The sequence below is a fragment of the Klebsiella variicola genome (assembly GCF_000828055.2).
In the GTDB taxonomy this organism is placed as follows: domain Bacteria; phylum Pseudomonadota; class Gammaproteobacteria; order Enterobacterales; family Enterobacteriaceae; genus Klebsiella; species Klebsiella variicola.
Map to the genome: position 1 here is coordinate 1990057 of NZ_CP010523.2, position 57418 is coordinate 2047474.

Annotated in this window: 52 protein-coding genes, 2 pseudogenes and 1 riboswitch (2 of these 55 running past the window's edge); of the genes and pseudogenes, 25 read left to right on the forward strand and 29 right to left on the reverse strand. The window is 58.0% G+C overall.

All coding sequences use genetic code 11. The features are described 5' to 3' along the window. From cspE to rlmA, 3 genes are all read left to right on the forward strand, one after another. A protein-coding gene (cspE, locus tag SP68_RS09335) for a transcription antiterminator/RNA stability regulator CspE (protein WP_001062678.1) crosses the window boundary here: on the forward strand, positions 1-133 show its 3' portion. 77 nt of this gene lie to the left of the window's left edge; 133 of the gene's 210 nt are visible here — the last part of the coding sequence; the start codon falls outside the window, past its left edge; its stop codon occupies positions 131-133. A gap of 187 nt (positions 134-320) precedes the next feature. Beyond that, complete coding sequence (gene ftsI / locus SP68_RS09340; protein ID WP_008804285.1) at positions 321-2069, forward strand: peptidoglycan glycosyltransferase FtsI; 1749 nt, start codon at positions 321-323, stop codon at positions 2067-2069. 60 nt (positions 2070-2129) lie between these two features. Continuing rightward, positions 2130-2924: a 23S rRNA (guanine(745)-N(1))-methyltransferase gene (gene rlmA, locus SP68_RS09345; RefSeq protein ID WP_040968666.1), complete on the forward strand. Its 795-nt coding sequence runs from the start codon at positions 2130-2132 to the stop codon at positions 2922-2924. 3 nt (positions 2925-2927) lie between these two features. On the opposite strand, the gene mntP is transcribed toward rlmA, so the two are convergent. The 5 genes from mntP to manX all read right to left on the reverse strand — a co-directional run bounded on the left by mntP (position 2928) and on the right by manX (position 7125). Then, on the reverse strand, positions 2928-3494 hold the full coding sequence (mntP, locus tag SP68_RS09350; RefSeq protein ID WP_040968665.1) for a manganese efflux pump MntP: 567 nt from the start codon (positions 3492-3494) through the stop codon (positions 2928-2930). 116 nt (positions 3495-3610) lie between these two features. Beyond that, a riboswitch (yybP-ykoY riboswitch) is annotated at positions 3611-3713 on the reverse strand. A gap of 198 nt (positions 3714-3911) precedes the next feature. Beyond that, positions 3912-4370 carry a DUF986 family protein gene (locus SP68_RS09355; protein ID WP_008804288.1) on the reverse strand — a complete coding sequence of 153 codons (459 nt, stop codon included), beginning with the start codon at positions 4368-4370 and terminating at the stop codon, positions 3912-3914. A 62-nt stretch (positions 4371-4432) separates the two neighbouring features. Then, on the reverse strand, positions 4433-5284 hold the full coding sequence (locus SP68_RS09360) for a PTS mannose transporter subunit IID (RefSeq protein ID WP_004145526.1): 852 nt from the start codon (positions 5282-5284) through the stop codon (positions 4433-4435). Between the two features lie 12 nt (positions 5285-5296). Then, positions 5297-6097, reverse strand: coding sequence for a PTS mannose/fructose/sorbose transporter subunit IIC (locus tag SP68_RS09365; protein ID WP_004203359.1), 801 nt, complete (start codon positions 6095-6097; stop codon positions 5297-5299). A 56-nt stretch (positions 6098-6153) separates the two neighbouring features. Beyond that, positions 6154-7125 (reverse strand): PTS mannose transporter subunit IIAB, encoded by a 972-nt coding sequence (gene manX, locus SP68_RS09370; RefSeq protein WP_008804289.1) that lies wholly within the window; start codon positions 7123-7125, stop codon positions 6154-6156. A gap of 446 nt (positions 7126-7571) precedes the next feature. Here manX and yoaE point away from each other — a divergent pair, with 446 nt between their 5' ends. After that, a complete protein-coding gene (yoaE, locus tag SP68_RS09375; RefSeq protein WP_008804290.1) occupies positions 7572-9131 on the forward strand; it encodes a CNNM family cation transport protein YoaE in 1560 nt (519 codons plus the stop codon). A 33-nt stretch (positions 9132-9164) separates the two neighbouring features. Here the strand turns inward: yoaE and SP68_RS09380 are convergent, their stop codons facing one another. From SP68_RS09380 to pabB, 4 genes are all read right to left on the reverse strand, one after another. Continuing rightward, a complete protein-coding gene (locus SP68_RS09380; protein WP_040968662.1) occupies positions 9165-10736 on the reverse strand; it encodes an EAL domain-containing protein in 1572 nt (523 codons plus the stop codon). 182 nt (positions 10737-10918) lie between these two features. Then, entirely contained in the window at positions 10919-12283 is a 1365-nt protein-coding gene (gene sdaA / locus SP68_RS09385; RefSeq protein WP_032730721.1) for an L-serine ammonia-lyase, read from the reverse strand. A gap of 162 nt (positions 12284-12445) precedes the next feature. Beyond that, positions 12446-13024 (reverse strand): CoA pyrophosphatase, encoded by a 579-nt coding sequence (locus tag SP68_RS09390; protein WP_008804292.1) that lies wholly within the window; start codon positions 13022-13024, stop codon positions 12446-12448. 3 nt (positions 13025-13027) lie between these two features. Then, positions 13028-14383: an aminodeoxychorismate synthase component 1 gene (gene pabB / locus SP68_RS09395; RefSeq protein ID WP_022066242.1), complete on the reverse strand. Its 1356-nt coding sequence runs from the start codon at positions 14381-14383 to the stop codon at positions 13028-13030. 88 nt (positions 14384-14471) lie between these two features. On the opposite strand from pabB, the gene SP68_RS09400 reads away from it, so the two are divergent. Then, a complete protein-coding gene (locus SP68_RS09400) occupies positions 14472-14675 on the forward strand; it encodes a YoaH family protein (RefSeq protein WP_008804294.1) in 204 nt (67 codons plus the stop codon). On the opposite strand, the gene SP68_RS09405 is transcribed toward SP68_RS09400, so the two are convergent. Then, positions 14676-15020: a RidA family protein gene (locus SP68_RS09405; RefSeq protein WP_002910910.1), complete on the reverse strand. Its 345-nt coding sequence runs from the start codon at positions 15018-15020 to the stop codon at positions 14676-14678. Between the two features lie 131 nt (positions 15021-15151). Between SP68_RS09405 and SP68_RS09410 the strand changes: the two genes are divergently transcribed. The 5 genes from SP68_RS09410 (at position 15152) to rnd (ending at position 21611) form a co-directional block, all read left to right on the forward strand. Continuing rightward, on the forward strand, positions 15152-17062 hold the full coding sequence (locus tag SP68_RS09410) for an ATP-dependent DNA helicase (RefSeq protein ID WP_008804295.1): 1911 nt from the start codon (positions 15152-15154) through the stop codon (positions 17060-17062). Between the two features lie 145 nt (positions 17063-17207). Next, positions 17208-17903 carry a tRNA (adenosine(37)-N6)-threonylcarbamoyltransferase complex dimerization subunit type 1 TsaB gene (gene tsaB, locus SP68_RS09415; RefSeq protein ID WP_008804296.1) on the forward strand — a complete coding sequence of 232 codons (696 nt, stop codon included), beginning with the start codon at positions 17208-17210 and terminating at the stop codon, positions 17901-17903. Positions 17904-17941: 38 nt separating this feature from the next. Beyond that, a complete protein-coding gene (locus SP68_RS09420; protein ID WP_008804297.1) occupies positions 17942-18523 on the forward strand; it encodes a Slp family lipoprotein in 582 nt (193 codons plus the stop codon). 205 nt (positions 18524-18728) lie between these two features. Continuing rightward, positions 18729-20414, forward strand: coding sequence for a long-chain-fatty-acid--CoA ligase FadD (gene fadD, locus SP68_RS09425; protein ID WP_040975948.1), 1686 nt, complete (start codon positions 18729-18731; stop codon positions 20412-20414). 81 nt (positions 20415-20495) lie between these two features. Continuing rightward, the gene (gene rnd, locus SP68_RS09430) at positions 20496-21611 is read left to right on the forward strand and encodes a ribonuclease D (RefSeq protein WP_004175459.1); all 1116 of its coding nucleotides are present in this window, start codon (positions 20496-20498) and stop codon (positions 21609-21611) included. 77 nt (positions 21612-21688) lie between these two features. Here the strand turns inward: rnd and minE are convergent, their stop codons facing one another. The 3 genes from minE to minC are packed head-to-tail and all read right to left on the reverse strand — an operon-like array spanning position 21689 to position 23499. Then, complete coding sequence (gene minE / locus SP68_RS09435) at positions 21689-21958, reverse strand: cell division topological specificity factor MinE (RefSeq protein WP_004103270.1); 270 nt, start codon at positions 21956-21958, stop codon at positions 21689-21691. 3 nt (positions 21959-21961) lie between these two features. Further along, a complete protein-coding gene (gene minD / locus SP68_RS09440; protein WP_008804300.1) occupies positions 21962-22774 on the reverse strand; it encodes a septum site-determining protein MinD in 813 nt (270 codons plus the stop codon). Between the two features lie 23 nt (positions 22775-22797). Further along, positions 22798-23499 carry a septum site-determining protein MinC gene (minC, locus tag SP68_RS09445; RefSeq protein ID WP_008804301.1) on the reverse strand — a complete coding sequence of 234 codons (702 nt, stop codon included), beginning with the start codon at positions 23497-23499 and terminating at the stop codon, positions 22798-22800. A 126-nt stretch (positions 23500-23625) separates the two neighbouring features. Between minC and SP68_RS09450 the strand changes: the two genes are divergently transcribed. The 3 genes from SP68_RS09450 to SP68_RS09460 all read left to right on the forward strand — a co-directional run bounded on the left by SP68_RS09450 (position 23626) and on the right by SP68_RS09460 (position 25124). After that, positions 23626-23907, forward strand: a complete 282-nt coding sequence (locus tag SP68_RS09450) for a YcgL domain-containing protein (protein ID WP_004203320.1) — start codon at positions 23626-23628, stop codon at positions 23905-23907. A 16-nt stretch (positions 23908-23923) separates the two neighbouring features. After that, positions 23924-24583 carry a fumarylacetoacetate hydrolase family protein gene (locus SP68_RS09455; protein WP_012967776.1) on the forward strand — a complete coding sequence of 220 codons (660 nt, stop codon included), beginning with the start codon at positions 23924-23926 and terminating at the stop codon, positions 24581-24583. A gap of 94 nt (positions 24584-24677) precedes the next feature. Beyond that, a complete protein-coding gene (locus SP68_RS09460; protein ID WP_008804304.1) occupies positions 24678-25124 on the forward strand; it encodes a YcgN family cysteine cluster protein in 447 nt (148 codons plus the stop codon). 8 nt (positions 25125-25132) lie between these two features. On the opposite strand, the gene SP68_RS09465 is transcribed toward SP68_RS09460, so the two are convergent. The 3 genes from SP68_RS09465 to nhaB form a co-directional block, all read right to left on the reverse strand. After that, positions 25133-25477, reverse strand: coding sequence for a TehB family protein (locus tag SP68_RS09465; RefSeq protein WP_022065914.1), 345 nt, complete (start codon positions 25475-25477; stop codon positions 25133-25135). A 150-nt stretch (positions 25478-25627) separates the two neighbouring features. After that, entirely contained in the window at positions 25628-26158 is a 531-nt protein-coding gene (dsbB, locus tag SP68_RS09470) for a disulfide bond formation protein DsbB (protein ID WP_008804305.1), read from the reverse strand. Between the two features lie 128 nt (positions 26159-26286). After that, entirely contained in the window at positions 26287-27837 is a 1551-nt protein-coding gene (gene nhaB, locus SP68_RS09475; protein WP_022065916.1) for a sodium/proton antiporter NhaB, read from the reverse strand. Between the two features lie 248 nt (positions 27838-28085). Here nhaB and fadR point away from each other — a divergent pair, with 248 nt between their 5' ends. Continuing rightward, positions 28086-28805 carry a fatty acid metabolism transcriptional regulator FadR gene (gene fadR, locus SP68_RS09480; protein ID WP_012541278.1) on the forward strand — a complete coding sequence of 240 codons (720 nt, stop codon included), beginning with the start codon at positions 28086-28088 and terminating at the stop codon, positions 28803-28805. A 74-nt stretch (positions 28806-28879) separates the two neighbouring features. Here fadR and SP68_RS09485 read toward each other — a convergent pair whose 3' ends face one another. Beyond that, positions 28880-30412 (reverse strand): SpoVR family protein, encoded by a 1533-nt coding sequence (locus SP68_RS09485; protein WP_004203310.1) that lies wholly within the window; start codon positions 30410-30412, stop codon positions 28880-28882. Between the two features lie 88 nt (positions 30413-30500). Between SP68_RS09485 and SP68_RS28230 the strand changes: the two are divergent. From SP68_RS28230 to SP68_RS28840, 4 genes and pseudogenes are all read left to right on the forward strand, one after another. After that, positions 30501-30635: pseudogene (locus SP68_RS28230) on the forward strand (hypothetical protein); the annotation flags it as partial. Between the two features lie 98 nt (positions 30636-30733). After that, entirely contained in the window at positions 30734-32032 is a 1299-nt protein-coding gene (locus tag SP68_RS09490) for a D-amino acid dehydrogenase (protein ID WP_040968661.1), read from the forward strand. Between the two features lie 9 nt (positions 32033-32041). Beyond that, positions 32042-33112 (forward strand): catabolic alanine racemase DadX, encoded by a 1071-nt coding sequence (gene dadX, locus SP68_RS09495; protein WP_040968660.1) that lies wholly within the window; start codon positions 32042-32044, stop codon positions 33110-33112. A gap of 394 nt (positions 33113-33506) precedes the next feature. After that, a complete protein-coding gene (locus tag SP68_RS28840) occupies positions 33507-33893 on the forward strand; it encodes a hypothetical protein (protein ID WP_016161373.1) in 387 nt (128 codons plus the stop codon). A gap of 46 nt (positions 33894-33939) precedes the next feature. On the opposite strand, the gene SP68_RS09505 is transcribed toward SP68_RS28840, so the two are convergent. The 3 genes and pseudogenes from SP68_RS09505 to ldcA form a co-directional block, all read right to left on the reverse strand. Next, positions 33940-35292, reverse strand: a complete 1353-nt coding sequence (locus tag SP68_RS09505) for an SIR2 family NAD-dependent protein deacylase (protein WP_016161372.1) — start codon at positions 35290-35292, stop codon at positions 33940-33942. 1468 nt (positions 35293-36760) lie between these two features. Further along, positions 36761-38428, reverse strand: a pseudogene (locus SP68_RS09510) (potassium/proton antiporter); the annotation flags it as partial. Positions 38429-38520: 92 nt separating this feature from the next. Next, positions 38521-39435, reverse strand: a complete 915-nt coding sequence (ldcA, locus tag SP68_RS09515) for a muramoyltetrapeptide carboxypeptidase (RefSeq protein WP_016161371.1) — start codon at positions 39433-39435, stop codon at positions 38521-38523. Between the two features lie 175 nt (positions 39436-39610). Here ldcA and emtA point away from each other — a divergent pair, with 175 nt between their 5' ends. Next, entirely contained in the window at positions 39611-40222 is a 612-nt protein-coding gene (emtA, locus tag SP68_RS09520; RefSeq protein WP_008804313.1) for a membrane-bound lytic murein transglycosylase EmtA, read from the forward strand. Positions 40223-40270: 48 nt separating this feature from the next. Here the strand turns inward: emtA and SP68_RS09525 are convergent, their stop codons facing one another. From SP68_RS09525 to SP68_RS09540, 4 genes are all read right to left on the reverse strand, one after another. Beyond that, the gene (locus SP68_RS09525; protein WP_040968659.1) at positions 40271-41095 is read right to left on the reverse strand and encodes a TIGR04222 domain-containing membrane protein; all 825 of its coding nucleotides are present in this window, start codon (positions 41093-41095) and stop codon (positions 40271-40273) included. A 12-nt stretch (positions 41096-41107) separates the two neighbouring features. Then, a complete protein-coding gene (locus tag SP68_RS09530; protein WP_040968658.1) occupies positions 41108-41959 on the reverse strand; it encodes a DUF2207 domain-containing protein in 852 nt (283 codons plus the stop codon). 179 nt (positions 41960-42138) lie between these two features. Continuing rightward, a complete protein-coding gene (locus SP68_RS09535) occupies positions 42139-44259 on the reverse strand; it encodes a TonB-dependent siderophore receptor (protein WP_040968657.1) in 2121 nt (706 codons plus the stop codon). A 254-nt stretch (positions 44260-44513) separates the two neighbouring features. After that, a complete protein-coding gene (locus SP68_RS09540; protein WP_023340388.1) occupies positions 44514-46247 on the reverse strand; it encodes an alpha,alpha-trehalase in 1734 nt (577 codons plus the stop codon). Positions 46248-46444: 197 nt separating this feature from the next. Between SP68_RS09540 and SP68_RS09545 the strand changes: the two genes are divergently transcribed. From SP68_RS09545 to SP68_RS09565, 5 genes are all read left to right on the forward strand, one after another. Next, on the forward strand, positions 46445-47359 hold the full coding sequence (locus SP68_RS09545) for an alpha/beta hydrolase (protein ID WP_012541286.1): 915 nt from the start codon (positions 46445-46447) through the stop codon (positions 47357-47359). A 182-nt stretch (positions 47360-47541) separates the two neighbouring features. Then, a complete protein-coding gene (locus tag SP68_RS09550) occupies positions 47542-48981 on the forward strand; it encodes a circularly permuted type 2 ATP-grasp protein (protein ID WP_004180417.1) in 1440 nt (479 codons plus the stop codon). Then, on the forward strand, positions 48975-49904 hold the full coding sequence (locus SP68_RS09555; protein WP_002910835.1) for an alpha-E domain-containing protein: 930 nt from the start codon (positions 48975-48977) through the stop codon (positions 49902-49904). Before SP68_RS09550 ends, SP68_RS09555 begins: the two co-directional genes overlap by 7 nt. Continuing rightward, positions 49901-50716: a transglutaminase family protein gene (locus SP68_RS09560; RefSeq protein WP_008804319.1), complete on the forward strand. Its 816-nt coding sequence runs from the start codon at positions 49901-49903 to the stop codon at positions 50714-50716. The genes SP68_RS09555 and SP68_RS09560 overlap by 4 nt, the downstream gene beginning before the upstream one ends. Before the next feature lie 16 nt (positions 50717-50732). After that, positions 50733-51479: a proteasome-type protease gene (locus SP68_RS09565; protein ID WP_040968653.1), complete on the forward strand. Its 747-nt coding sequence runs from the start codon at positions 50733-50735 to the stop codon at positions 51477-51479. Between the two features lie 61 nt (positions 51480-51540). On the opposite strand, the gene SP68_RS09570 is transcribed toward SP68_RS09565, so the two are convergent. Genes SP68_RS09570 through SP68_RS09590 form a run of 5 tightly spaced genes read right to left on the reverse strand, consistent with a single transcriptional unit; the run spans position 51541 to position 56569 of the window. Next, the gene (locus SP68_RS09570) at positions 51541-52626 is read right to left on the reverse strand and encodes an ABC transporter ATP-binding protein (protein ID WP_008804321.1); all 1086 of its coding nucleotides are present in this window, start codon (positions 52624-52626) and stop codon (positions 51541-51543) included. Beyond that, positions 52613-53575, reverse strand: coding sequence for a carbohydrate kinase family protein (locus SP68_RS09575; RefSeq protein ID WP_040968652.1), 963 nt, complete (start codon positions 53573-53575; stop codon positions 52613-52615). The genes SP68_RS09570 and SP68_RS09575 overlap by 14 nt, the downstream gene beginning before the upstream one ends. 2 nt (positions 53576-53577) lie before the next feature. Next, entirely contained in the window at positions 53578-54417 is an 840-nt protein-coding gene (locus SP68_RS09580; RefSeq protein WP_008804323.1) for a carbohydrate ABC transporter permease, read from the reverse strand. Further along, positions 54407-55315: a carbohydrate ABC transporter permease gene (locus SP68_RS09585; RefSeq protein ID WP_012541290.1), complete on the reverse strand. Its 909-nt coding sequence runs from the start codon at positions 55313-55315 to the stop codon at positions 54407-54409. Before SP68_RS09585 ends, SP68_RS09580 begins: the two co-directional genes overlap by 11 nt. Positions 55316-55324: 9 nt before the next feature. Next, positions 55325-56569, reverse strand: coding sequence for an extracellular solute-binding protein (locus SP68_RS09590; RefSeq protein ID WP_012541291.1), 1245 nt, complete (start codon positions 56567-56569; stop codon positions 55325-55327). 214 nt (positions 56570-56783) lie between these two features. Between SP68_RS09590 and SP68_RS09595 the strand changes: the two genes are divergently transcribed. Continuing rightward, on the forward strand, positions 56784-57418 hold the 5' portion of the coding sequence (locus SP68_RS09595; protein WP_008804326.1) for an ROK family transcriptional regulator. It continues 574 nt past the right edge of the window; the window shows 635 of its 1209 coding nt (coding positions 1-635); its start codon is at positions 56784-56786; the stop codon falls past the right edge of the window.

Consider the following 57418-nt stretch of genomic DNA (forward strand, 5'->3'; position numbering starts at 1 on the left):
CAAAGACGTGTTCGTACACTTCTCCGCTATCCAGGGTAACGGCTTCAAAACTCTGGCTGAAGGCCAGAACGTTGAGTTCGAAATTCAGGACGGCCAGAAAGGTCCGGCTGCAGTTAACGTAACTGCTATCTGATACAAGACCACTCTTCTTGTATAAAAGCCTCGCCTGCGCGGGGCTTTTGCGTTTTTATTGCAAAGCATGTCATTTTACCCCCTTCCGTCGCGTCTTGTTGCAAATAGTCAACTTTATTAGCATTGTGTAGCAGTCTGTTTTGCTAATTTTCTGTTAAATCAGATGGTTGCAAAATGATGCCGGAGCTATGGTGCTAAAGAAAAAAATGAAGTCCGCCGCCAGCTTTACCCCGATTCGCTTCGGGTTACTCTGTGTGGCCATTCTTGGTTGTCTGGGACTGCTGTTGGCCCGCGTGGGCTGGCTGCAAATTGTCTCTCCCGATAACCTGGTAAAACAAGAAGACATGCGTTCTCTGCGCGAAGAGCCTGTGGCGGTGGAGCGCGGCATGATTAGCGACCGCGAAGGACGACCGCTGGCGGTGAGCGTACCGGTCAGCGCTATCTGGATCGACCCGCAGACCACCATGGAGAAGGGTGGGGTTGGTTATGGTCCTCGCTGGCAGGCAATGGCCGAAGCACTGCATCTCAACCTCGGTGAGCTGGCCCAACGGGTACAAAGTCATCCTCACGCCCGTTTTCTCTATCTGGCGCGTCAGATCAATCCGGAGCAGGCGGAGTGGATTGATAAACTGCATCTCCCGGGCGTCTATCTGCGCGATGAATCGCGACGTTTCTATCCGGCTGGTCATGTGGCTGCCAATCTGCTGGGCTTTACCAACGTCGATAATCAGGGCATCGAAGGGGTGGAGAAAAGCTTTAATGCCCAGCTGACCGGCAAACCCGGACGACGCCTGGTGCGCAAAGATAAACATGGCAATGTTATTGAAAATATTACCGAAGTGCCGCCAGTCCCGGCGCATAATCTGCAGCTGAGTATTGATGAACGTCTGCAGACGGTGACCGAAGATGCGCTGGATAATGCCGTTCGCTGGAATAAGGCGGAATCCGGGGCGGCGGTATTGATCAAAATTGATACCGGTGAGATTCTGGCGATGGCCAGCTACCCGGACTTCAATCCGAACAATCGCGACAGCGCGACGCTGGATGATTTCCGCAACCGCGCCATCAGCGACACCTTCGAACCCGGGTCGACCGTCAAACCGCTGGTGATCATGACCGCGCTCCAGCAGGGGATTGTCCAGCCGGATAGCGTGGTGGACACCCATCCGTTTGTCCTCGACGGCCACCGCATCCGCGATGTTGGCTATTATCCGGAGCTGAGTCTGACCGGGATCCTGCAAAAATCCAGTGATACCGGCGTGTCGCATCTCTCGCTCGCTATGCCGGTGCAGCATCTGCTTGATACCTATCAGGCATTTGGGTTCGGCGAGCCGACCGGATTGGGATTGACCGGGGAAAGCGCCGGGCTGATGCCGCATCGTCGCTACTGGGGGCAGCTGGATCGCGCTACCTTCGCTTTCGGCTATGGGTTAATGGTGACGCCGCTCCAGCTGGCGCACGTCTACGCGACTATCGGCGGTTTCGGTATTGAACGACCGTTATCGATAACCCGCATCGATCCGCCGGTGATAGGTACGCGGGTGATGCCGGAGAACATCGTGCACAGCGTAGAGCATATGATGGAGAGCGTGGCGCTCCCGGGCGGGGGCGGGACCAAAGCGGCAGTGCGCGACTACCGGGTGGCGGTAAAAACCGGGACGGCGAAGAAAATCGGTCCGGACGGCAAATATATCGATAAATATGTGGCCTACACCGCCGGCGTGGCGCCCGCCAGTCGTCCACAGTTTGCGCTGGTGGTGGTGATGAACGATCCGAGTAATGGCTCCTATTACGGCGGGGCGGTGTCCGCGCCGGTCTTCAGCCAGATCATGGGGGATGTCCTGCGGCTGGAGAACGTCATGCCGGACGGCATGCCGCAAGGGGCGGAGAATCTGATCGTGATGCACGACAGCCATCCGCTGGCGCCGGCGCTGTAACAGTGGTCTGCAGGGGCGAATAGCGCTACACTTTCGCCCTTTAGCAACACCGGAGCCGTCATGTCATACAGTTGCCCCCTTTGCCACGCGCCGTTAAGCCGCGGCGACAACCACTATTCCTGCCCGCAGCGGCACCAGTTCGATCTGGCGAAAGAGGGGTACGTCAATCTGCTACCGGTGCAGTTCAAGCGGTCGCGCGATCCCGGCGATAGCGCTGAGATGATGCAGGCCCGGCGGGCGTTTCTGGATGCGGGTCATTATCAGCAGCTACGGGAGGCGATCGCCGAACGGCTGCGGCACCACGCCCCTGCGGATTTACTGGATATCGGCTGTGGCGAAGGGTATTACACCCACGCGTTTGCCACCATCGCCAGCCATAGCTGGGGGCTGGACGTGTCGAAGCCAGCGATCCGCGCGGCGGCAAAACGCTACCCGCAGGTCAGTTTTTGCGTCGCCTCCAGCCAGCGTCTGCCGTTCTCTGATAACAGCTTCGATGCGGTAGTGCGCATTTACGCCCCCTGCAACGCCGAAGAGCTGGCGCGGGTGGTGCGGCCTGGCGGATGGGTGATCACCGCCACGCCGGGACCCCGCCATCTGCTGGAGCTAAAAGGGCTGATTTACGATGAGGTACGCCTGCATGAGCTGAAGACGGAAGCGATGCCGGGATTCCGCCTGGACGCTCAGCAGCAGCTGGCCTATCCGATGACCCTGACGGGAAGTGAAGCGCAGGCGCTGCTGCAGATGACGCCGTTCGCGTGGCGGGCTAAGCCTGAGGTGCACGCCGCGCTGCGTCAGCAGGCGACGTTTGGCTGCCAGACCGACTTCATGATCCATTGCTGGCAGCGCGAGGCGTAAGGCTTAACCGGCGAAATGGCTCCAGAGGATTTCGCTGCCGATGCCAATCAGCACAATACCGCCGAGGATTTCGGCCCGTTTGCCCAACAGCGGGCCAATAAAGCGACCGACCATGATCCCCAGCGTCGACATAAGAAACGTCGCGCAGCCGATCGCCAGTGCGGTGGTCACAATGCTGACCTGCAGGAAGGCCAGACCCACACCAACGGCCATCGCGTCAAGGCTGGTGGCGAAGGCGGTGGTGACCAGCAGCCAGAAACCATGACGGCGAGGCGCGTCGCACTCCTCGTCGCTGTCGCCGCGAACACCTTCCACGATCATTCGCCCGCCGAGAAACACCAGCAGAATAAAGGCAATCCAGTGGTTCCACTCGAGGACAAACTGGCTGGCCAACATGCCGAGTCCCCAGCCGACCAGCGGGGTCAGGGTTTCAATCACGCCAAAAATCAGCCCGGTGCGGACGGCTTCTGAGAATTTAGGTTTGTGCAGGGTGGCACCCTTGCCGATAGAGGCTGCAAAGGCGTCCATAGACATGCCGAAGGCGAGAAGAATGGTAGCGGATAAATTCATGTGCGTGTCCTGACCGGGGATAATCCATATGACACATCGCTGCCCCCAGTAAATATACGCGGAGCGCTCAATGGCTGAGCAATACGTACAGCAGAGATGTATCTATGGTCTCGCCTGATTGAATCACTTCAACCCGTACGTGCCACGTTTTGCAACGAGTATGTTGACACGTACATTTCCTGGCAAACAGGAAATCGGCTACTCCCCAACGACGGGCGCAACCTTAACATATTTTTAGAATATAAAACAATAACAGAAGACGGCTATTTTAATAACCAAATGATAACGATTTTCATTTGAATTTATAAGTAAATAAATAGTTAATAAAAAAGGGAAGAGGAGGCAGGGAAATATAGCCATGGCTATATGTTTTTCCAGAGAAAAACTGGAAGATATAGCGCTGGCTATATTTATAAATTATTGAGTTGAAACGAGAAGTTTGTAGATTTTCTCCAGGTCGTCGATATTTCGTACGCGAATAAGCAGCCGCCGTTGCTCTAATTGCATCACCAGCACGCCATCCTCGGATAAATTCATCTCTTTAATTCGCTGATATTCTATCCACACGTTGGCGAAGAAAAAGCCGCGCGGTTTAAAAATGATTTTCGGCGTACGGATCCAGAATAAATAGAGACCCATCAGCGCCAGGGCAGATAATAGCCAGGTGGTGATCGGGGTGCCGTGCTGGGTAATGTTGTTATAGATCAGAATGGCGGTGAGGCCGACAAAGATCAGACCGTCAACGCGGCTGCGGCGAAGCAGGGGGATGGCCAGCAGCACCGGGCCGTTCCGCCTCGGCATAATGAACTGGTCATACACCGCGTAGGCCAGTAGCGCAAGGATAAACAGGATGATCACCAGGTCCGTGAATGTCATTGCTTTGCGTTCCTCCTGATAAAAAAAAGCCGGGGGCAAGCCCCCGGCGTACAACCTGGAAATTACAGACCCAGCAGGCCGACAGCGTAGCCTGCGATACCGATGACGAAGAAGCCAACGATGATCCACAGTGGGTTAACTTTCTTGCGCAGCAGCCACATACAGGCGAAGGTCAACAGCAGCGGTACCAGGCCCGGCATCAACTGGTCGAGGATGGTTTGCACCGTGGTGACGTGAACCTGTCCGTCAGAACCGGTGATTTTTGACACCACCATCGGAATATTCACGTGCGTCCACTTGTTAACCAGCGCCCCCATGACAAACAGGCCGAGGATTGACGCCCCCTCAGTCAGTTTCTGCAGGAAACCGCCGCCCATATCTTTAACGATGTCCACGCCTTTGCGGTAACCATAGGCGACGCCATAGTAACGGGTCAGCAGACGCACTGCGTTGAACAGGATAAAGAACAGCAGAGGACCGAGCAGGCTACCGCTCATCGCGATCCCAGCGCCTAAGGCCGCGAACACAGGACGCACGGTACCCCAGAAGATCGGGTCGCCGACGCCGGCCAGCGGCCCCATCAGACCGACTTTGATGCCGTTGATGGCGCCATCGTCAATCTCTGCGCCATTGGCGCGCTGCTCTTCCATCGCCAGGGTTACGCCCAGTACCGGAGCGGCAACGTAAGGATGGGTGTTGAAGAACTCAAGGTGACGTTTAATCGCCTGCTTACGCGCATCATTGTTCTCCGGGTACAGGCGACGGATTGCCGGAACCATAGAGAAGCAGAAGCCCAGCGCCTGCATACGTTCGAAGTTCCATGACCCCTGGAACAGGTTAGAACGAATGAACACGCCACGAATATCACTCTGAGTGAGTTTTTTCTCGGTGGTATTTTTAGTCATATCAACCATTTCGCTCACCTGTTAGTCCAGTTCGTTATCGAGATCGTTGTTACCAGCCGCCTGAGCCGGCGCACCGGCGACGCGGTTATATTTCGGGCTCAGCTGGATGTAGAGGATAGCCATGACCGCACCAATCACACCCAGGGCTACCAGGTTGAAGTTGGTGAAGGCGGCGGTGACGAAGCCGAGGTAGAAGAACGGCATCAGGTAGCCTGCGCGCATCATGTTGATGACCATCGCATAACCGACAACCACGATCATACCGCCGGCGATGTTCAGACCGCTGGTGACCACTTCAGGGATCGCGTTCAGCAGGCCCTGGACTTCGCTGGTACCGACGGAAATGGCGACGATGACGGCCGGGATAGCGATACGCATCGCCTGCAGGAACAAGGACGAGACGTGCAACCACGACAGGGCGGTCAGGTTGCCATTCTCCGCCGCTTTATCTGCCGCGTGCTGGAAGGCTACGGTGATGGTACGAACGATAATGGTCAGCACCTGGCCTGCCGCCGCCAGCGGGATAGCCAGCGCGATACCGGCACCGATGCTCTGATGGCCGGCAATAACCAGAACGGTGGAAATAATGGACGCCAGCGCGGCATCAGGTGCAACCGCCGCACCGATGTTCATCCAACCCAGAGCGATCATTTCCAGCGTACCGCCGATGATAATACCGGTTTTCATATCGCCGAGAACGGCACCGATCAGCGTACAAGCGACCAGAGGACGGTGGAACTGAAATTCATCAAGCACCGACTCCATACCCGCAATACACGCGACGATGAACACCAGCACAATCTGAAGAAGGGTAATCTCCATTGTACTTCTCCTGTTGATTAAGTCTTAAAGTGAAAACTGGGGCGCGATCGGCCGGGTTATTTATCAACCTTGGCGATCAGATCCATCATTTTCAGTTTCGGGTCGGTGGACACTTTACGTGCCTCCAGCTCGATACCGCGTGCGTTCAGCTTGTTAAACGCCTCAATATCTTTGGCATCGACCGAAATCGCGTTGTTAACCTGGGTTTTGCCCTGGCGGAACGCCATACCACCGATGTTGACGCTGGTGATTTTCACGCCGCCCTCGACGATACGCTCAACGTCGGTCGGGTTAGTAAACAGCAGCATGACGCGCTGCCCGGCGTACATCGGGTTGTTGTAAACGCGGATCATTTTGGCGACGTCCACCACGTGGGCGGTGACGCCCGGTGGTGCAACCTGGGTCAGCAGGGTTTTGCGCACCGTATCCGCGGCCACTTCGTCGCTGACGACGATGATGCGGGTGACGTTGGTCTCTTTGGTCCAGCGGGTGGCGACCTGACCATGGATCAGGCGGTCGTCAATGCGCGCGAGGCCAATCACCATGTAGTCGTTCGGGCCCATCGGTTTGGCCGGCGCGGCGGCTTTTGGCGCCGCGGCAGGGGCTGGCGCGGGAGCCGCTTTTTCCACCGGTTTGGCCTTCAGCGCTTTCACGCCTTCGCTACCGGTCTCCACCGCTAAGGCGACCAGTTCATCAAACGAAGGGTCATCATCGCGGGCCATGAAGGTTTCCACCAGCATCGGGATGTTGACGCCAGCGATAACTTCGTAATGCTCTTTATCGACGACAATGCGGCTCGCAGCGTTGAACGGGCTGCCTCCCCATGTATCGACGAGAAATAGCACGCCTTTACTGGTATCCAGTTTTGCCAACTGGGCATTGTATTTCTCGATCAGCGTTTCGGCGTTTTCACCCGGAACGAAATCGATCCAGCCAACGTTTTCCTGCTCGCCCAACAGCATCTCTGCTGTTTTCAGCAGCTGTTCTGCAGCCCAACCATGTGTGCCTATTACAATAGCAATCGTCACTTGCTACCTCCTTTATTATCGTGAATGCATCATCTGCTTTGATACATCCTGAATCACTCTTGAGGACAAAATCGATTCAGTTAGGGTGTAAGATAGAAAATAGTTACTACCGCGAATTATTTTAGACAGTGAAAAAATAATTAATGTGATGAAGATCCGTTAATCAGGCATCGCCTGGTAATAATTTTGCAGCGCAAAAAATAGCCTTAGTTATTGCAAATTCAGGTAAATTTTTTCCAATTTCGATCTATATTTTGCTATGTTTAACTTCCGTTTAATTACTCAGGAGTATAGGGCATAGCCCGCAGTATGGACCGTCATCGACGTCTTTTCACTTTCTGGCACCTGGTTGCCACCTCCACGCATCACGCTTTTCTCTCAGCACCTATTGTCGCGCCCATGCATGACATGGCGATGACTCAGCTTGCCGCTAACCGGAGTCGTACATGGAATTGTTAATGGATCCCTCAATCTGGGCTGGCCTGTTGACGCTTATCGTTCTGGAGATTGTGCTCGGTATCGACAACCTGGTGTTTATTGCCATCCTGGCGGACAAACTGCCGCCGAAGCAGCGCGATAAAGCGCGACTGATCGGCCTTTCGCTGGCGCTGGTGATGCGCCTGGGGCTGCTGTCGGTGATCTCCTGGATGGTGACCCTGACGAAGCCGCTGATTACTATCGCTGATTTCTCCTTTTCCGGGCGCGACCTTATCATGCTGCTCGGCGGGATCTTCTTGCTGTTTAAGGCGACGACTGAACTGCATGAGCGGCTGGAAAACCGCCAGCACGATAGCGGTCACGGTAAAGGGTATGCCAGTTTCTGGGTGGTGGTACTGCAGATCGTGGTGCTGGACGCCGTCTTCTCTCTGGATGCGGTGATCACGGCGGTCGGGATGGTTAACCATCTGCCGGTGATGATGGCGGCGGTGGTGATCGCCATGATCATGATGCTGCTGGCGTCGAAGCCATTGACGCGCTTTGTCAACCAGCACCCGACGGTGGTGGTGCTCTGTCTGAGCTTCCTGTTGATGATCGGCCTGAGCCTGGTGGCGGAAGGGTTTGGTTTCCATATTCCGAAAGGGTATCTGTACGCGGCGATCGGTTTCTCGATCATCATCGAGTTCTTTAACCAGGTGGCGCGACGCAACTTTGTCCGACATCAGTCGACGCTGCCGCTGCGTGCCCGTACCGCGGATGCGATCCTGCGCCTGATGGGCGGCCGGAAACAGACCTCCGTCAGCCATGACGCCGACAGCCCGGCAGCCATACCGGTGCCGGAAGGGGCGTTTGCCGAAGAAGAACGTTACATGATTAACGGCGTGCTGACGCTGGCCCAGCGCTCCCTGCGCGGTATTATGACCCCGCGCGGTGAAATCAGCTGGGTCGACGCCGAACAGAGTGATGACGAAATTCGTCGTCAGCTGCTCTCGTCGCCGCACAGTCTGTTCCCGGTCTGCCGCGGAGAGCTGGATGAAATCATTGGTATCGTGCGGGCGAAAGAGTTGCTGGTGGCCCTTGAGGCGGGCGAAAACGTTGCGGCGCTGGCCTCCGCCTCCCCGGCGATTGTCGTCCCGGAAACGCTGGACCCGATCAATCTGCTCGGCGTTCTGCGCCGCGCGCGCGGCAGCTTTGTCATCGTGACCAACGAGTTTGGCATGGTGCAGGGGCTGGTGACGCCGCTGGACGTCCTGGAAGCCATCGCCGGTGAATTCCCGGATGCCGATGAGACGCCGGAGATCGTCATTGACGGCGATGGCTGGCTGATCAAAGGCTCGACCGACCTGCATGCGCTGCAGCAGGCGCTTGGACTGGATGCGCTGGTCAATGAAGATGAGGATATTGCCACGGTGGCCGGGTTGGTGATCGCCGTCAATGGCCATATCCCGCGCATTGGCGACACCGTGTCGCTACCGCCGCTGCAGTTTACCGTGGTGGAAGCGAATGATTACCGGGTCGACCTGGTCCGCGCGGTGGTCACCCGTCCGCTGAGCGACGAAGAAGAGTAATTGCCCTGCTCGTCGGCCCCTGTGGCCGGCGAGCTATTCTCCCCCCTCGCTTTTCTGCCCCTCTCTGTCTGCCAGCCACGCCGGAAACGCCTCTATCGGCATCGGCCGGGCATAATAAAATCCCTGCAGCACATCGACGCCGTGGCCCCGGAGATAGCTTTCCTGCTCCAGCGTCTCCACCCCTTCGGCCACGGTAACGATATTCAGACGGTCGGCGAGGGCTATAATAATATCCGTCACCGTGGCATTGACGCTGTCTATCCCGACGGAACTGGTAAACGAGCGGTCGATCTTCAGCACGTCCGGCCGCAGTTTTTCCAGCCACGAGAGCGAGCTGTTACCGGTGCCAAAATCATCTATCGCCAGCTGGACCCCTTTTAAATGCAAATGTTCGGCCATGTGCTGGTCGCCATCCTGCAGGACATCACGTTCGGTGAGTTCAACCACCAGCTGTTGTACCGGATTGACGCTAAACCAGTAATTGTGCAGGTCATGCAGCAGCAAACCGTGTGCAAAGTGACGGGCAGCGACATTAATCGCGATATGAAAATGCGGCTCGCTGGGGAAGGCGTCCAGGCGGCGGGCGGTTTCGGCGATCTCATAGCGGGTGAGGGGAATAATCAGATTGTCCCCTTCGGCGATGGGAATAAATACCTCGGGCGAAATCTCGCCGCGGCGGGGGTTGTTCCAGCGCAGCAGGATCTCCACCCCGCAGCAGCGTCCGCTGCGCGCATCCTGCAGCGGCTGGCACCAGAGGGTAAATTCCCGGGCCGTGATGCCGAGACTTATCTCTCGCGAGAAACTCATTCTGCCGGCGGTGGCCAGCCAGGCGATGCCGGTCATCAACAGGCTGAAGATGAGGGCCAGCGGCAGCTCACCGGGCAGCTCCTCCAGCGCGATAGTCGCGGCGCCCGGACCGTTAATATTGATGGTAAAGGGAAATTCTGTAGAGCGCTGGCGATAAATCACCGACGCCTGCGGGGCGTGCGCTTTGTCAATCAGGCCGAGGCCGCTGATAAAATAATGGTCGCCGACCTGCAGGCTGACGTCGCTGATCAGGGGCGATTTTTCCTTGAGAATTAAGGTTCCCAGCAGCTCGATATTGACAATTAACATCACGCCGTCGAAGCCGCTTTCCGAGGCTGGATACCACTGGATCAGCACCGGTGTGCCTTTGAGCAGTGAGTTGTCGGTAGAAAAGAGCAGTAAGGGGTGGTGAGCCGGAAGCGCGGGCTGCAGCTGGTGCAGATCCGCCTGCCGTTGCCCAAAGATACTGGAACAGTAGATCATCCCTGACGCCACCAGCGCGACGGAGCGGACCGTCTGCAGCGAGGCCGCCATTTTGCGCAGTGTGAGATGAATATCCATGCAGGGTTTGTCGACCAGGGAGAGTAGCGTCGCCCGCTCTGCGCTCAGCGGACGCAGGATGTTATCCAGCGCCGTGACCCGCTGGCTGGCGGCAGTGCGAATGTACTCTTCATTTACGCTACGCTGTGAAATAAATCGGATAGCTAAGGTGGTACCCAGGGTTAGCAGGGCTACCAGCAGGCAGACAATAATGCGTTTGCGACGATAGGCCGTAATGACTTTTTGTGCAGTCTGCATGTGCGACACCCTGTCGACAGGACGAGTGGTTAAGCGTGGCTTATTTAATAGAGCAATTGTAGTGGCAGAATATCGCCAGGTATAGAAAAAAGAAAATGCGCCGTTGAAGGCGCATCAGGGAGATTTCAGTCACCAGGGTTATCCCCCTGCGCGCTTTGCGGGCGCAGGGGGGGACGAACAGTTTAGTCACACTGAACTTTAATCGCCAGGCCGCCGCGGGAGGTTTCGCGGTACTTGGCGTTCATGTCTTTACCGGTTTCGTACATGGTCTCGATCACTTTGTCGAGCGAGACGCGCGGTTCGCTGGTACGGCGCATCGCCATTCGCGCGGCGTTGATTGCCTTGACGGAGGCGATGGCGTTACGTTCAATGCATGGCACCTGCACCTGGCCGGCGACCGGGTCGCAGGTCAGGCCGAGGTTGTGTTCCATGCCGATCTCCGCCGCCACGCAAACCTGTTCCGGGCTGGCGCCGAGCAGTTCAGCCAGGCCCGCCGCCGCCATCGAGCAGGCAACGCCCACTTCACCCTGACAGCCGACTTCCGCTCCGGAAATGGAGGCATTCATCTTGTACAGCGCGCCGATCGCCCCGCAGGCCATAAAGTAGCGGATATAAATTTCCGGGCTGACGGATTCGATAAAGTGGTCGTAATAGGCGAGTACCGCCGGAACGATGCCGCAGGCGCCGTTGGTCGGCGCGGTCACCACGCGACCGCCGGCGGCGTTCTCTTCATTGACCGCCAGTGCGAACATATTGACCCAGTCAACGACGTTCATCGGATCGCTGGAGAGCTTATCGCTGGCCACCAGCAGACGACGCAGCGCCGAGGCGCGACGCGGCACGCGCAGCGGACCAGGCAGCACGCCTTCGGTGTTCATCCCGCGGTCGATACAGGCGCGCATGGTCTGCCAGACGTTGGCGAAATAGTCCTCGATCTCTTTTTTGCTGTGCAGCGCCAGCTCGTTTTGCATCACCATCCCGGAGAGCGACAGGCCGGTCTCTTTACAATACGCCAACATTTCCTGCGCCGATTTAAACGGGTAGGGCACCTGCAATTCATTGGCGTTTTCTTTGCCGAAGTGCTCTTCATCGACGATAAAGCCGCCGCCAATCGAGTAATAGGTCTTGCAGTAGATCTCTTTCTCGCCGGCCCAGGCATGAATGGTCATGCCGTTTTCGTGCAGCGGCAGGTTGTCGCTGCGAAAACGCATGCCGTCATCCGCCGGGAAGTCGACCTCGTGCTGGCCGTTGGCCAGCAGCAGTCGGCCGCGCGCCTCGACGTCACGGATAAATGCCGGGATTGCGTCAATATCGACCGTATCGGGCTGATTGCCCGCCAGTCCCATGATAATGGCGATGTCCGTATGGTGGCCTTTGCCGGTTAATGACAGCGAGCCGTAGACGTCAACCGCCATACGGGTCACCGCATTAAGCAATCCTTTTTCGACCAGGTCATCGACGAACTGTTTACCGGCCTTCATCGGGCCAACAGTGTGGGAAGATGAGGGACCAATCCCCACCTTGAACATGTCGAATAGACTAATCACGATAATACTCCTGACAGGGTTACCGCGGGTGCGGTAACGATGTAATAACTGCGCATAGTGTAAGAGGGAAGCGCGCTGCCAGTTGAACTATTCACATGAATTAAACTAATGGATAACCGCGATTTTACTAATAGTGAGAGCGCTCTCTCATAAACAGTATAGCTAAGGTCGAGCGCCAATTTGCAGCGCCAGTTCGCGAATGATCCCGGCGGTCATTCCCCAGACAAAATAATGCTGGTACCAGGAGAGCCAGACGCGGTGGTCGTTACCCCGACGGTGGATGTCGAGCGGATGGTAGCGCCCCAGGCGCAGGGCTTCGGCGAGGGGCATTTCAAATACCGCTGAGACTTCGTCCTGACTGGCGTGATAGTGCAGATTGGGGGGAATAATGCCCACCACCGGCGTCACCTGAAAACCGGTGACGCTGTCCACCGGCGGCAGAACACCGATCACCTCGACGGCTTCCGGCGGGATCGCGACCTCTTCCTGGGCTTCGCGCAGGGCGGCGGCGATAAGCGTCGCATCGGTATTATCTACCGCGCCGCCGGGAAAGGCGACCTGACCGGCGTGCTTGCGCAGCAACGGCGAACGCTGGGTCAGCAGCAGGCCGGGCTGCGGCCGGCGCACGATCGGCACCAGCACCGCCGCCTGCCGCTGATTGAGCGCATGGCGCGAAGGCTGGGGGCGCAGCAGCTGGAAGCGGGACAGAAAATCATCCAGATTGAGGGCGTGGTCCGCCATGGTCTAGTTCTCCAGTTGGTGCAGGATACGATTAACTTTATCAAAAGTTTCCTGATATTCCGCATCTTCCTCGCTGTCCGCGACGATACCGCCTCCAGCGGAGCAATACAGTTGCCCCTGCCAGGCCGTCAGGGTGCGAATGGTGATGCTGGTATCCATATTGCCGCAATAGCTCAGGTAGCCAATGCTCCCGCACCAGGCGTTACGTCGCTGAGGTTCCAGTTCATCGATAATCTCCATCGCCCGGACCTTCGGGGCGCCAGTGATAGATCCCCCGGGGAAGGCGGCGCGCAGCAGATCGCTGGCATGCAGCGTCGCCGGTAAGCGGGCGGTGATGGTGCTGACCAGATGATGGACCGCCGGGAACGGCTCCACCACGAACAGCTCGGGTACCCGCACGCTGCCCGGCACGGCGACGCGGCCGATGTCGTTGCGCATCAGGTCGACAATCATTAAATTCTCGGCGCGGTCTTTCGGGGAGTTCGCCAGCTTCTCAGCCTGCCGCGCATCTTCCTGCGGCGAATCGAGCCGCGGCAGGGTGCCTTTTATCGGGCGTGTCTGGATCTCTCCCTGGCGCAACTGAATAAAGCGCTCCGGCGACAGGCTTAAAATCGCCCCTTCCTCGAGGCGAATAAAGGCGCTAAAGGGGGCGCGGTTGGCGGTATTCAGCTGGCGGAAGGCCTGCCACTCATCACCGACGTAGCGGGCCTGAAAACGCTGGGCGAGGTTGACCTGATAGCAGTCGCCGCTGTGCAGATAGGCCTGCACCTGGCGAAATTTCTCGCCGTACTGCTGGCGGCTCATATTTGACTGCCAGGCAGAGGTCAGGGCGAAAGGTTTCATCGCCGGACGGGATTGCGCCTGCAGCCACTGCAGGCGCTGCTGCGGATCGTCATAGCTGAGCAGCGAAATTTGCTGGCGCTGATGGTCGACAATCAGCGCCCAGTCATAGATCCCCACCGCCATATCCGGCAGCGCGATATCGGCCTGCGCGTGCGAAGGGAGACGCTCAAAGCGGCGGCCCAGATCGTACCCGAATAGTCCCAGCGCGCCGCCAAGAAACGGCAGATCGTCATAGGGCTGCGGCGTGAACGGCTGACGATCCAACTGCTGTTGAAGCAGTTGCAGCGGATCTTCCGCGGAGACAAAAGCGGTTTCGCCGTCATCGACCCACGTCTGTTCACCGCGCGTCAGCAGCGTGGCGCGCGGGGCAGCCACCAGAATATCAAAGCGGTTATGCGGATGGTCGGCAAAGCCGGAATGCAGCAGCATCGCCCAGGGAAGGGCGCTTAACGGCGCAAAATAGTGTTCGGCCGCATCCGGGCGCCAGGGAAGGGTAATAATCGCGGGGGACAACATCTTTCTCGATCCTGAACGTTGCCGTCCCTCTGGCGTAGGCGGGGACGGCGTGAAATAATTACGCCCCACAATGTAGCAGGAGTAAAAGATGTTTGCAGGTTTACCTTCGCTGAGTCACGAGCAACAGCAAAAAGCGGTCGAACGTATCCATGAGCTAATGGCCCAGGGGATGAGCAGCGGCCAGGCGATTGCCCTGGTGGCGGAAGAGCTGCGCGCAACGCATACCGGCGAGCAGATCGTCGCGCGCTTTGAAGATGAGGATGAAGATCAAGACGAAGATGAGGACGACTAATTACACCGCGGCGATAATTTTGATCTCAACTTTATACTGCGGGTTCATCAGCGTCGCTTCCACCGTGCAGCGCACCGGGGCGTGACCGGCCACCACCCACGCGTCCCAGGCTTTATTCATTGCCGCAAAGTCGCTTTTATCGGCGAGGAAGATGGTGGCGTCAAGAATACGCGACTTGTCGCTGCCCTGTTTTTCCAGCACCGCGTCAATCTGCGCCAGGGTATTGGCGGTCTGCTCGAAGGCGTCGGCATCAAGATTTGCCGGCACGCCGGTGTAGTACAGCGTCTGGTTGTGGATCACCACGTCTGACCAACGGGCTTCGGCATCAATACGCGTAATTGTCATTTCTTTTTCCTCTTTGAGCATTCCATTCGGCTGCGGCAAGACTGCCATAATGTTCCGCTCGCGTCACTACCTGGACTGGCGAAACGCCGTCCTCCCTGACATAATCACTGTCCAAATAACCAGGGGGCAATGTGATCGACGATTTTGCAGCAGACGGCCAGCTAGCCAAAGCCATACCGGGATTTAAGCCGCGCGAGCCGCAGCGCCAGATGGCGAAAGCGGTGAGCGAAGCGATTGAGGCCTCCCGACCGCTGGTGGTGGAAGCGGGGACCGGAACCGGTAAAACCTACGCTTACCTGGCGCCTGCGCTGCGGGCGAAAAAAAAGGTGATTATCTCCACCGGCTCGAAAGCGCTGCAGGATCAGCTCTACAGCCGCGATCTGCCCACCGTCGCCAAAGCGCTCAAATTCACCGGGAAACTGGCGCTGCTCAAAGGGCGCTCCAACTACCTGTGCCTTGAACGTCTTGAGCAGCAGGCGCTGGCGGGCGGCGATCTGCCGGTACAAACCCTCAGCGATGTGATCCTCCTGCGCTCCTGGTCGAATCAAACCCAGGATGGCGATATCAGCACCTGCGCCAGCGTCGCGGAAGACTCCCAGGCCTGGCCGCTGGTCACCAGCACCAACGATAACTGTCTCGGTAGCGACTGCCCACTGTATAAAGATTGCTTCGTGGTGAAGGCGCGTAAAAAAGCGATGGACGCCGACGTGGTGGTGGTCAACCATCACCTGTTCCTGGCCGATATGGTGGTCAAAGAGAGCGGCTTTGCCGAGCTGATCCCCGAGGCGGAAGTGATGATCTTCGATGAAGCCCATCAGCTGCCGGATATCGCCAGTCAGTACTTTGGTCAGTCGCTCTCCAGCCGCCAGCTGCTGGATCTGGCGAAAGACATCACTATTGCCTACCGCACCGAACTGAAAGACACCCAGCAGTTGCAAAAATGCGCCGACCGCCTGGCGCAAAGCGCTCAGGATTTTCGCCTGCAGCTGGGGGATCCCGGCTATCGCGGCAACCTGCGCGAACTGCTGGCGGATAGCCACATTCAGCGCGCGCTGCTGCTGCTCGATGACGCGCTCGAGCTATGCTATGACGTCGCCAAACTTTCGCTGGGCCGCTCGGCGCTGCTCGATGCCGCCTTTGAGCGCGCCACCCTCTATCGCGGGCGCTTAAAGCGGCTGAAAGAGATTAACCAGCCGGGCTACAGCTACTGGTATGAGTGCACCTCGCGCCACTTTACTCTCGCGTTGACGCCGTTGACCGTGGCCGAGAAGTTTAAAGAGGTGATGGCGCAGAAGTCGGGAAGCTGGATCTTTACCTCGGCGACGCTGTCAGTCAACGACGATCTGCATCACTTCACTGCCCGGCTGGGGATCGATGAGGCGCAGTCCCTGTTGCTGCCGAGCCCCTTTGATTATCAACATCAGGCGCTGCTCTGCGTGCCGCGCAATCTGCCGCTGCCGAACCAGCCTGGCGCGGCGCGCCACCTGGCGGCGATGCTCAAGCCGCTAATCGAGGCCAACGACGGCCGCTGCTTTATGCTGTGTACCTCGCACGCCATGATGCGCGATCTGGCGGAGCAGTTCCGCGCCACCATGACGCTACCGGTGTTGCTGCAGGGGGAAACCAGCAAAGGCCAGCTGCTGCAGCAATTCGTCAGCGCCGGCAACGCCCTGCTGGTGGCCACCAGCAGCTTCTGGGAAGGGGTCGACGTGCGCGGCGATGCGCTGTCACTGGTGATCATCGATAAGCTGCCGTTTACTTCGCCGGACGACCCGCTGCTAAAAGCGCGCATGGAAGATTGCCGGCTGCGCGGCGGCGATCCGTTCGATGAAGTGCAATTGCCGGAAGCCGTCATCACCCTCAAACAGGGGGTGGGACGCCTGATCCGCGATATCGACGATCGCGGGGTGCTGGTGATCTGTGACAACCGGCTGGTGATGCGCCCCTACGGCGCGGTGTTCCTGGCCAGCCTGCCGCCCGCGCCGCGGACCCGCGATATCCGCCGGGCGGTGCGCTTCCTCGCCGTGCCGCCGGCAAGGTAATCCGCACTAAAATGTGTTAAGCTGCGCGCCATTTTGTTAATTAGCGGTTCCCAATAGACTTCGGGCGGTATGGCGGCGGGTTGGCCGTTTGCCGGAAAACAGGCTGCCTGAAGGCCTGAACTATGTAACGAGAGCGTGACCACCCATGCGAATTTTGGCTATCGATACCGCCACAGAGGCCTGCTCCGCGGCGCTGTGGAATGATGGCACCCTTAGTGCTCATTTCGAAATTTGTCCCCGCGAACATACCCAACGTATCCTGCCGCTGGTGCAGGAGGTCCTCACCGAGAGCGGCGCCACGCTGACCGAGCTGGACGCGCTGGCCTTTGGCCGCGGTCCGGGTAGCTTTACCGGCGTGCGCATCGGCATCGGTATCGCTCAGGGGCTGGCGCTGGGCGCTGAGCTGCCAATGATCGGCGTTTCCACGCTGGCCACCATGGCGCAGGGCGCCTGGCGCAAAACTGGCGCCACCCGCGTGCTGGCGGCTATTGACGCGCGGATGGGCGAAGTCTACTGGGCCGAGTACCAGCGCGACGAGCAGGGCGTCTGGCATGGCGAAGAGACGGAAGCGGTGCTCAAACCGGAAGCGGTAGCCGAACGGCTGGCACAGCTTTCCGGCGAATGGGCCACCGTCGGCACCGGCTGGCAGGCGTGGCCGGATCTGGCGAAAGCGAGCGGACTGACCTTAAGCAGCGGCGAAATTGAATTGCCGGCGGCGGAGGATATGCTGCCGTTAGCCTGTTACCTGCTGGCGGCGGGGAAAACCGTGGCCGTGGAGAAAGCGGAGCCGGTTTATTTGCGAAACGAGGTGGCGTGGAAGAAACTTCCAGGCCGCGAGTGAATCTCAGTAACAAGAAGACTGAGAAAAGGAGTCGCATCATGGCGGGTCAAAAACAGGGCGTTCGCTGGCTGTTAGCCGCGGCGGTTGCCGTTGCGCTAAGCGGCTGCGTGTCAGTGCCGGATGCCATCAAAGGCACCAGCCCTACGCCGCAGCAGGATTTAGTGCGGGTGATGAACGCCCCGCAGCTGTACGTTGGCCAGGAAGCACGCTTTGGCGGCAAAGTGGTCAATGTGCAGAACCAGCAGGGTAAAACCCGCTTAGAAATCGCCACCGTACCGCTGGACAGCGGCGCACGGCCTGTGCTGGGCGAACCGTCTCGTGGGCGGATCTATGCCGACGTTAACGGCTTCCTCGATCCGGTCGACTACCGCGGCCAGCTGGTCACCGTGGTCGGGCCGATTGCCGGCGTTGTCGACGGCAAAGTGGGCAGCACGCCGTATAAATTTATGCTGATGAACGCCATCGGTTACAAACGCTGGAACGTGGTGCAGCAGGTGGTGATGCCCCCGCAGCCCATCGATCCGTGGATGCTGGGTCCGCGCCCCTGGGGTTACGGCTATGGCGGCTGGGGCTGGTACAACCCCGGCCCAGCTGAGGTGAGAAACGTCGTAACCGAATGATTTTGTTGTTTATGTTAGTTCAAAGAAACAGCGGCCGGTCCGCTGTTTCTTTGTTTTCAGTCGAATAAGAAAAAAAATAGTGACGCGCTTCGCAACCTGCTCATTGCCTAATTAATAAACTGGTACGCTGAGTTAATATAATGTTAACAAAATGTATTTACCAGGGGCTGTGATGACGACGAATAACTATTTCAGAGGTGATGCAGTGAAAAAGGTTTGGCTAAACCGTTATCCCGCAGATGTTCCTGCGGAGATAAACCCTGACCGCTATCAATCCCTGGTTGAACTGTTTGAGCATGCCACCACCCGCTACGCTGACCAACCGGCGTTTATCAATATGGGTGAAGTGATGACCTACCGTAAGCTGGAAGAGCGTAGTCGCGCCTTTGCCGCTTACCTTCAGGAGGGGTTAGGATTACAGAAGGGCGATCGCGTGGCCCTGATGATGCCTAACCTGCTGCAGTATCCGGTGGCTCTGTTTGGCATCCTGCGCGCCGGGATGATCGTGGTTAACGTCAACCCCTTATATACTCCGCGTGAACTGGAGCATCAGCTCAACGACAGCGGCGCGGCGGCGATCGTCATCGTCTCCAACTTTGCCCATACCCTGGAAAAAGTGGTGGCGAAAACTCAGGTTAAGCACGTGATCCTGACGCGCATGGGCGATCAGCTCTCCACCGTCAAAGGCACGCTGGTGAACTTCGTGGTCAAGTACATCAAGCGCCTGGTGCCGAAGTACCACCTGCCGGATGCCATCTCGTTTCGCAGCGCGCTGCAGCATGGCTACCGCATGCAGTACGTGAAGCCGGAGATCGTTGCGGAAGATCTGGCGTTTCTGCAGTACACCGGGGGCACCACCGGCGTGGCCAAAGGGGCGATGCTGACCCACCGCAACATGCTGGCGAACCTCGAGCAGGTCAATGCCACCTACGGCCCGCTGCTGCATCGCGGCAAAGAGTTCGTGGTGACCGCGCTGCCGCTGTATCACATTTTCGCCCTGACCATGAACTGCCTGCTGTTTATCGAACTGGGCGGGCAAAATTTGCTGATCACCAACCCACGCGACATTCCCGGGCTGGTGAAGGAGCTGGCGAAATATCCTTTCACCGCCATGACCGGGGTCAATACCCTGTTCAACGCCTTGCTGAACAACAAAGAGTTTCAGCAGCTTGATTTCTCCTCGCTGCACCTCTCCGCCGGCGGTGGGATGCCGGTGCAGCAGGCGGTGGCCGAGCGCTGGGTAAAACTGACCGGACAATATCTGCTGGAGGGCTACGGCCTGACCGAGTGTTCGCCGCTGGTCAGCGTCAACCCGCACGACATCGACTACCACAGCGGCAGCATTGGCCTGCCGGTGCCTTCCACAGAAGCCAAACTGGTGGACGACGACGATAACGAAGTGGCGCCGGGTCAGCCGGGCGAACTCTGTATCAAGGGGCCGCAGGTGATGCTGGGCTACTGGCAGCGTCCTGACGCGACGGATGAGATTATCAAAGACGGCTGGTTGCACACCGGGGATATCGCGGTGATGGATGAAGAGGGATTCCTGCGCATCGTTGACCGGAAAAAAGATATGATCCTGGTGTCGGGGTTTAACGTCTATCCGAATGAAATCGAAGATGTGGTTATGCAGCACAGCGGCGTCCTCGAAGTGGCGGCCATCGGCGTGCCGTCCGGCAGCAGCGGTGAAGCGGTGAAGATTTTCGTGGTCAAGAAAGAGGCCGCGTTAACCGAAGAGGCGCTGATTACGTTCTGCCGCCGCCATCTCACCGGCTACAAAGTGCCGAAGCTGGTGGAATTCCGTGACGAACTGCCGAAATCCAATGTCGGGAAAATTTTGCGGCGAGAACTGCGTGACGAAGCGCGCGCTAAAGTGGACAATAAAGGCTAAGTAACGAATGAGTCGCCTGACGCCGGCTACGCCGGCGTTTTTTATGGGCGCAAGTTAAGAGAGTATGCTTTGAACTATCAGATGATCACCACCGACGATGGCCTGCGCGCTGTTTGCGAAGCGGCAAGCGCGGCCTCCGCCGTCGCTCTGGATACGGAATTTGTCCGTACCCGTACCTACTATCCGCAGCTGGGCCTGCTGCAGCTGTTCGACGGCACCCAGGTCTCTCTGATCGATCCCTTGACGATTAGCGACTGGGCGCCGATGCGTGAGCTGCTGCTCAACCAGGATGTGACTAAATATCTGCATGCCGGTAGTGAGGATTTAGAAGTCTTCCTCAATGCGTTCAACCTGATGCCGCAGCCGCTGATCGACACCCAGATCCTGGCGGCGTTCTGCGGCCGCCCGATGTCCTGGGGCTTTGCCTCCATGGTGGAAGAGTATTCCGGAGTGGCGCTGGATAAAAGTGAATCCCGCACCGACTGGCTGGCGCGCCCGCTGACCGAGCGTCAGTGTGAATACGCCGCAGCTGACGTCTGGTACCTGTTGCCGATCGCCAGCCAATTAATGGCGGAGACCGACCGCGCAGGCTGGCTATCGGCGGCGCTGGACGAATGTCGTCTGATGCAGCAGCGTCGTCAGGAGGTGGTTGACCCGGCCGAGGCCTGGCGCGACATCGGCAACGCCTGGCAGCTGCGTACCCGCCAGCTGGGCTGCCTGCAGCTGCTGGCAGAGTGGCGTCTGCGCAAAGCGCGTGAGCGCGACCTGGCGGTGAACTTTGTGGTGCGGGAAGAGCATCTGTGGAGCGTGGCGCGCTATATGCCCACCAGCCTCGGCGAGCTCGACAGCCTCGGGTTGTCCGGCAGTGAAATTCGCTTCCACGGCAAAACGTTGATTAGCCTGGTCGAGAAAGCCCAGGCGCTGCCGGAGTCGGCCCTGCCGGCGCCGCTGCAGAACCTCATTGACATGCCGGGTTACCGTAAAGCCTTTAAAGATATTAAAGCGCTGGTGCAGGAAGTGAGCGCCGATAAGGGCGTGAGCGCGGAACTGCTGGCCTCGCGTCGGCAGATCAACCAGTTGCTGAACTGGCACTGGCAGTTGAAAACGCAAGCCGGTGAGCCTGAGCTGATTTCCGGCTGGCGTGGCGAACTGATGGCCGGGCGGCTGAAGTCGCTGTTAAACGACTATCCGCGCTAGCGGGCGGTCTGGTTCAGGCCATTAAAAAACCGGCAGCGCAGGGCGTAGCCGGTTTTTTTTCGGGATGGAACAGCAGGTCAGGGTTTCGACTCTTCCGTTTCGGGTAGGGTCACGTTCAGCTCAAGAATCGAAATATCACCATCCCGCTGCTCCAGCTGCACGCTGACCATCTCCGGGTCGATCTGCACGTATTTACAGATCACTTCCAGAATATCTTTGCGCAACTGCGGCAGGTAGTGCGGCTCCGCGTCGCCGCGGCGACGCTCGGCGACGATGATTTGCAGGCGTTCTTTCGCAATATTAGCCGTGTTCTTTTTTCGCGAGAGAAAAAAGTCGAGTAAAGCCATAATTTATCCTCCGAACAGGCGTTTGAGGAATCCTTTCTTCTCTTCTTCAATGAAGCGGAAAGGGCGTTCTTCTCCGAGCAGACGTTCAACGGTATCGGCATAGGCTTTGCCTGCGTCCGACGCGGCATCCAGAATCACGGGCTCACCCTGGTTGGATGCGCGCAGGACTGACTGGTCTTCCGGGATCACGCCCACCAGGTTGATGCGCAGAATTTCCAGCACGTCTTCCATGCTCAGCATATCGCCTTTATTGACGCGGCCTGGATTGTAGCGGGTCAGCAGTAAATGCTCTTTGATCGGCTCTTCGCCATTTTCCGCACGACGGGATTTCGAAGCGAGAATGCCAAGGATACGGTCGGAGTCGCGAACGGAGGAGACTTCCGGGTTGGTGGTGATGATGGCTTCATCAGCAAAATAGAGCGCCATCAGCGCACCGGTTTCGATACCTGCCGGTGAATCACAGACGATGAAATCGAAGTCCATTTTCTTCAGTTCTTCGAGAACTTTGTCGACGCCTTCGCGGGTCAGGGCGTCTTTATCCCGGGTCTGAGAGGCCGGGAGAATGTAGAGATTTTCCGTGCGCTTATCTTTGATCAGCGCCTGGTTCAACGTGGCATCGCCCTGGATGACGTTGACGAAATCATAAACGACGCGACGTTCGCAGCCCATAATCAGATCGAGGTTACGCAGGCCGATGTCGAAGTCGATAACGACGGTTTTCTTTCCCTTCTGGGCCAAACCTGTAGCGATGGCCGCGCTGGAGGTGGTCTTGCCAACGCCCCCTTTACCCGAAGTCACAACAATAATGCGTGCCATAGAAATTCCTTGTTAAAAAGGGATTAATTCAACGGTTGAACTGTCAAAGCGCTTTCACCTAAACGCAGGCGTGCCGCTTTGCCATAAAATTCGGCCGGGATGTTATCGCTCAGCCAATATTCCCCGGCGATGGAGACCAGCTCCGCCGCAAGGTGGGTACAAAATATCTGGGCGTCTCTGTCGCCACCGGCGCCTGCCAGCGCGCGTCCTCGCATCATGCCATATACATGGATATTGCCGTCAGCGATAAGTTCCGCACCGGCACTCACATGATTTGTAACAATAAGATCACAGTGTGGCGCATAAATGCGCTGACCGGAACGTACCGGCTGATCAATCAAACGCGTTTTTGTGATCTGGTTAGCAACTGGCGGCGGCGGAGGGGTGGGTTCGGACGGTGCCGGACGAGGGGCTTTCTCTTTCCCTTCGGTTAATAACGGGATCCCGGCGCGATCGATTTCGGTTTTCAGGCGCGGGATTTTGCATCCGCTGACGCCCATAATGCGTAAACCGGTCGCGGCGATGGCCTCGTTAATGGCGCGCCATTCGACCTCCTCCTCCACGCTGGCGATATTCACCACCACCGGCGCATGGCGTAAAAAGGCGGGAGCCTGGGCGATTTTGTCTTCTAACGCCTGACGAATAACCTCGGGATTTGCATCGTGCAAATGAACGACAGATAACGTGAAGCTACTGCCTTTAAGTTCGATTGGCGTATTTGACATCCTGGCCTTACTCAATTTGCTGTTTATCAACCGCAGAAGTGCGGTGATATTCCGAAGACTAAAAGGCATGTTATAGTCACTCATATATTGAGGCAAGTGACCACGGGTCTAATTCCGAGTAAAACTATGTTTTGTGTGATCTATCGAAGTACTAAACGTGAACAAACCTATTTATACGTCGAAAAAAAAGACGATTTCTCACGCGTTCCTGACGAGCTAATGCGCGGCTTCGGCACGCCGCAAATGGCGATGCTGCTGCCGCTGGATGGGCGCAAAAAGCTGGTTAACGCCGACCTGGAAAAAGTGAAACAGGCGTTAAGCGAGCAGGGCTATTACCTGCAACTTCCCCCGCCATCTGAAAATCTACTAAAGAAACACCTGGCGGAACAGGGGAAACAATCCGATTAACCCACGAGGGAAAATAATGTACCAACATCATAACTGGCAGGGTGCGCTACTGGATTATCCAGTGAGCAAAGTGGTTTGCGTCGGCAGTAATTATGCAAAACACATCAAGGAAATGGGCAGTGCGACGCCGGAAGAGCCGGTGCTGTTTATTAAACCTGAGACCGCGCTGTGCGATCTCCGTCAGCCGTTGGTGCTTCCTGAAGGGCTGGGCTCAGTGCACCACGAAGTCGAGCTGGCGGTGCTGATCGGCAGCACGCTGCGTCAGGCGACGGAAGAGCATGTGCAGAAAGGGATCGCCGGCTATGGCGTCGCGCTGGATCTCACCCTGCGCGACCTGCAGGCTAAGATGAAAAAGGCCGGGCAACCGTGGGAGAAGGCGAAAGGCTTCGATAACGCCAGTCCAATCTCCGGCTTTATCCCGGCCGCTGAGTTCCACGGCGACCCGCAGAATACGCCGTTAAGCCTGAAGATTAACGGTGAAGTGCGCCAGCAGGGAACCACAGCCGACATGATCCATAAGATTGTGCCGCTGATCGCCTATATGTCGCGCTTCTTTACCCTCAAAGCCGGGGATGTGATCCTCACCGGCACCCCGGAAGGGGTGGGGCCGCTGCATAGCGGTGACGAACTGGAAGTTGGCTTCAACGGCCTGTCGCTCACCACCCGCGTGCTGTAAGCGCTGCTTGCCGCCTCTTGGGGCGGCAAAACTTGCATCGGCGTGCCAGACTGGTTATAAGGTGCACCCTTAACTGGCAACGACGGACACTCCGATGAGCGAACAACCTTTCTGGCAACAAAAAACACTGGATGAAATGACCGACGCGGAGTGGGAATCGCTGTGTGACGGCTGCGGCCAGTGTTGCCTGCACAAGCTGATGGATGAAGACACCGATGAGATCTACTTCACCAACGTCGCCTGCCGTCAGCTTAATATCAAAACCTGCCAGTGCCGTAACTACGAACGTCGCTTCGAGTACGAGCCAGACTGCATCAAGCTTACCCGCGAAAACCTGCCAACCTTCGAATGGCTGCCGCCGACCTGCGCCTATCGCCTGCTGGCGGAGGGCAAATCGCTGCCGGCCTGGCATCCGCTGCTGACCGGCTCAAAAGCGGCGATGCATGGCGAACGCATCTCTGTTCGCCATATTGCGGTGCCCGAGTCCACCGTCGTCGACTGGCAGGATCATATCCTCAATCTGCCTGACAGGGCGCGTTAAGCGCCGGATCACGCTTTCTTCGCGTGAAACAGCCCGTTTTCACCGTCGGTTTCTTCGGCCACCCAGAAGTGAATATTGAAGCGGGCGTCGTCACTGAGTTCGACGCGGTGCCAGTACTGCGGCGGACTGGTGGCAAACTGTCCGGCATGAATGACCACTTTCTTTTCCGGCTCCGTCGCCTGCTCATCGGCAAAACCGTAATAGGTGACCGTTCCCTCCATGACGCACAGCTGACCGAAGACGCCGGCCGCGGTGTTGTGATGGCTCAGCAGGGCGGCGGGGACATTCTCTTTAGTAAAGAACGGGGTGGAGCGTTTAACTTTCCAGTCTGCGGGGATCAGTAAAGATGACATGTGAGCTCCTGTGGGGCCTTAAAAGATGTATTTAATATGCACCTTTTAGGGGCTGTGGTCAACCACAGGCAGGAAACGATGCAACGATGCGCAGCAGACATAAAAAAACGCCCCGCAGGGCGTTTCATTGTGTGCGGTACTCGCAGCGGCTTAGCGGCCAAACAGATCGCGTTTTTTCGCTTTGAAAGGCTGAGCAATGATCACCAGGATGGCGACCAGCAGATAGGCAGCAAAAATACCGACCAGCCATTGCGGCATCTCCAGCGACAGAAATTGCCACTGACGCACTGAACAGTCGCCGGACGCGACGAAAACCTGCGGCAGCCATTTATCCAGCGGCAGCCAGGTTGGGAAGCGGGCGGCGAAATCACAGGTCTGGAACGGCGAAGGGTGCAGCTGGATCATCGTATGCTCCCACGCCAGCTGCAGTCCACGTATTGCGCTGTACAACCAGATCACCATGGCGACATAGCGCAGCGGCGTTTTGGGGGCGATGGCGCCGACCAGCCCCGCGCCCATGATGCCGAACAGCGCGCAGCGTTCGTAAATACACATCACACACGGCTGCAGCAGCATCACATGCTGGAACCACAGCGCAACGAGTTCGAGAATAAAAGCGGTTAATGCCATCAGGAGCCAGGCACCGCGTCCCCTTGAGCACTGGTTTAAATATTGCAACATAATCATTTCCCTGGAAGATGCTAAATCATGGCAGTGTAAACGAAAACCGAACCGACGCCAGCGGCCCGGCAGAAAATATTACGTAACGGGTTATTGAATGGCCCGGATGAATCCGGGCCAGGATCGGGTCAGGGCAGCGTGGGCGTGGTCACCCAGCCGTGCGCCAGTAGCCAGTTGGTGACCGGCATCAAGGTGAACTCGACGCACAGCAGGCCGACCAGCGTCAGTACGAGAGTGTAGGGCAGCGCCATCCATACCATGCGGCCATAGGAGAGTCGGATAAGCGGCGCCAGCGCAGAGGTCAGCAGGAACAGGAATGCCGCCTGGCCGTTGGGGGTGGCGACCGACGGCAGGTTGGTGCCGGTATTGATCGCCACCGCCAGCATCTCAAACTGCGGCAGGCTGATAACGCCATGTTCGAGGGCGGTTTTCGCTTCGTTAATGTAGACCGTGCCGACAAAAACGTTATCCGAAATGGACGACAGCAGGCCGTTAAACAGGTAAAAGAGCGACAGCTGCGCGTGCGGCGAGGCCTGCAGCACAAATTCAATGACCGGGGTGAACAGCCGCTGGTCGATGATCACCGCCACAATGGCAAAGAACACCGTCAGCAGCGCGGTGAAGGGCAGCGCCTCGGTGAACGCCTTGCCAATGGCGTGCTCATCGGTCACCCCGGAAAACGTGGTGGCGAGGATGATCACCGACAGGCCAATGAGCCCGACTTCGGCCAGATGAAAGGCGAGGGCGACGATCAGCCAGACACCAATCACCGCCTGGGCCAGCAGCCGCAGCTGCTCCTGACGGCTGCGCTGGGCGCGGCTGCGGTCGTCAAAGTCCTGCAGCACCTTCCGTACCGTGGGCGGCAGCGGTTCGCCGTAGCCAAACAGGCGATACTTTTCGACCAGCAGGCAGGTCAACAGCCCACACACCATCACCGGCACGGTGACGGGCGCCATGCGGATAAAGAACTCGCCAAAATGCCAGCCCGCCGCTTTGGCGATAATCAGATTTTGCGGTTCGCCAACCATGGTCATGACTCCGCCGAGGGCGGTCCCGACGCCGGCGTGCATCATCAGGCTGCGCAGAAAGCCGCGGAATTGCTCCAGCACCTCGCGGTAGTGCTGCTCGATATGGCTGTCGTCCAGCAGATCGTTATCATCAGGGCGAGCTGAAGCGACGCGGTGGTAGATGCCGTAGAACCCAACGGCGACGCTAATCACCACCGCCACCACGGTAAGCGCATCGAGAAAGGCGGAGAGGAAGGCGGCCGCCAGGCAGAAGGCCAGCGACAGCAGCATCTTGCTGCGGATCCCCAGCAGCAGGCGCGTGAAGACGAACAGCAGCAGTTGTTTCATAAAGTAGATGCCCGCGACCATGAAGATCAGCAGGAGCAGCACTTCAAGGTTGCCGGCGATCTCTTCCCGCACATGCGCCGGGCTGGTCATGCCGATCAGCAGCGCCTCAATGGCCAGCAGGCCGCCCGGCAGCAGCGGATAGCACTTCAGCGCCATGGCGAGGGTAAAGATAAACTCAACCACCAGCAGCCAGCCGGCGACAAACGGCGCCACGGCAAACACCAGCGGGTTTACGATTAAGAAAATGATTAATGCCAGCTTGTACCAGTCCGGCGACTGGCCAAGAAAATTGCGCCACAGCGCGCGGCCATATGAAATTTCCACGACAGAATCCTTCCCCGTCAATTAGTACATGATTTTGTGCGTAACTATTGGCAAGAGTATCAGTTGAGCAAAATGAGAAGCAACTTTCTTCGCACCGCGGCGGCGGTGACGGGTGATAAGGAAAAGCGCAAAGTAAAAACGGAAAATGAAACGGCGATCCCTTTTTAATTCACTTGCGATGCTATCTGCGCTATAGCGGCTCTGGTATGATGAGTGCAATTGCAACAATGTGTAATGGAAATATTATTATGGTCATTAAGGCGCAGAGCCCTGCGGGTTTCGCGGAAGAGTATATCATTGAGAGCATCTGGAATAACCGCTTCCCACCTGGATCGATTCTCCCCGCTGAACGCGAGCTTTCTGAGCTGATCGGTGTCACCCGCACCACTCTGCGCGAAGTGTTGCAGCGTCTGGCGCGTGACGGCTGGTTGACCATTCAGCATGGCAAGCCTACCAAAGTGAATAACTTCTGGGAGACCTCCGGGCTGAATATTCTCGAAACGCTGGCGCGCCTCGATCACGACAGCGTGCCGCAGCTGATTGATAACCTGCTCTCCGTACGCACCAATATTTCCACGATTTTTATTCGCACCGCGTTCCGTCAGCATCCGGATAAAGCGCTGGCGGTACTGGACAGCGCCCGGGAAGTGGAAGATCACGCCGACGCCTTTGCCGACCTCGATTACAATATCTTCCGCGGTCTGGCGTTTGCCTCCGGCAACCCGATTTACGGCCTGATCCTCAACGGCATGAAGGGGCTGTATACCCGCATCGGCCGCCACTATTTCTCCAGCCCGGAAGCGCGCAGCCTCGCGCTGGGCTTTTATCATCAGCTGGCGAAGGTGTGCGAAGGCGGCCTGCACGATCAGGTGTACGAGCTGGTCCGTCGCTACGGCCATGACAGCGGGGAGATCTGGCATCGGATGCAGAAATCGCTGCCCGGCGATTTAGCCATGAATATGCGTTAAGCCGGATATTGGCGATCGATAAACACAATAAGGGGGCCAGTGGCCCCCTTCGTCGTTTTCATCGTCCCGCAATGTTATAGCGCGTTCGGGCGCGCCGGGCAGCGGTCCAGCAGCTCAATGCTGCCGTCGGCGTTCTGCTGCTCCAGCAGCACATCGAATCCCCACAGACGATGCACATGTTTCAGCACTTCGCGCCGGCCTTTGTCCAGTGGGACGCGGTTGTGCGGCACATAGCGCAAGGTCAGCGAGCGGTCGCCGCGCAGGTCAACGTTCCACACCTGGATGTTCGGCTCAAGATTGCTGAGGTTATACTGCGCCGAGAGCTTGTTGCGGATCTCGCGATAGCCCTCTTCGTTGTGGATCGCCGAGATCTCGAGATAATTGTTGTGATCGTCGTCGAGCACGGTAAAGAAGCGGAAATCGCGCATGATCTTCGGCGACAGGAACTGGCTGATAAAGCTCTCGTCTTTGAAATCACGCATGGCGAAATGCAACGTTTCCAGCCAGTCAGAACCGGCGATATCCGGGAACCAGTACTTGTCCTCTTCGGTGGGCGACTGACAGATGCGCTTGATGTCCTGGAACATGGCGAAGCCCAGCGCGTAGGGGTTAATCCCGCTATACCACGGACTGTTGTACGGCGGCTGGAACACCACGTTAGTGTGACTATGGAGAAACTCCAGCATAAAGCGCTCCGTCACTTTCCCTTCATCATAGAGATGGTTGAGGATGGTGTAGTGCCAGAAGGTGGCCCACCCCTCGTTCATCACCTGGGTCTGTTTCTGCGGGTAGAAATACTGGCTGACTTTACGCACGATGCGCAGGATCTCGCGCTGCCACGATTCGAGCAGCGGGGCGTTCTTCTCCATAAAGTACAGCAGGTTCTCCTGCGGTTCGGAAGGGTAGCGACGGGCGGACTCAATCGCTTTTTCTTCCTCGCGCTTCGGCAGGGTGCGCCACAGCATATTCACCTGGCTTTGCAGATACTCTTCCCGGCTTTTCTGCCGCGCTTTCTCCTCCTGCAAGGAGATTTTTTGCGGACGTTTATAGCGGTCGACGCCGTAGTTCATCAGCGCGTGGCAGGAGTCGAGGAGTTTCTCCACTTCGTCGACACCATAGCGTTCTTCACACTCGGTAATGTATTTGCGGGCGAAGATCAGGTAATCGATGATCGAGCTGGCGTCGGTCCAGCTGCGAAACAGATAGTTATTTTTAAAGAATGAGTTGTGCCCATAGCAGGCGTGCGCCATGACCAGCGCCTGCATGGTGATGGTGTTTTCTTCCATCAGGTAGGCGATACAGGGGTTGGAGTTGATGACTATCTCATACGCCAGGCCCTGCTGGCCGTGCTTATAGGCCTGCTCGGTCTCAATGAATTTCTTGCCGAACGACCAGTGCGGATAGTTGATGGGCATACCGACGCTGGAGTAGGCGTCCATCATCTGCTCGGAAGTAATGACTTCGATCTGGTGCGGGTAGGTGTCAAGACGATAGAGCTTGGCGACCCGGTCCACTTCGGCCAGGTAGGTCTCCAGTAACTCGAACGTCCAGTCGGGTCCATCGCTTAAACGGGTGGTGTCCCTGTTCATGGAGTCAATCGTAGCCATTAGCGCGCCCTCGTTGTTGTTGGTTTTCTCTGAACGGAAAACCTCTAAACAAGCATAGAACACCGGATGGCAAACTGTATCGTCAGACAATTTCTTTTCTTCGCGATTTCCCCATCTCAAAGCCGTTTTTTGCGCTTATTTACAGAATTTAATGCTGGGTAAAAATAAAGCGCAGCATGAGATCGTAAATCTCGCAGCGCAGGGCTGGTGCGGTTTGCTGTGAGTTAAGTCACCATAAATAAAGCGTATGTTGAATAATATTTTCAACTGAGTTATCAATTTGTAATTAGATGATTGTTCTTTAACTGTTACGGAGTCGCTATGCGTGTCGTCATACTGGGAAGTGGGGTGGTTGGGGTAGCCAGCGCGTGGTATTTGAGTCAGGCGGGTCATGAGGTGACGGTTATCGACCGTCAGCCCGGTCCGGCAGAGGAGACCAGCGCGGCCAACGCCGGGCAGATTTCTCCCGGCTATGCGGCGCCCTGGGCGGCGCCGGGGGTGCCGCTGAAGGCGATCAAATGGATGTTTCAGCGCCATGCGCCGCTGGCGATCGGTCTTGACGGCACGTCGTTCCAGCTGAAGTGGATGTGGCAGATGCTGCGTAACTGCGACATCCGCCACTATATGGAGAACAAAGGCCGTATGGTGCGCCTGGCGGAGTACAGCCGCGACTGCCTGAAAGCGCTGCGCGACACCACCGGCATTCAGTATGAAGGACGTCAGGGCGGGACGCTGCAGCTGTTCCGGACCGCCAAACAGTATGAAAATGCCACCCGCGACATCGCGGTGCTGGAAGACGCCGGCGTGCCGTACCAGCTGCTGGAAGCGAAGCGGCTGGCGGAGGTGGAGCCGGCGCTGGCGGAAGTCAGCCATAAACTGACCGGCGGCCTGCGCCTGCCCAATGATGAAACCGGCGACTGCCAGCTGTTTACCACCCGGCTGGCGGCAATGGCGGAACAGGCCGGGGTCACTTTCCGCTTCAACACCGCAGTGGACGCCCTGCTACAGGAGGGCGATCGCATTGCCGGGGTGAAATGCGGCGATGAGATTATCAAGGGCGATGCCTATGTGATGGCCTTCGGCTCCTACTCAACGGCGATGCTTAAAGGGCTGGTGGATATACCGGTCTATCCCCTGAAAGGCTACTCATTGACCATTCCGATCGCCCAGGAGGACGGCGCGCCGGTTTCCACTATCCTTGATGAAACATACAAAATCGCTATTACCCGCTTCGATCAGCGCATTCGCGTCGGCGGCATGGCCGAGATCGTCGGTTTTAACAAAGCGCTGCTGCAGCCGCGTCGCGAAACCCTGGAGATGGTGGTGCGCGATCTGTTCCCGCGCGGCGGCCACGTGGAGCAGGCGACGTTCTGGACCGGCCTGCGGCCGATGACGCCGGACGGCACGCCGGTGGTCGGCCGCACGGCGTATAAAAATCTGTGGCTCAACACCGGCCACGGCACGCTTGGCTGGACCATGGCCTGCGGCTCCGGGCAGCTTATCAGCGATCTGATCTCCGGGCGCACGCCGGCGATCCCTTACGACGATCTGGCGGTCGCCCGCTACAGCCCCGGGTTCACCCCGGCGCGTCCGCAGCATCTGCATGGCGCACACAACTAAGGAGCTTGCATGACCCGTCCGGTAGTGGCCAGCATCGACCTGCTGGCCTTGCGGCAGAATTTACAGATAGTGCGTCGCGCGGCCCCCGGGTCGCGCCTGTGGGCGGTGGTCAAGGCCAACGCTTACGGCCACGGCGTGGCGCGCGTATGGAGTGCGTTAAGCGGGGCGGATGGTTTCGCCTTGCTCAACCTGGAAGAGGCGATCCTGCTGCGCGAGCAGGGCTGGAAAGGTCCGATCCTGCTGCTGGAGGGCTTCTTCCATGCCGATGAATTGGCGGTGCTCGATCAATATCGCTTAACCACCAGCGTCCACAGCAACTGGCAGATTAAGGCGCTGCAGCAGGCGAAGCTGCGCGCGCCGCTGGATATCTATCTCAAGGTGAACAGCGGTATGAACCGGCTGGGCTTTATGCCGGAGCGGGTGCATACCGTCTGGCAGCAGTTGCGGGCGATAAGCAACGTCGGCGAGATGACGCTGATGTCGCACTTCGCGGAGGCGGAGAACCCGCAGGGGATTGTCGAGCCGATGCGCCGTATCGAACAGGCGGCGGAGGGGCTGGATTGTCCGCGCTCGCTGGCCAACTCGGCGGCGACCCTCTGGCATCCGGAAGCGCATTTTGACTGGGTGCGTCCGGGCATCGTGCTGTATGGCGCGTCGCCTTCCGGGCAGTGGCAGGACATCGCGAACACCGGGCTGAAGCCGGTCATGACGCTGCGCAGCGAAATCATCGGCGTGCAGAACCTGCGCCCCGGCGAGGCGATTGGCTATGGCGGCCTGTACCGCACCCCCCAGGAGCAGCGGATCGGCATCGTCGCCTGCGGCTATGCCGATGGCTATCCGCGGGTGGCGCCGAGCGGCACGCCGGTGCTGGTGGACGGCGTACGCACCACCACCGTTGGACGCGTATCGATGGATATGCTGGCGGTTGATTTAACGCCTTGTCCGCAGGCCGGGATCGGCGCGCCGGTCGAGCTGTGGGGCAAAGAGATTAAAATCGACGACGTGGCGGCCAGCAGCGGCACCGTCGGCTATGAGTTGATGTGCGCCCTGGCGCCGCGGGTGCCGGTTGTGACCCTGTAACTTATTCCGGGGCGGATCACTCCGCCGATCTTTGCCAGTGCCAGTGCCGATGGCCGGGGCCGAAGGGGGGGTATTTCTGTACCCGCCGGAAGGGGCGCTGGTTGACATTGGTTTTGCCGATGGCAGACCTGATAAGTCACTAATATGTCAGACATTACCAGAGGGCTAGGTGTTGCCTGATATCAAACCCGGTGAACAGCTTCAACAGCAGCGCGCCGGGGTGAGCCAGCGCGTAACGCAGGCGGGATCGTGGCAAAGAGAAACTGACTAGGCGATTGAAGAGACAAGCAGCCAGCGTAAGGTCAGCAGTGAACAGGAGAACCGATCTGTAACCGAACGCACAAGGGTTGTTAAAGCGAACGACACAGCAACCGTGTTGGGTACAGCTAAACTCATGGCCGGTGCCGTGGTGCAGCTGGCCGATGGAGATTACACCACTGGGGCAACCGGCAACATAGCCAGCCACTGCGGCAAAGACAGATCCGCCAGTGTTGGGCAGAATGACAATCTGGCGGTGGGCGGCTCGCTTACAGAGAAAATCCAGGGCATACGGCGCAGTGTGGCGGCGGCTCAGGAATTACTCGCGCCCTCCATCCGCCTGGGGAGCGAGGACTTGAATGTGTTAAGCCTGCTTACCGATACGCTGGATGTGCTGCGGCAACTGGCCGTACAGACCGCACTGCACACCCACAACAGCACCGGTACACCCACCAACAAAAATGCTTTTGCAGCAGCAGGTGCTAAAGCCGAAAATTACACGAGAAATATGCACCTTACATAGCTTAATTATATTTTTAGGCAGGTTTAGCATAAAACCATTTTATTTCTTATAGATTCAGTTGGTAATCATCACCATTAAGGACTTTTTTCATTAATTCAAGTGCTAAAGGTGAATATTTATGGAATCCTGTCTTACCAGTCATGATTGTTATGTGATAGTTGTTATCGCTCGATTTTATATCGAAGCCTTTTTCCTCTTCGATTATATCAATTATGTTTTGTACTGCATGCCACGATTGACGGCCTAAAAGTTTTGCAACCTCGGACATTGTAAACGGATAGTTTGCATTTAATGCTTGTCCATTGTTAAGCTCAGCAATTCCATACAATTTCGGAAGGGTACTTCCTTCCTCTGCAATCTGCCTAAGCATTTCAAAATCATACTCTAACTCTTGCTTTACTAGCGACTGAGAGGCAAAGGTGTAGGTTCTGGCCAAAAGTGCTCTGATTAATTTCGGGTTGACACTGATTTCAGGTGAGTTTGATGACAGTGCATCATATACCCAACCAAAACTATTGGCATATATTACCTTGATTCTTATCGATTTGTTTTCTCCAACACCTATGAGGATCTCTTTCTGATGTGATCCGGTTTTTTCACAATCCACATCAAAAGAAACTAAGTAGATATTAGGGATAAGAGAGTTGTTTGGTGAAATTATTTCATCTATATCCGAAAGGATTGACTTTATATTTTCATCGTTGACGCTATAGCCAAAAAAGAATAATGGATGTTCAGCGAAATAGGTTAACAGCTTTGCACTGATATACTTTCTTCTATTGTAGAATCTAATATAGTCATCATTTGTTATTATCAAACTTTCCGGCTCATTACTACTTCCGTGTATTTTCATTATCTCGCCGTAGGAAGTGTAATTAACCGTGACGACATCTTGACCAACAATCGGTTGGTAGTTTTCAAAAATCTTTTCTAATATATTGTCATAATTTGTTGTTATAACTGCATGCGGCCTTATTTTTATTAGTTTATTTATTTCCTCTTTATGCTCATGTTCATCAAAATTTACGCTGTTCGATAAGTTATTTAAATGCTCTGATATCAAATGCTTTATATATATATCTTTAGAATTATTGCCTGTGAAATACTTCTCGGGAAAACGATCTTTACCTGCATCCCACGCCCATTCAGCATATGATTCAGAAAAATCACTTGCAATCATAGGTTTATTTGCATTATGCATTTGGTTGTAATAACCATATGGGCGGGTTATTAGAGGGCACAGATCCGCTAAATACTTTAAAAGGTCTTCCCAGCAAGGAGAGTTCATGTATCTTTGTGATATACCTGCCCCCATGAATAATATGGGCTGCACTTGGAGCCCTTCAAGGCAAGATTTTATATCCTTAATGATTTCAGCTTGATACTCATGGAATTCCATAGTTATACCTTGACCCTTTTTAAGCAGATTGATTTAGTCTATAAAATGGATTCATATATGTGTATATAACATATATTTGGTTCAAACACTCTAACATTACCTTAGCCCTCAGGGTTTACCTGTCAATATCTTATCATTGAAATCGATATAATTTATCGAAAAATTGCCCTTATTTTTAATCCGATACCTACATCACACGGTGATTAAAGTGCCCATACAGAGAGTTAAGCTAGATGAGGTCTGGCTCAACATTTCGATGGGGTTCTGTGTCTGGTTTGTCGTTAATTCTTCTTGAGGTCATATGACGCCATACATGCTAGCAATGGACTCGTAACTTTTACATATCCTCAGATTGCATTGAATACACTTGGGGATGCGTACGCAAAGTCTTGTCAGACGGAAACGGCGCTACACCGCACCCGCCTGCACTATTTATGCAAAAGAATTTCCGCGCAGATTATACCGCCAGTCAGCGCCACCGAAGGGCTTCTGCGGCCTGTAAACTTTTGCAATTTCTGCACTGTTTTTCAATAATTTGCAAAACAGGAGCGGTTACGGAGAAATGAGAATTTCATAACTTGATGTTTTAACGGCAGATTAATTACCTTTCGTGGGGTTGCGTGGTGTTGGTCCCGGGAAACAGCAGGGAATGAAAAATTCATGTAATGTCAGGCATGGCAAGGGAGGCGGTCATGTTTTCAGCTCTGGAAGTATTGCATTTTATTGCGACCTCCATCGTAAAAATGTTGCCAGTCGAGAAGCGCTCTGCACAGGCATGATGTGTAAGTAATTCCCACCCGCAACGACTCCATGCAGAGGAAATATAAATATTACATATACACAACAATTACACCAACAAATCGGGGTGATTTTTAGCCAATCTGGATATTTTCAAAAGTTAAGGGGGCATCGGAAAACCATCACAAACGTCACGAGATTTTAAAATTAGTCTTATCTATATGATATTTATGGGTAAATTAACATTGTTAAAACCATCACTAAGCCATCACAGTGTGACGGTCTTAAAACATCACATGTCTGTTTTATAACTCATTGAATTTATGAGGTGTGACGGTTTCTGTTGCGTTTTGTGATGGTTTAACCGTCACAAATTTTATTCACTAAAATCATGGTTATACATGGGTTTTTGCAAGGTGTGACGGTTGTGATGGTTTTCCGATGGCCGACTTAAATATGGAGGAGGTCGATAGCATATTTATTAACATTATGCAGACGCAATAAAAGCCCCAAAAAGAGGGGCTAGTTCATCGTTTACTGGCGGGCACTATGGCCTTAAAGGCGATTGATGCAAGTTTAATTAAACTGGCTGTGGTTATTTTGTGGACCGTTATTTTAAAAAACTATATTAATATCAATAAATTAATTCAAGCTGTGAAGCGGATCACTCCGCCTCGTCTTCCGCGACCCGCACCCCAACCTTCAGCACGTGATCGTTCTCTTTTTCCGCCACCGTCCACACCATCCCGGCGAACTCCACCTGGTCCCCCACCACCGGCGCCGCGCCCAGCAGCTGCTGCACCACTTCCCCGAGCGACTGCTGATGCTCGCGGAACTCCTCTCCGCCGTCGAGGCCGTAGATTTGCGCCACATCGGCGAAGCGGGCCTCGGCATCAAGAATGAAGTCGCCGAAAAAGCGCTGATCGAGCGCCACCGGCGGCGACTGGCTGAACATTTTACCCAGTGCCGGCAGGTCGTGCTCGCGACCAATGACGCACAGGATATCGCCTTCCCGCAGGCGGGTGCTGCCGGTGGGGTGCAGCAGGGCATTGTTGCGAAACAGCGCCGCAATCCGCGTCTCCGGCGGCATATGCAGATCGCGCAGCGCCGCGCCGATGCACCACTTATCGGCGCCCAGCTGATAGACAAACTGCTCCCACGGGTTTTCCGGGTGAATATCCAGCCCGACGCGGGAGATGGGCCAGCTGATGGGCGGCACCACCACTTTGGCTTTCTTCGCCGCCCACGACAGCGAAGTGCCCTGCAGCAGCAGCGACACCAGCACCACGAAGAAGGCGACATTGAAGAACAAGCGGGCGTTGTCCAGCCCGGCCATCATCGGGAACACCGCGAGAATGATGGGCACCGCGCCGCGCAGGCCAACCCAGCTGATAAACACCCGTTCGCGCAGGTTAAAGCCGCGAAACGGCAGCAGGCCGGCAAACACCGACAGCGGGCGGGCAATGAAAATCATCCACATCGACAGCAGCAGCGCCGGGATGGCGATCGGCAGCAGGTCGGATGGCGTCACCAGCAGGCCCAGCACCAGGAACATGGCGATCTGCGCCAGCCATGCCAGGCCGTCGAAGTTCTGCAGGATACCGTGTCGGTTGCGGATCGGCCGGTTGCCCAGCAGAAAGCCGCAGAGATAGACGGCAAGGATACCGCTGCCGTCGAGGGTGGTGGTGACGGCGAAAATCATGATCCCGCCGCTCAGCGCCAGCAGCGGATAGAGCCCGGCGGGCAGCACGATGCGGTTAATCATCTGCAGCAACAGGTAGCCGCCGCCGAGGCCGATGGCGATCCCGAGGCCAAACTGCTGGATGATATGCACGGCGAACATCCAGCTGAGGCCGGTCTGGTGCTGCTGGATCATTTCGATCAGGGTGATGGTCAGGAAGACGGCCATCGGGTCGTTACTGCCTGACTCAATCTCCAGCGTTGAGCCGACGCGCTCGTTGAGCCCCTTGCCGCCGAGCAGCGAGAAGACCGCCGCGGCGTCGGTGGAGCCGACAATGGCGCCGATCAGCAGGCCTTCGATCATATCCAGCTTGAACAGCCAGGCCGCCATCATCCCGGTCAGCGCCGAGGTGATCAGTACCCCGACCGTCGCCAGCGACAGCGCAGGCCACAGTGCGACACGAAAGGAGCTGGCCTGGGTGCGCATCCCGCCGTCCAGCAGGATCACCGCCAGTGCCAGGTTACTCACCATATAGGCGAAGGGGTAGTTGTCGAAGGGGATGCCACCGATGCCGTCAATGCCTGCCAGCATCCCGATGGCCAGAAAGATGACCAGAATCGGGATGCCAAGGCGCGAAGAAAAGGAGCTCAATAAGATACTGCAGGTTACTAAAACAGAACCCAGAATAAACAGACTAATGACCGCAGCGGCGTCCAATGTTCACGTACTCCCTGACTGGCGTGAAAAAATGGCTAAAAGTGACACTATTTTAACAATTCGCAGGGGATCCGCCTATGCGTCCGGGAAATTTATTCTGTCAGCACCGGGTGGCCGCTGATCGTCAGAGTGGTGGTAGCTGCCTGATTCACCAGTCGCGCGCGGGCGCCCAGCGGCAGGGTCACCGTGCGCTGCTCGTGGCCAAACTCCAGTCCGCTAATCAACGGCAGGGAAAGCTGCTGGCGCAGGTAATCAAAGACCTGCGGCAAATCGTACCCCGCGTCATAGTCGTTTGGCGCGCTGCCGGTGAAGCTGCCGAAGATCACTGCTTTCTGCGCCGCCAGCACGCCGCTATGCAGCAGCTGAAGCAGCATGCGCTCGACGCGGAACGGGTGTTCGTTGATATCCTCCACCACCAGGATGCCGTCGCGGATCGACGGTAGCCACGGCGTGCCGATAAGCGAGGTCAGCATCGCCAGATTTCCCCCCCACAGGGTGCCTTCCACCTGGCAGTTCGGCCCTTCGCCCGGCCATTCGAGGGTAAATTCCGCCTGGCGTAGCGCCTGCCAGAAATGGTGCTCGGTAAACGGATCGAGGGTCTCCGCGCCGAAGTTGCCCGCGAGCATTGGCCCGCTGAAGGTGATGACGTTGCCCGTAGCCAGCAGGCCCGACTGGATAGCAGTGAAATCGCTGTGGCCGCAAATCAGCAGTGGGTCGCGCTGCTGGCGGGCAATCAGTCCCTGCCAGTCGATATGCGGCAGCAGGCGACTGGCGCCGTAGCCGCCGCGCACCGCGAGGACGATACGGTTGCGCCCGGGCAGCTGGGCCAGCTGGTTAATATCGGCCAGGCGTTCCTGTTCAGTCCCGGCGAAACGCTGCTGCCGGCGGGGAATGACCTGCTGGTGGGCCACCTCATGTCCGGCCTGCTGCAGACGCTCGACGCCGCGGGCTGCCGCCTGCTGGTTGATGCAATAACCCGATGGCGCGACCAGATAAAACTGAGACATGATAATTCCTTGCTATGAATGAAAGGGTTATGATGCCGCCTGGAATGGCGATTGTCATCTCCAGGTGGCTAACTTCAGTCCGCACCCGTCATCCTTCAGGTTGTCGGCCGGCGGGGGACGTACCGCTGCCGTCGTTCTGCAGCATGATGGCGTTTGGGTAGATAAGGATAGATGTGTGAAATTGAGATGGTTGCTTATTTTAGTCGTTTTTCTGGCCGGTTGTAGTTCGAAACATGATTACACTAACCCGCCGTGGAACCCCGAGGTCCCGGTGAAGCGGGCGATGCAGTGGATGCCGATCAGTGAAAAAGCCGGCGCCGCCTGGGGCGTGGACCCGCAGCTGATCACGGCGATCATCGCCATCGAGTCGGGCGGTAATCCTGCGGTGGTGAGTAAATCCGGCGCCGTCGGGCTGATGCAGCTCAAGCCGTCGACCTCCGGACGCGATGTCTACCGGCGGATGGGCTGGCGCGGCGAGCCGTCGGTCAGTGAGCTGAAAAACCCGGAACGTAATATCTCGATGGGGGCCGCCTATCTGAGCATTCTGGAGAACGGTCCGCTGGCGGGGATCAAAGACCCGCAGGTGATGCGCTACGCGGTGGTGGTCTCCTATGCCAACGGTGCCGGCGCCCTGCTGCGCACCTTCTCGTCGGATCGCCAGGACGCCATCGATGAGATTAACGATCTCGACGCCGATGAGTTCTTCGAGCATGTGGTGAAAAAACACCCGGCACCGCAGGCGCCGCGCTATATCTGGAAACTGCAGAAAGCGCTGGACGCCATGTAGGCCTACGCTCACCCCGCTGACCTGGCGGGGTGAGTGCTTCTCACTCGCCTAATCCTCGGTACGCAGCGAGGAGATAGCGCTCATCGGCGCAATGAGCGTTTTATAGTCCCGGTAGCGCTCGGGAAGGGATCCTGGGCCGTTCACCGCCACGCAGAGCATGGCTGTCGCGTCATCTTCCTGATCGCCTTTCAGCGCTAACGCTTCTCGTAACGCATCGATGCAGGCATGGGCGTCATGATGTGAGATGCCGCAGATATCGAGACGAATGGTTTTGCTAATGGCTTCTATCCATAACCCGCCCCACAAAACGCAACCCGTGGGCATGAGCAGGCAACTAAAGATGCTGTACGCGGTGAAGTCGAGCCAGATAAAGGTCTTACTGAAAACGATAATGCCGAGGGCGAGCGAAGGGATGCTGATGGCCAGCATATTACACCCGCGGCGCAGCGGACTTAAGGCTAAGCCCGCGCTCGCTATCTGTTCCTGCCAGAGGTTACGTCCGGCAATACTCAGGCTGCAGGGCAGATCTTCATGACACGGCTTTCGCACCTCAAAATGGTCAAACAGTATTCTTTCAATGACGTTCATTTCCTGGTTTGCATCGCGTCCGTTGGCCAAAACCTGCCCGGCCTCCGGGATCCACAGATACTTTTTACTGAGTAAGCTGAACATCGCCAGCTGGATCACCCGGGTCCCTTCTCCGGTCAGCCAGGCCAGCAGCCATGGACTGACCTCCGTCGCGTGCGGCTGGGGCTGAGCCGCTGGCCGTGTCACGACGATCGTCGTACCGATAGCAATATAGATACCCGGGACGATAAACATAAATCCGCCAAGAAACAGCAGTGGATGCAGATGCATCATAAAATTCCACATACTGTCCCCTCGTTAATCCAGGCGCTGCAGACAAAAGGGATACTGAATAAGGTTGATGATTTTTACATATTCAGCAAATCTTTCGGGAAGCAGGGTGGTTGTACCAATCGCCACGCAATAATCGGCGTTTTCATCGGTCAGGGTATCTGCGTCAGCAATAAGCGTCTCTTTCAGGGTATCAATATAGTGGTGAAGAATATTAATAGCGATCCCCTCCCGGTCGAGCCGGGTGACATTTAAGGTGATGCATAATAGCCACAGCCACCACAGTCCGGAAACCATAAACATCACCAGCCAGCTCAATACGCTGGAGTGAATTATCGCCTGATGATCAAATAGTGTTTTCCAGACGAGCACAGCGATTAACAGCAGGGAGGGGGCGGCAATCACTATCATGTTCCACGTTTGGTGCGTTGGGCTTAGCCGTAGCCCACTGCAGTGGGGATCGGTAGCCCAGTGGTTTTGTTCAGCGACGTGCAGAGAAAGCGGGAGATCCTGGTGACAGGATTTTGGCGTAGCGAAATGGTCAAACAGTATTTTTTCCACGCAGGTCATTTTGCATTCGGCATACTGCTGATTGGCGCAGAGCTGAATATCTTCAGCAGAATGGATGAGGGTGACATAGTTTTTTCTTAACAGCCGGAACATGGCCAGCTGAATGACGCGGGTGGCGCGATGACGTAGCCAGGCTAAAAAAGAGGGGGAGATAGAATAGGGCGCCGGAACGGCGGTGGTATTTTTAGCGGGGCGGGTCTTCACAATAATCATATTCAGCAGAATATATATCACTGTGGTGGATAATACATAATAACCCATAAATGATAACGGGTGTAAATTGGCGATATAGCTAATGACGGGGTTCACTTTTATTCCTTGTGAGCGCTATAACCGGTTTGCGCCAGCATAGTAAGCTTTCTCATCCACGGGGGGCAAGTGAAATAATGGGGTGGCATTTTTAAGTTAATTTCAGCAATAAAAGCGAGACAAAAGTCTTCATGAAAGCCTCCGCCGTCATGGCCGGAGGCTTATATTGCTGCGGTCAGTTAAAAGTCGTAGCCCACGGTGGCCATGACGCTGCGCTCTGCTCCCCAGTAGCAGTTGCCGGTGCCGTAGCAGCCGGAAATATACTCGCGGTCGCCGATATTGTTGGCGTTAACCTGCACATAAGCACCTTTCAGCGTTGGCGACCAGACACCGAGGTCGGCCCGCATCATGGCATCCATCAGCGTGACCGACGGCAGCCGCGCGGTGTTGGCATCATCCGCCCACTGTTTGCCGATGTAGCGGACGCCAGCGCCCACCGAGATCCCCGCCGGGAACTGATAGCGCGCCCAGAAGGAGGCCATCTGATCCGGGGTCAGCTGCGGCGTGTTGTTATCGGTACCGTCCCTGGTGTCCTGGAAGCGCAGACGATTCCAGGTATACGAGGCGATAGTACTCAGCTGCGGGGTGATCTGGTGGTGTGCTTCCAGCTCAACGCCCTGGGAATGGACCTTACCCGCCGGAATATAGGTGGCGGTGGCGATGTTCGGGTCGCGGGTGGCGACATCCTTTTGCGTCAGGTCGTAAATTGCAATGCTATAGAGGTCGCGGCTGCCCGGCGGCTGGAACTTCAGACCGGCTTCGACCTGCTCGGCGGTGGTCGGTTTCAGCGGTTTGCCGTCCGCGCCCGGCAGCATCGCCGGGGTGATCGCCTGGCTGTAGCTCAGATAAGGCGAAAGGCCATTATCCAGGGCGTACAACAGCGAGGCGCGGCCGCTGATATGGTCGTCTGAACGGCGGTTTGAGGTGCCGAAGGTATCGCTGACCTGCTGGGAAACGATGCGGTCGTAGCGTGCGGAAACATCCACATGCCAGCGGTTCCAGACCATCTCATCCTGCAGATACAGCCCGGTCTGGTAGTAGCGGCGATGATTGTCATCGCTGTAGGTGACGGTATGCCCGGTCTGCGCGGTATAGCCGGTAAACGGGTTTAGCGGCGCCGCACCGCCGGCGCCGGTCCACAGATCGTTGCGGAAGCGATGATATTCGGCGCCGAGGATCAGGGTATGCGCCAGGTCGCCAGTATTGAAATCGGCGCGCAGGCGGTTATCGGTCGACCAGCCGTCCAGCGAACCGCGCGAACCGCTGTAGCCGCGGGTCAGCATGTCGCTGTCATCTATCCAGCCGACCTGGTAGACCTGATCGAGGGAGACGTTGGTGTGGGTGTAGCTCCCGGCGGAATAGACCGACCAGACGTCGGTGAACTGGTGGTCAAACTCGTAGCTGTAGATCTGCTGGCGGCGCTGATAGCCATCTCCCGGATCGCCCTCGTTGGTGCTGGGGGAGAGCTTACGACCATTATGCGCGTAGCGGGTGCCATCCAGCGGCAAAGAGCCGTGGTAGCCGCCGGAAGGATCTTTTTGCAGATAGGCGCGCAGCAGCAGCGAGGTGTCGCTGTCCGGCTGCCATAGCAGGGAAGGCGAAATCGCGTAGCGCTCTTCGCGGGTATGGTCATACTGCGTGTCGCTGCTGCGGGTCATCCCGATCAGCCGCCATGCCCACTGCTCGTTGATGGCGTCGGTGTAATCGAAGGCCGCGCCTTTGGTATTTTGCGTACCGCCGGTCAGGCGGACGTGGCCCTGCTGGCTAAACTGCGGGCGTTTGGAGGTCAGGTTGACCACGCCGCCCGGCACGCTCTGCCCGTAGAGCGCGGAGGAGGGGCCGCGGATCACATCGACGCGTTCGATAAACCACGGGTCGATTTGCACAACGTTATGACTGCCGCCGTCGCTCATCAGGCGCATACCGTCGAGGAACAGGTTATCGACGTCGCCGCCGTGGTAGCCGCGCAGGGAGATAGCGTCGAACCGGGTCGCGCCGCCGCCGAAGCTGGAGTAGACCCCCGGGGTATATTCCAGCGCCTGGCTGATGGTATTCGCCCCCTGGTCCGCCATCTGCTGGCGGGTGACCACCGATACCGACTGGGCGGTGGTGATTAACGGCTGGTCGGTTTTCGTCGCCCCGAGCGAAGTGCTGGCGCTGTAGCCTTCAGTCGGCGCGCTGGCGGACGCCGGCGGGCTGGCAGTGACCACCACGGTCTCTTCAGCTAGCGCGGTGAGGGGAAGGGCGACCACGAGGGCGTACAGCAGCCTCGGGCGTTTTCGGGAAATAGCCACGTTCATAAGATCATCCTGAACCAACGCGGTCTGGTACTCCTGTACGCCGCCGCGGGAAAAACGAATCTGTCATTGTTCGTTAAAAAGTAATGCGAATTATTATTGTTTGTATTTATGTGATCAAGCGAAAGGTGACCGGTTCAGGGCGATGGGGGGAGTGACGTGCTTCCCGCGGGCCGCAGAGCGGGGCTGCACGGGGACGTTGTCAGCAGGGAGACGACTACCCCCTACCGAATTTGGTAGGGGGTGCGTGAAAAGCGTCAGGCGCCGGTTTTTTGCGCTGCCGCCGGTGCGGGGTCGTTGGCGGCTGGCTTGCTCTGCGCGGAAGGGGCCGCCGCCGGGCGCGTGGCGGGCAGGGCATCGCAGGGTTTCTCCTGCGGGCAGATCAGATCCAGCATCTTCAGGGTGACACCGTTGGTCCAGCCAAAGCCATCCTGTAGCGGATATTCGCCACCGCCGCCGCCGGTCCCGGTCGAGCTTACGTCATACTTCTCCACCAGCTTTTGCTTGCTGTCATAGGTGTGCTGAACGTTGCTCAGGAAGCGCCAGCTGACCTCCATGGCGATCTTTTGTTGGCCGTAGTTTTGCAGGCCCTCGACCGCCACCCACTGCAGCGGCGCCCAGCCGTTCGGGGCGTCCCACTGCTGACCGCTGTTGACGGTGGTGGTGGTCAGCCCGCCGGGTTTGAGCAGCCGCGACTCAGCGGCGGCGGCCACTTTCGTCGCCCGCTCGCGTGACGCCGCATTGACGTACAGCGGGAACAGCGCCGCCGCGGTCAGCTGATTGCGCACCTTGCGGGTTTTCAGATCGTAATCGGCGTACCATCCCTCTTTATCATTCCACAGATATTTCTCGATGGCCTGCTGGCGGGCATTAGCCAGCGCATCGTACTGCGTAGCGCCGGCGCTGTCCCCGGATGCCTTGCTGGCGCGGGCGAGGGTTTTCTCCAGATGGAACATCAGGGCATTGAGATCGACCGGGACAATCGAGGTGGTGCGAATGGTGGCGAGCTGCTGCGGATTATCCATCCAGCGGGAGCTGAAATCCCAGCCGGAGGCGGCGGCGGAGCGCAGGTCGCGATAGATCTCGGTTGCCGGACGATTCGGGTTGCTTTTGGCGGTTTTGACGTCGTCAAGCCAGGACTCGGGGCGCGGGGTGTCGTTATCGTCCCAGTAGCGGTTGAGCAGCGCGCCGTCCGCCATCCGCACCGCCCGTTTGTCAGCGCTGCCGGGGGCCAGCGCGTCCGCTCCGGCCATCCAGTAGCGATACTCCTTCTCCAGCTGCGGCTGGTAGGTTTTCAGTACCTGGTCGCCATCGTGCGTCGCCAGCAGGCTCACCATAAAGGAGAAGAAGGGGGGCTGCGAACGGCTGAGGTAATAGGTGCGGTTGCCGTTGGGGATATGGCCCCAGGTGTCAATTTCCGCGGCGAAGTTGGCGACCATATCTTCGACTTTATCCCAGTGACCGCTTTCGGCAAGACCCAGCATGGTGAAATAGCTGTCCCAGTAATAGACTTCGCGAAAGCGTCCGCCGGGGACCACGTAGGGCTTAGGCAGCGGCAGCAGCGAGTCCCATTTTTCCACCTCGACGGTGCTGCGGGTCAGGACCGGCCACAGGCCATCGATATGTTGACGCAGGGTTTGCCCTTTGGGCGGCACATAGGTGTCATTTTCTTTCGGCAGCGTGAAGTTCAGCTCGACGAAGTGGCGCAGGTCAAAGCTGGCCTGGTTTTTCTGCATCCGGTAATCGGCAAGGATCATCAGCGGATCGCTGTTAGGGATCGCGTCGGCGAAGGTTTTTTGATCGGCAAAGAGCTTCGCGCTCTGGACATCATTGAACAACGGGCCCAGCAGAATATCCGGCGAGGGGGGCGGCGCGGTTTTGCCGTCTTCCGCCTGGACATTCAGGCTCATCAGGGCGAGCAGGGCGCCGCCGATCGCCAGGCGCAGGGTACAGGGCAAAGCAGCGGGACGATGTGCATCAGTACTCGTCATGGGGAGTTCTCCTTATCATTATCGACTGCGGGCCACGACGTTTGGCCATCCAAAAACCTTAGACGAATATCTGCCGCTGCGCGTGTCAGGGGTAACATTTTGCGCGAAAACAGAGGATTTACCTGCCAGGTTTTCTGATATAACCACCAGCAAAGCGGTTAGGCTTACAGGCAAGCCAACGCGCCCGGGAGCCAGTCATGAATCGACGTCAATTTCTGCTGTTTAGCGCCGCTGCGCTGTCTGCGGTGCGGGGCGCGGCGGCCACTGCTCCGGCGCTGACGCTGCCGCTGTGGCCGGATCAACCGCCGGGGGGAGGCGGGCCGGGGGGCGAGGCTCGGTTATCCGCCCGCGGCGCGCTGAGCCATATCCCTCGTCCTGTGCTGACGGTCTGGCAACCCGCCCGGGCCACTGGCCACGGAGTGCTGGTGGCGGCCGGCGGCGGATACCAGCGGATCGAGATGGGCAGTGAGGCCTGGCCTGCGGCGCACTGGCTGACGGCGCACGGCTATACCGCCTATGTGCTGAGCTACCGCTTGCCGGGGGAGGGCTGGCAGGCCGGTGCGCTGGCGCCGCTGCAGGATGCGCAGCGGGCCCTGCGGCTGATCCGCGCCCGGGAATCGCAGGTCAGCGTGCTCGGTTTTTCGGCGGGGGGACATCTGCTGGGGATGGCCGCCTGTCGGCCGGCGTTTGCCAGCTACCCGCCGGAGGATGCGCTGGACCACCAGCCCGCCACCGCCGACGGCGCCGCGCTGATCTATCCGGTGATCACGCTCCTGCCGCCCTGGAGCCATACGGCGACCCATCGTCTGCTGGTGGGGCCGCAGGCGAGCGAGGCGGCCGACCGCGCCTGGTCGGTACAAACCTGGGTGACAACGGCCACACCGCCCTGTTTTCTGGTACAGGCGCAGGACGATCCGATTTCCGATCCGCACAATACGCTGTTGATGGCTGACGCCTGCCGCCAGCATCAGGTTCCTGTGCAGCTTTTCCGCTATACCCGCGGTGGCCATGGCTTTGGTATGGGGCGCCCGGGAACGCCGACGACCGCCTGGCCCACGGCCTATGCCGCCTGGCTGAAGGCGCTGGCGTCCACGATGGCGCAAAAATCGTAGCGCTGCCTCACGACGGTGCAACCGCAGCCGGGCGCGGGCGGCTGTTCTGGCGATTTTTTGCACAATCAGACGGCGGGTCAAAACAGATTTGCACAACGCCGCGGCGGTAGATGACCTGGCATAATTAATGCTTATCTCTTACCGGGATTACCACAAAGTGAGTACAACCGGAGGGGATAGCCATGATTAAAATTACGCTACCTGACGGGCATTATTATGACGAGATGCTGACCGCGCAGGGTGAACAGCGGCCGCACTATAATGCCTGGTGGCAATGGTTTCGCAACACCGATCAATTCTCTATCCGGCAGAAAAAAGCGCAAGCGGAACTGCTTTTTCACCGTATCGGCATCACCTTTAACGTGTACGGCGAGGATGAGGGAACCGAGCGGCTGATCCCGTTTGATAGCGTGCCGCGGATCATACCCGCCGGGGAGTGGCAGCGCATTGACCGCGGCATTCGCCAGCGGGTGAAAGCGCTCAACGCCTTCCTCTATGACATCTATCATGAGCAGAATATTCTGCGCGCGGGGCTGATCCCGGCCGAGCAGGTGCTGGCCAACGAGCAGTATCAGCCGTGCATGCAGGGCATCAACCTGCCAAACAACACCTATGCCCATATCACCGGCGTCGATATGGTGCGCAATAACGACGGTCAATACTACGTGCTGGAGGATAACCTGCGTACGCCGTCCGGCGTCTCCTACATGCTCGAAAACCGTAAGATGATGATGCGCCTCTATCCGGAGATGTTCGAGCAGCATCACATTGCGCCAGTGGAGCGTTACCCGAGCTACCTCCTGCAGACCCTGCGCGAAAGCTCGCTGGTGGATGACCCTTGCGTCGTGGTGATGACCCCGGGGCGCTTCAACAGCGCCTACTTTGAGCACAGCTTCCTGGCGCAGCAGATGGGGGTCGAGCTGGTGGAGAGCGCCGACCTGTTCATTAAGAACGGCGCGGTGTATATGCGGACCACCGAGGGGCCGCGGCGAGTGGATGTGATTTATCGCCGCATCGACGACGCCTGGCTCGACCCGCTGGCCTTCCGCGCCGATTCCATGCTCGGCGTACCGGGGCTGCTGTCAGTCTATCGCGCCGGCGGCGTGGTGCTGGCCAACGCTATCGGCACCGGCGTCGCCGACGACAAATCAATCTACCCGTACGTTCCGGAGATGATCCGCTTTTACCTCGGTGAACAGCCGATCCTCAGCAATATCCCCACCTGGCAGTGCCGGAAAGCAGAGGACCTGCGCTATGTGCTGAGTAACCTTGAGCTGATGGTGGTCAAGGAGGTCCATGGCGCCGGGGGCTACGGCATGCTGGTTGGCCCGCGTTCGACTAAAGAGGAGCGAGAGGCCTTCCGCCAGCGCCTGCTGGCCAATCCGGCCAACTATATCGCCCAGGACACCCTCGCGCTGTCGACCTGCCCCACCTTCGTTGATGAAGGTCTGTCGCCGCGACATATCGATTTAAGGCCCTACGTGCTGTCCGGGCAGGAGATGCGGCTGGTGCCCGGCGGCCTGACCCGCGTGGCGCTGACCGAAGGGTCGCTGGTGGTCAATTCGTCGCAGGGCGGCGGAACCAAGGATACCTGGGTGATGGAGGATGACGCATCATGCTAAGTCGTACGGCGAGTGAATTGTTCTGGATGGCCCGCTATCTCGAGCGGGCGGAAAGCTACGCCCGGGTACTGGACGTGACCTGGAAATTATCGATGATCCCCCGGCACAGCCAGCAGTCGCGGGATCTGGCGCTGCCGCTGAATTTGTCGATGACCCACGAGCTGTTTCAGGCGCGCCATGCCCGCTTTACCATGAGCAACCTGCTCAACTTTTTTGCCCTCGATGGCAACAACCCCTGCAGTATTTACAGCTGCGTGGAGATGGCGTGGAACAATGCGCACGCGGTGCGCGGCAGTCTGTCGGCCGAGGTGTGGGAGAGCATCAACGCCACCCGCATCGAGCTGCGAACCCTGCGCCAGCAGGGGCTGGGCGAACTCGGCAGCGACGGCTTTTTCGAGTGGGTGAAAGAGCGGGTGCATCTGTTTCGCGGGGCGGTGATTGGCACGCTGCTGCGCAACGACGCGCTGAGCTTTATCGGCATCGGCACGCTGATAGAGCGCGCCTTCGCCACCACCCAGCTGCTGCTGATTAAGGATCAACAACTGACCAACGACCCGGATCCGGTGCGGGAATACTATCGACTGGATACCTTGCTCAATGCGGTCAGCGCCCGCGAAGCCTACAACAGCCTCTATCGCCAGCCAGTCAGTCGCGAAACGGTGATGGAGCTGCTGATCCTGCGTAACGATATTCCGCGTTCGCTGCGCGCCAGCATTGCCGATCTGGTCGGCGAGCTGGAGAAGATCGCCAACGATCGCTCCTATCAACCGCTGCGCCTGGCCCATCAGCTCAACGTTGACCTGCGCTTCAGCACCCGCGACGACCTGGCGCAGGCGGACCTGCAGACCACCCTTAACGGCCTGCTGGCGAGAATTAACGCGCTGTCCGACAGCATCAGACAAACCTATCTGGAGGCCTTATGAAACTGGTCATCGATCATCTCACCCGCTATGGCTACGATGAAGAAGTGAAGTTTTCCACCCAGTATCTGCGCCTGACGCCGCGCAGTACCGGCCGGCAGACCATCACCGCCTGGACGCTGACCCTGCCGGACGGGGCGGCGGTGACCACTACCGACGGCTGGGGCAATGTGCTGCATGTGCTGACGCTGGATAACCCGCACAAGGAGATCACTATCCGCGCCAGCGGGATTGTCGATATCGCCGATGAAGGGGAGGAGACGCGTGATGAAGAGGCCGAGCTGCTGTCGCCGCTGGTTTTTCTGCGCTGTACGCCGCTAACCCGCGCCGATACGGCGATTCGTGAGTTTGCCCAGCGCCTCTATCGTCCCGATGCGGCGGAAGAAAGTCTGAATCAACTGATGGCGGATCTGCTGTTAAGAATGCCATACTCCCCCGGCGCGACCCAGGTGCAGGACTCCGCCGCCGACGCCTTCGCCCGCGCGAAGGGAGTGTGCCAGGATCATACCCATGTTTTTCTGGCCTGCTGCCGCGCACTGGAGATCCCGGCGCGCTACGTCAGCGGCTATGTTTACAGCGATAACGCTCAGCATGTGGCGATGCACGCCTGGGCGGAAGTCTGGCTCGACGGCCGCTGGCTGTCGTTTGATATCACCAATAATACCCGTCGCCTGAATCAGCATTTGCGGCTGGCGACCGGGCTGGATTATCTCGACGCCTGCCCGGTACGGGGCACCCGGCTGGGCGGCGGCGGGGAGATTATGTTAACCAACGCTGAAGTGCGCGAACACAGCCAGCAGGCGCAGCAGCAATAATACGGGAAAAACCGCAATGACCTACTGTGTGGCCATGTGCCTGGCGGATGGACTGGTGTTTGCTTCCGACTCCCGCACCAACGCGGGCGTCGACCATATTGCCACTTTTAAAAAGCTGCACGTTTTCCATCAGGAGGGGGAACGGGTGCTGGTGCTGCAATCCGCTGGCAACCTGGCCACCACCCAGAGCGTGATAAGCCTGCTCAGCGCGCGCATCCGTACCCAGCAGGAGCCGAATCTGATGCAGGTCACCTCCCTCTACGACGCCGCGATGCTGATCGGTAAAACGCTGCTGGAGGTGATCCAGCGCGACAGCAGCAACCAGCAGAACTGCAGTAACACCAACTTCAACTGCAACCTGCTGCTTGGCGGCCAGATCGCCGGCGAAACCCATCGTCTGTTCCATATTTATCCGGAGGGCAACTTTATTGAAGCCACCCGCGACACACCTTATTTCCAGATTGGTGAAAGCAAGTACGGCAAGCCGATCATCGATCGGGTGCTGACCATCGATACGCCGCTGGAGCAGGCGATGTGCTGCGCGTTGATCTCCATTGACTCGACGCTGCGCAGTAATCTGTCCGTCGGCCTGCCGCTGGATACGCTGCTCTACCGCAGCGGCAGCCTGAGCAGTGCCGGGCAGCATCGCATCACCGACAGCGATCCCTACTTCAACCGCATCCGCAAGGCGTGGTCTGAAGGGCTGTTGCACACCTTCCAGACGCTGCCGACCTGGACCCCAGCGGAGCGGGAAGAGAAGTAGCCCTGGAACACGACCTCGCCCGGAGCCCGGCCACACGGATGATGACCGGCTCCCTTCGCCCTTAGCGCGTCTCCGCCAGCCGCTCGCCGCTGGCGGCATCAAACAGATGCAGGTTTTCGCGGCGGAGAGTCAGCCCCAGCGTCTGCTGCGCCGCGACCGCCACCCTGCCGGCAACCTGCACATGCACCGGAAAACCCTGCCAGTCGAGATGCAGCAGGGTGGATTCCCCCGTCACCTCCATGATGTTTACCGTTGCCGGCGCGCCATGCGCATCCGGCAGAATATCCTGCGGGCGCAGACCGACAATCAGCGGGGCATCGCCCTGCTGCGCCACGGCCTGATGCCAGCGTTCGGCCAGCGGAAACCACAGCGCGCCGCAGGCGACGCCGGGCTGGCCGTCGCGCACGGCGCGCTGGCCGGGCAGGAGATTCATCGGCGGGGAGCCGATAAAGCGGGCGACGAAGGTATTGCAGGGCTGGTCGTAAATGGCCAGCGGCGCCCCCTGCTGGACGATCTGCCCGTCGCGCATCACCACAATCTGATCGGCCAGAGTCATCGCCTCCACCTGGTCATGGGTGACATAGATCATGGTGGTATTGATGCGCTGGTGAAGGGATTTGATCTCCGCGCGCAGCTCCATCCGCAGCTGGGCGTCAAGGTTCGACAGCGGCTCATCGAACAGGAAAACCTGGGGGTTTCTGACCATGGCCCGGCCCATCGCCACCCGCTGGCGCTGGCCGCCGGAGAGCGCACGCGGATAGCGAGCCAGCAGTTTATCAATCCCCAGCAGGCTGGCGACCTGCTGCACTTTGCTTTTCTGTAACTGCTTATCCACCTTTTTGACCTGCATATGAAAGGCGAGATTTTCCGCCACCGTCAGGTGGGGGTAGAGCGCGTAGCTCTGAAAGACCATCGCCACATCGCGGTCGGCCGGATCCAGATCGTTGACCGGCCGCTTGTTCATCAGAATGGTGCCGCCGGAAAGCGTTTCGAGACCGGCCAGCAGGCGCAGCAGGGTCGACTTGCCGCAGCCGGAAGGGCCCACCAGTACGGTAAAGCTGCCGTCGGGGATGGTGAGGTCCAGCGGCTGGAGCACCGTCTGTTTGCCGTAGCGCTTGGCGACATCGATCAGTTCAACACTGGCCATCGGTGGCCTCCTCAAGGTGATGTTGCAGGGTATGCCAGTCGGGATAGCGGCGCGGGGAGGTGCCGATCGCCTGCGCGGCGACGGTATTTCCCCAGCGCAGCGCGGCTGCCGCAGGTTTACCGCTCAGCAGCGCGGCAAGGAATCCTGCGTTAAAGCTGTCGCCAGCGCCGATGGTATCGATCACGGTGACTGGCCGGGTCGGCGCATGGTGATGGCCGTCGCTCGTCCAGCAGTCCGCGCCGTCGGCGCCGCGCTTTACCGCGCACCCGCCGCGGCCGCTGAGCCGTGCCGCCAGGGCTGCGGCGGCTTCGGCGAGGGTCGGGTGGCCGGCCAGCTGCAGGGTTTCAACGTCGTTGAGCAACAGCCAGTCGCAGTCGCCCAGCCAGCGGTCGACCTCATGACGCAGCGGGTCGCTCCAGCCCTGAGGCGGCCAGCCGGTATCGACGGCAAGGGTAAAACCGCGCTGGCGGAGCGTGGCGAGCAGCTGCGGATAGTCGGACAGCAGCCCGGTACAGAGAAAGGTACCGCAGAGCAACACGATATCGCCCTCGCCAGCGGCGGCCGGCAGCTGGCTCAACACATCCCCGGCGGCCAGGCGGGTAATATGTCCGTGGTTGCTGAGGAAGGAGCGCTCTTTGTTGGGATGGGTGATCGCCACCGTCAGCGAAGTTTCACAGGGATACTGCGGCCAGCGTGCGCTGCCGCCGGGAAACTGTGCCGCCAGCCACGGAGTAAACGCGTCGTCGCCCTGACAGCCGACCGTGCAGTGCGGAAGCTGCATGGCGGCGGCGGCCAGCGCGCAGTTGCCGGCAGAGCCGCCGGGCCGCAGCGCGCTGTGCTCGAGCATCATCTCAGTCCCCTGGGCAGGCCAGTGGGTCAGGGTTCCCATCACTAAATCAATATTGTAATTGCCCACGATATAGAGCACAGGTGTCCTGGTGTTATTCATAGTTATCCTTTACTTCCCCCGTTGGTGAGGCCGCTGACCAGCGATTTTTGCAACCAGATAGCAATCAACAGCGGAGGGACTGAGGCCAGTATGCCGACCGCCGCCACCAGCCCGTCATCGGTGGCGCGGCCAGCGGTGAAGCCGGCGATGGTCACCGGCAGCGTTTGGGCGGCGAGGTTGCTGGTGAACAGTAGCGCATAGAAAAACTCGTCCCACGCCAGCAGCCAGCCGAACAGCGCGGCGGCGCCAAGCATCGGTTTCGCCAGCGGCAGAGTGATACGCAGCAGGACCTGCCAGATGCGCAGACCGTCAAGCCGGGCCGCCTGTTCGATATCCTGCGGCAGGGTATCGAACTGGTTTTTGACCATCCACGTCAGAAACGGCACGATCAGCGAGCAGTAGACCAGCACCAGCCCGCTGCGGGTGTTGAGCAGGCCAAAGTGTTCAAGAATAAAATAGAGCGGCAGCACAAAGGCCACGGGCGGCACCATATAGATGCCGAGGCCGGCGTACAGCCAGCCGTCGCGGCCGGGATAACGCGAAAAGCTGAAGGCGGCGGGGATCGCCAGCAACAACGACACCAGCGTCGCCCCGGCGGCCACCAGCAGGCTGTTGCCCAGCGCGGGAAGAAACAGCGCCCCGGGTTCGCCAGGGGCCAGCGACAGCAGATGGCCATAGCGGCTGAAGTCCCACTGCCGCGGGAGCCACTCCAGCGGGACGCGGGTGAGGTCCGCGGTGGTGCTGACGCTCATCAAAAACAGCCACAGCATCGGGGCGAGGATCGAGATCGCCACCGCCAGCGCCGCCAGGTAACGCAGTACGATGTACCCTTTACGCTTCATCATCAACACTCCGGCGCCGCTGACGCAGCAGCAAAAACAGATACAGGGCTATCAGCACGGCGCACATCAGGCTCATCAGCATGGCGTAGGCCGCGCCGCTGCCGGCGCGCAGGTAGCTGAAGGACTCCTGATAGACAAAAAAGCTCAACGTTTTGGTACTGTCGAGCGGGCCGCCGCGGGTCATAACATAGATAATGTCGAACACTTTGAAGGCATCGATGGTGCGTAGCACCAGCGCGACGCCAAGGGGACCCACAATGGCCGGAAAGGTAATGGCGCGAAAACGCCGCCAGGCCGAGGCGCCGTCGAGCCGCGCCGCCTCGTACAGATCGTCGGGAACAGACTGCAGGGCGGCCAGCACCAGCAGGGTGACCAGCGGGTAGTTTTTCCAGATATCCGCCAGCATCACCGCGTGCAGCGCGGAATCCGGCGAGCCCAGCCAGCTGCGATAGCTGTCAATCAGCCCCAGCTGGCTGAGCAGAGCATTAACGCTGCCGTAGTCGGGATTAAAGTTAAGCCGCCACATCATGGCGTTGACGATAGTTGGCAACGCCCACGGCAGGATCACCAGCACCCGCAGGACATTTCGCCCGACAAAACGCTGATTCAACAACAGCGCCACCAGTACGCCGATCGCCCCCTCAATCGCCACCGAGACCACGGTGAAATAGAGCGTTCGCGCGAAGGCCGCACGAAAGTCCGGGTCGGTCAGGGCATAAAGATAATTATCCAGCCAGACGTAGTGGGTCGCCTCGCCGCTTCCCGCCAGCGCGGTATCGGTAAAACTCAGCCACAGCGTGCGCGCCAGCGGCCATGCGGTGAGGATAAACATCGCGATAAGCATGGGCGCTAACAGCACCCATGCCTGACGATGCTCGCGTCGTTGCAGACTCAGCATCATGCCTCCTTAACGCAGACGGGCCGCGCTGGTGTCGACCGCCTTGAGGGCGACGTCGGGCGTGGCTTTACCCTGCAGTACCGACTGAAGCTGCTGTTGCAGGGTGTTTGACAGGCGCGAGTAATCTGCCGTTTCGGGACGAGAGAGCATCACGTTCAACGACTTGTCGGCGGCGGCGATCAGGCTCTCCTGGCCTTTGGCAACGGCAGGATCCTGGTACGAGGCTTTCCACACCGGCAAGCTCAGTTTGGCATACTTGTCCTGTACCGGCTGGGAGGTCAGATAGTGAATATACTGCCAGGCCTCTTCCGGATGCTGACTGGCTTTGGCGATGCCCAGGCCCATTGAACCGTTGACGGCGCCGGGTTTATCCGGGGTATCGCCTGGGGCGGGGACAATGCCAACATCACCTGCGACTTTACTCTGTTTCGGATCGTTGGCCATGTTGTACATATAGGTCCAGTTGAGCGCAAAGGCGGCGTCGCCATTGGAGAAAGCCTTACGCACATCCTCCTCAAGATATTCACGTGATGCCGGGTTGCTCAGCCCCTGATCGAGCGAGGTTTTCATCAGCGTGACCGCTTTCAGCGAGGCGGGCGTCGAAAAATCGAGCTTGCCGTTCTGGTAGAAGCTCCCGCCGAAGCCGGAGACGAGGGTGGTGTAATCGCAGACCAGCGCTTCCGCTTGCGACCAGCTCCAGACCAGAGGATATTTAACAATCCCTTTGTCCTTAAGCACTTTGGCGTCGTCCATTACCTGCTGCCAGCTGGCAGGCGGCGTTTTGATCCCCGCTTTGTCCAGCATGGCTTTGTTGTAGTACAGATATTTGGTGTCGAGGATCCACGGCATGCCGAGGGTTTTGCCTTGATACACCACGGTATTCATCGCCCCGGGGAAAATCTTTTCGCGCTCGTCGGCGGCAATCCGTGAGGAGACATCCTGCAGCAGATCGTAGCGGCTAAACTCCGCCGGCCAGATCGCGTCGAACAGCACCACGTCGTAGCCGTTACCCCCTGCGCCGCGGGCGGCGACGATCTTGTCGTGCAGCGCTTCATAGGGGACGAATTCGAGATTGACCTTCACGTCAGGGTGTTGCTTTTCGAAGTCACTGGTCATCGCGCGAATGTCGTTTTCGCTATAGGCCGCCTGGGTCATGAACAGGGCATTAATCTGGGTCGCTGCGCTGACGCTCCCGCTGATAACGAGCATCGCCAGCAGACAGGCGTTGACCCGTAGTGCGCTGTGGTATTTCATCTTTGCTCTCCGCTGTGCTGTACTGAAAGGGGTTATGATTTATTAAATCAATTTGATTGATTTAATCAGGGCGACAATATCGGCGACATCTCCCGAGGGGCCCCAGCACTAAGCGTAGCAAAGGGTATGCCATCGCGAAGACCCGCCTGCGCGGGTCGTTGTCAGATCTGTGATGCCGGCTAAAATTTCACCAGTCCAGCCTGGAAGGGAAACGATGAAAACATCAGGTACAAACCTTGAACATGCCCGGGTGCATAACCGCCGGGTGATCATTGAGGCGGTGCGTTTACATGGCGAGCTGACCCGCGCCGAGCTGGCGCGGCTGACCGCGCTGACCCCGCAGACCGTGTCGAATATTGTGGCGGAGCTGGAGCAGATGGATCTCCTGACCAGCCACCAACCGCGGCGCGCCAGCGGCCGTGGACAGCCAGCGGTGCCGGTGAGCCTCAATCCCGCCAGCGCCTGGTCAATTGGCATCCATCTTGATCATCAGACGCTGATTGTGGTGCTGGTGGATCTGGCCGGCGAGGTCCATTTTCGCCGACTCATTCTGGTGCAAAAGCCCCAGCCTGGTGCGACCTTTGCCCGCCTCGCTGAGGTGCTGAATGAGATCCGTGCGCTGCCGACGCTGGACTGGTCGCGGGTGCTGGGGATGGGGGTCGTGATGCCGGGGCCCTTTGGCGTGGAAGGGATCTCGTCGACGGGACCCACGACGCTCAACGGCTGGGAAGGGGTCGATGTAGCGGCGGAGCTCGGGCGACTCAGCGGCCTGCCAGTGACTCTCGAAAACGACGCCACGGTGGCCGCCATTGGCGAACGCTTTCACGGCGTGGCGCGGCAGCTCAACTC

Excerpts from the sequence above, each read along its gene's own strand:
- ftsI (WP_008804285.1), top strand. The coding sequence starts at position 321 with ATGGTGCTAAAGAAAAAAATGAAGTCCGCCGCCAGCTTTACCCCGATT.
- rlmA (WP_040968666.1), top strand. The coding sequence starts at position 2,130 with ATGTCATACAGTTGCCCCCTTTGCCACGCGCCGTTAAGCCGCGGCGAC.
- mntP (WP_040968665.1), bottom strand. The coding sequence starts at position 3,494 with ATGAATTTATCCGCTACCATTCTTCTCGCCTTCGGCATGTCTATGGAC.
- SP68_RS09355 (WP_008804288.1), bottom strand. The coding sequence starts at position 4,370 with ATGACATTCACGGACCTGGTGATCATCCTGTTTATCCTTGCGCTACTG.
- SP68_RS09360 (WP_004145526.1), bottom strand. The coding sequence starts at position 5,284 with ATGGTTGATATGACTAAAAATACCACCGAGAAAAAACTCACTCAGAGT.
- SP68_RS09365 (WP_004203359.1), bottom strand. The coding sequence starts at position 6,097 with ATGGAGATTACCCTTCTTCAGATTGTGCTGGTGTTCATCGTCGCGTGT.
- yoaE (WP_008804290.1), top strand. The coding sequence starts at position 7,572 with ATGGAATTGTTAATGGATCCCTCAATCTGGGCTGGCCTGTTGACGCTT.
- SP68_RS09380 (WP_040968662.1), bottom strand. The coding sequence starts at position 10,736 with ATGCAGACTGCACAAAAAGTCATTACGGCCTATCGTCGCAAACGCATT.
- SP68_RS09390 (WP_008804292.1), bottom strand. The coding sequence starts at position 13,024 with ATGGCGGACCACGCCCTCAATCTGGATGATTTTCTGTCCCGCTTCCAG.
- pabB (WP_022066242.1), bottom strand. The coding sequence starts at position 14,383 with ATGTTGTCCCCCGCGATTATTACCCTTCCCTGGCGCCCGGATGCGGCC.
- SP68_RS09400 (WP_008804294.1), top strand. The coding sequence starts at position 14,472 with ATGTTTGCAGGTTTACCTTCGCTGAGTCACGAGCAACAGCAAAAAGCG.
- SP68_RS09405 (WP_002910910.1), bottom strand. The coding sequence starts at position 15,020 with ATGACAATTACGCGTATTGATGCCGAAGCCCGTTGGTCAGACGTGGTG.
- tsaB (WP_008804296.1), top strand. The coding sequence starts at position 17,208 with ATGCGAATTTTGGCTATCGATACCGCCACAGAGGCCTGCTCCGCGGCG.
- SP68_RS09420 (WP_008804297.1), top strand. The coding sequence starts at position 17,942 with ATGGCGGGTCAAAAACAGGGCGTTCGCTGGCTGTTAGCCGCGGCGGTT.
- rnd (WP_004175459.1), top strand. The coding sequence starts at position 20,496 with ATGATCACCACCGACGATGGCCTGCGCGCTGTTTGCGAAGCGGCAAGC.
- minE (WP_004103270.1), bottom strand. The coding sequence starts at position 21,958 with ATGGCTTTACTCGACTTTTTTCTCTCGCGAAAAAAGAACACGGCTAAT.
- minD (WP_008804300.1), bottom strand. The coding sequence starts at position 22,774 with ATGGCACGCATTATTGTTGTGACTTCGGGTAAAGGGGGCGTTGGCAAG.
- minC (WP_008804301.1), bottom strand. The coding sequence starts at position 23,499 with ATGTCAAATACGCCAATCGAACTTAAAGGCAGTAGCTTCACGTTATCT.
- SP68_RS09450 (WP_004203320.1), top strand. The coding sequence starts at position 23,626 with ATGTTTTGTGTGATCTATCGAAGTACTAAACGTGAACAAACCTATTTA.
- SP68_RS09455 (WP_012967776.1), top strand. The coding sequence starts at position 23,924 with ATGTACCAACATCATAACTGGCAGGGTGCGCTACTGGATTATCCAGTG.
- SP68_RS09460 (WP_008804304.1), top strand. The coding sequence starts at position 24,678 with ATGAGCGAACAACCTTTCTGGCAACAAAAAACACTGGATGAAATGACC.
- SP68_RS09465 (WP_022065914.1), bottom strand. The coding sequence starts at position 25,477 with ATGTCATCTTTACTGATCCCCGCAGACTGGAAAGTTAAACGCTCCACC.
- dsbB (WP_008804305.1), bottom strand. The coding sequence starts at position 26,158 with ATGTTGCAATATTTAAACCAGTGCTCAAGGGGACGCGGTGCCTGGCTC.
- fadR (WP_012541278.1), top strand. The coding sequence starts at position 28,086 with ATGGTCATTAAGGCGCAGAGCCCTGCGGGTTTCGCGGAAGAGTATATC.
- SP68_RS09485 (WP_004203310.1), bottom strand. The coding sequence starts at position 30,412 with ATGGCTACGATTGACTCCATGAACAGGGACACCACCCGTTTAAGCGAT.
- SP68_RS09490 (WP_040968661.1), top strand. The coding sequence starts at position 30,734 with ATGCGTGTCGTCATACTGGGAAGTGGGGTGGTTGGGGTAGCCAGCGCG.
- dadX (WP_040968660.1), top strand. The coding sequence starts at position 32,042 with ATGACCCGTCCGGTAGTGGCCAGCATCGACCTGCTGGCCTTGCGGCAG.
- SP68_RS28840 (WP_016161373.1), top strand. The coding sequence starts at position 33,507 with ATGGCCGGTGCCGTGGTGCAGCTGGCCGATGGAGATTACACCACTGGG.
- SP68_RS09505 (WP_016161372.1), bottom strand. The coding sequence starts at position 35,292 with ATGGAATTCCATGAGTATCAAGCTGAAATCATTAAGGATATAAAATCT.
- ldcA (WP_016161371.1), bottom strand. The coding sequence starts at position 39,435 with ATGTCTCAGTTTTATCTGGTCGCGCCATCGGGTTATTGCATCAACCAG.
- SP68_RS09525 (WP_040968659.1), bottom strand. The coding sequence starts at position 41,095 with ATGTGGAATTTTATGATGCATCTGCATCCACTGCTGTTTCTTGGCGGA.
- SP68_RS09535 (WP_040968657.1), bottom strand. The coding sequence starts at position 44,259 with ATGAACGTGGCTATTTCCCGAAAACGCCCGAGGCTGCTGTACGCCCTC.
- SP68_RS09540 (WP_023340388.1), bottom strand. The coding sequence starts at position 46,247 with ATGACGAGTACTGATGCACATCGTCCCGCTGCTTTGCCCTGTACCCTG.
- SP68_RS09545 (WP_012541286.1), top strand. The coding sequence starts at position 46,445 with ATGAATCGACGTCAATTTCTGCTGTTTAGCGCCGCTGCGCTGTCTGCG.
- SP68_RS09550 (WP_004180417.1), top strand. The coding sequence starts at position 47,542 with ATGATTAAAATTACGCTACCTGACGGGCATTATTATGACGAGATGCTG.
- SP68_RS09555 (WP_002910835.1), top strand. The coding sequence starts at position 48,975 with ATGCTAAGTCGTACGGCGAGTGAATTGTTCTGGATGGCCCGCTATCTC.
- SP68_RS09560 (WP_008804319.1), top strand. The coding sequence starts at position 49,901 with ATGAAACTGGTCATCGATCATCTCACCCGCTATGGCTACGATGAAGAA.
- SP68_RS09565 (WP_040968653.1), top strand. The coding sequence starts at position 50,733 with ATGACCTACTGTGTGGCCATGTGCCTGGCGGATGGACTGGTGTTTGCT.
- SP68_RS09570 (WP_008804321.1), bottom strand. The coding sequence starts at position 52,626 with ATGGCCAGTGTTGAACTGATCGATGTCGCCAAGCGCTACGGCAAACAG.
- SP68_RS09575 (WP_040968652.1), bottom strand. The coding sequence starts at position 53,575 with ATGAATAACACCAGGACACCTGTGCTCTATATCGTGGGCAATTACAAT.
- SP68_RS09580 (WP_008804323.1), bottom strand. The coding sequence starts at position 54,417 with ATGAAGCGTAAAGGGTACATCGTACTGCGTTACCTGGCGGCGCTGGCG.
- SP68_RS09585 (WP_012541290.1), bottom strand. The coding sequence starts at position 55,315 with ATGCTGAGTCTGCAACGACGCGAGCATCGTCAGGCATGGGTGCTGTTA.
- SP68_RS09590 (WP_012541291.1), bottom strand. The coding sequence starts at position 56,569 with ATGAAATACCACAGCGCACTACGGGTCAACGCCTGTCTGCTGGCGATG.